This window comes from Thermodesulfovibrionia bacterium (genome assembly GCA_030646035.1).
Lineage (GTDB): Bacteria > Nitrospirota > Thermodesulfovibrionia > UBA6902 > UBA6902 > JACQZG01.
In genome coordinates this window covers 114793-172463 of record JAUSMY010000061.1, presented here as the reverse complement: position 1 = coordinate 172463, position 57671 = coordinate 114793, and the positions used below count along the sequence as shown (strand labels likewise).

Sequence of the window (57671 nt, the reverse complement as noted above, 5' to 3'; positions counted from 1 at the left end):
TTAAGAAGAAAAACTCAACCCTAATTTCGCTGGTTATGACTTGAACTTTATCAAAACTGCATTTCCCTCTCTCTCTGAAGTAGCATATTTTTCAGCTACGAGTATCGCAGCAATCCTAGACACATGTCTCGGAGTTAGGGGTTGTGAATTGAGGTAAGAATTATCTCTTATCCATTCCCCTAACCCACCCTGTGTGGGATTGGTTTCTGAGAACCCACCATAGACTTGTTGCCCACGGAAAACTGATAAAATCAGCTGAAAAAATTCATAATCTATAGACACATTTGCATACTCATACTCAATGAGAACACCTTCTAAAACATTGCCTTTGTAAGAAAATGTTGCTGCCTGTCCTGGGGCACCTAGTGTTGTCGCTTGCGGCATGACCGCTCCCTCCATAACGATTCGTTTCAAACATAACAATTATGCCACAATATAATAATAATATATTGTTTTGTGGCCTCATTTTGTATTTGTGTATAATATCCACATCCTCTCATGTCACACATATATAAAGGAAAGGGCCCTTATTATGAAAAAAATAATTAATACACTTCTGGCATTCATTATTATATGCACCGCTTCTTTGGCTTATGCTGAGGACAATACAAAGCTGGAACCTTTGTTCCCGGTCGCGCTTGAGCACAAGTTCCCTGATGCGAAGGATACATTCGAAGAGGTAAAGAAGCTCATCCTTGAAAACTATTACAGCGATGAGATAAGCGAGGATGCGCTCTACTGGGCGGCTATTGAGGGGATGCTGCGCCGCATCTCTCCTCCTGAGAACAAGGAACTCGCAAAGATCTGGACGCCTGAAGAGTATACAAAGATATTCGACAGCCTCAAGGGCGAGCAGGTCTCTATAGGGATAAAAACATCATTTAATGCAGGCGACGGAAGCCTGACCGTTACAGAGATACTGCCGGGTTCGCCCGCAGAGAATGTCCTGATGCAGTATGACAGGATACTCAAGGTCGGCTCCGAGCTTATCAAGGGCAAGCCTGTGAGCGAGATAGGCAAACTCCTTGACGGCGACGAAGGCACTGAGGTCACGCTGAAGGTGAACAGGGGGACTGAGATATTTGATGTGACGATAAAGCGGAGAAAGTTTGAGACTGAGAATCTGATAGTCACAAAACTCTCAGACGGGATAGCGCTTATTGAGATCAAGAGGTTTACAGAAGGAATGTATGAAAAGCTCAAGGCTGAGCTTGCCCAACTGAATGATGAAAAATTCCAGAGGCTGGTGATAGACCTGAGAAACGATCCGGGCGGGGTCTTCATGGAGCCGCTTAAGATAGTGGAGATATTTCTGCCTGAAAAAGGGATTCTATTGAGAACGTTCAGCAGGGATAAGAAGAATCAGAACTATGTATCTACTAACAAAGAGCCTCTGAACTTTGATATAGCGGTTCTGGTGAATGGGAATACGGCGTCGTCTGCTGAGATACTTGCAGGCTCGCTAAGAGACCACCAGAAGGCGATGATAATAGGCACAAAGACATACGGCAAAGGCGTCTTCGAAAAGACCTTCACCGTAAAGAATGACTACAGGGTCAAGTTCATAACCGGAGTCATGTACACGCCCAAAGGCCAGCCCTGGCAGGGCAAGGGGCTGCTTCCTGACTTTGTAGTTGACCAGGATGATAAGACGATTGACGCAGTGCTCAAGCTCGATGTCAATGAGAGATTAAAAAAGGATATCGGACTGATAACTGCGGTGAAACTGTTGAAGCTACAGGAAACGAAGTGAGCGTTCTCCCCTCTAAAAAGAGGGGTGCAGGGGTGTGTAATAATAGGGCGTTAGAAGACATTAAAGGCAGTTTTGAAAAGATAAAAAATAAACACACCCCTATCCCCCTGCTTAAAGCACCTACTGTTGGTCTTTTTAGAGGGGAAATTATTACCCGCCTTTTCCCTTGTGCTTATCCCTTTTATGCTCGTACATAAGCTTATCCGCCTGGGTAAGGAGCGCTTCTATGGAATCAGGGCAGTCTTCTTTGTAGTGGACGATGCCGATGCTTATTGAAAGCATGTACGGCTGGTTTCTCTTTTGATTGAAATCCTTAAGGCACGCATCAAAGCGGCTCTGTATCGTATCAACGCTAGTATCGGTTGTCTGAATGGAGAAGACTACAAACTCATCTCCGCCGATGCGAGCGATTATGTCAGACTCGCGGAACAGCTCCTGAAGAAAGCGGGCCGTGTCCTTAAGCATATTATCTCCTTCAATATGGCCGAAACCGTCATTTATCACTTTGAGGTCGTCGAGATCGGCGTAAAGAAGTATCACGCCCCTCTTCATGCGGCGGGCTATCCTGAGTTCCTGTTCTGCAAGGGTCATGAATCCGCGCCTGTTGTACAGCCCGGTAAGTTCATCCGACAATGACAGCCCTCTAAGCTCCTCCTCCATCCTCTTACGGTTCGATATATCCATGCCTGTGCCAAGGAGATATGTCTTTCCTTCTATCTCGGTACGAAGCCCTGTAAAATAATACGGGACTCTTTTCTCGTTCTTCAAGACGAGGTTTGCCTCAACAGTTGACCTGCCGTGCTCAAAGACCTCTTTGATCTTTTCGAAGATCAGCTTCTTCTCCTTGCCCGTGAAAAAGTCAAAGACATTCATCTTTGATATCTCATCGGATGAATAACCTGAGACCTTCTCATAGTTCTCGTTCCACAGGAGGAATTTCCCTGCGGCATCAAAGCAGAAGAATATATCCGGCAGGCTGTTTATTATTGATTTTGAAAAATTGCGCTCTGCTATCAGCGCTTCCTTGACCTTCTTGCGCTGTGTTATATCCAGCAGGGTGGTCATTACATGGGAGTTGTTGCCGTAAGGGTCCCTCAAAGTGGTTACGTTGACAAGGCCCCATATTATCTCCCCGCCTTTCTTAAAATACCGCTTCTCCATCTGGTAGCCGCTGCGCCTGCCTGCCAGCAGGTCATTCATAAGCCCCGTGTTATCTATCATGTCATCAGGGTGTGAAATATCATCAACAGACTTTCCTTCGATCTCAGCCCTTGTGTAGCCGAAGAAGTCATGAAATGCGGAGTTGAAGTCCGCAAACTTCAGCTGTTCCTTAAGAGGGTCCTTCACGATCGGATAAATGATTATGCCGGTAGTAGACCTGTCAAAAAAAGCCCTGAACATCATCTCGCTGTTCCTCAGCTTGTCTTCAACCTCTCTTCTCGCTGATATGTCACGGATAACGCCATGGATCAGGATATCGCCGTCAACGTTAAACAGGCCTGAAGAGACCTCTGCCGGGAATAATCCGCCGTCCTTCTTTTTAAAGTCTATGACAAGTCTTGCGGAACCGTCGCTGTAGATCGCCTTTAACGCGGACTTTAAAAGATGAAGCGACTCTGCAGGATGAAGGCTTGAAATATTAAGGGACAGGATATCCTGCCTTGAGTATCCGAGCTGGTCAGCCGCCTTCTGATTAACATCTAAAATATTGCCCTCAAGGTCATGTATGAAGATGCCGTCGTTCGAATAATGAAAGAGGTTCCTGTATAACTCATGGCCCTCATTTGCCGGCTCTTTTTTTGTCCTGTTGTCGTCTTTCATACGGGACAGCTCCGATAATGCTTTATGGATACTAATACATGATAGTGATTATTGGCATTTTTGGCAATAGAAAACTTTCTTTATAAAGGGGGGAAGTTGTAAAATAACAGGCAGTTTTTAACTTTCAACTAAGGGGACGACTTGGAACTTCACAGCCTTACAATAGAAGAAGCTCGGGATGCCATACATAAGGGCGACCTGAGCCCGGTCGAGCTCACAGACGCGCTGCTAAAACGCATAGATGAGGTTGACGGAGAGATAAGGGCATATGTCACCATCTCAAAAGATTCTGCGATAGAACAGGCTGAGCATGCTCTGGAGCTTATCAAGAAAGGCGATAAACACGCGTTGACCGGCATACCTCTGGCAATCAAGGACAACATGTGCACTGAAGGCGTAAGGACCACATGTTCGTCAAAGATACTTCACAACTTCATCCCGCCGTATGAAAGCACAGCCACGCAAAAGCTTAAGGATGAAGGCTATGTGCTTCTGGGCAAGACAAACCTTGATGAGTTTGCCATGGGCTCGTCAACTGAAAACTCCGCCTTCGGCCATACAAGAAATCCATGGGATACGGAAAGGATACCCGGCGGCTCAAGCGGCGGTTCTGCGGCAGCGGTCGCGGCAGGTGAATGCCTCGCGTCCCTCGGCTCAGATACCGGCGGTTCCATAAGACAGCCCGCATCGCTCTGCGGCGTTGTCGGGCTGAAGCCTACATATGGAAGGGTCTCGCGCTATGGGCTTGTGGCATTCGCGTCATCGCTTGACCAGATCGGGCCGATCACAAAGACGGTGAAGGATTCCGCAATCCTGCTGAATATCATAAGCGGACATGACCGCAGGGATTCGACATCTGCAAACATACCTGTGCCTGACTTCACATCAGCGCTCGGACGTGATATCAAAGGCATGAAGATCGGCATACCAAAAGAGTTCTCAGTCGCAGGCCTGGATAAAGATGTAGATGTTGCTATCAAAAATGCGATAAAACAGCTTGAGTCGCTCGGAGCAGTGCCGGTCGAGATATCGCTCCCGCACACAGGCTATGCTGTTGCAACATATTATATACTCGCAACTTCAGAGGCATCATCCAACCTCGCAAGATTCGACGGCGTAAGGTACGGCCTCAGGGTTGAAGGCGATGACCTTATAGATACATATATAAAGACACGGTCAGAGGGTTTCGGCTCAGAGGTGAAGAGGAGGATTATCCTCGGAACATATGCACTCTCATCCGGATATTACGACGCCTATTACAAAAAGGCGCAGCAGGTGAGGACTTTGATAAAGGGAGATTTTGACAGGGCGTATGAATCAGTCGATGTGATAGTGACACCGACTACGCCGACTACCGCATTCAAGGCAGGCGAGAAGATGGAAGACCCGCTTCAGATGTATCTGTCTGATATCTTCACAATATCAGCCAACCTTGCTGGCGGGCCCGGCATCTCCATTCCATGCGGATTTGATTCAAATAACCTGCCTATCGGGCTTCAGATAATGGGCAAACACTTTGACGAAGAATCTGTACTGAAGATAGCGTACGCGTATGAACAGTCAACAGAGTGGCACAAGAGGAAACCGAAGTTGTAAAATAACCTCACGGAAAGGAGGAAAGTAAATGGGAATTCAATACATTACTGATACAAAAGGGCACAGAAAGAATGTGGTTATTCCATACAAAGAATGGGAAACCCTCATGAAAGAGATGCAGAAGCAACGGGTGCTGCTTGGGCTGAAGGAAGCTGTCTCGGAAGTAAAGGCTATGGCAGCCGGAAAAAAAAAGATGAGAACATTTAAAGAGCTGATTGATGAGCTATAAGATTGTTCCTACAGATAATTTTTCAAAAGAACTGAAAAGACTGAGTAAAAAATACCCCTCACTCAAACAAAATATTAAAGACCTTTCAAATGAACTTCAAAAAAATCCATGTACCGGAACTCCATTAGGACATAACTGTTACAAAATAAGGCTCGCAACCTCTGATAAACCCGGGGGCAAGAGCGGGGGATTCCGTATAATCACATATGCCTTTTGTATAAAAGAAATAATATTTCTGCTATCAATTTATGATAAGTCGGAAACATCGACAATAAACGATAAAGAAATTAAGCGTCTAATCAAGGAACTGGATTAAATTGAATCTTAAAGATCATGACATACAATACGAAGCGGTAATCGGGCTTGAGATACATGCCCAGCTTTTAACAAACACAAAGATATTCTGCGGCTGCCCTGCGTCATTCGGAGATGAGCCGAATACCAATACATGCCCTGTCTGCACAGGCATGCCGGGTGTTCTGCCTGTTATGAATAAGAAGGCTGTTGAGTATGTGATAAAGACAGGGCTTGCCTTGAATTGCAATATATCCCCTTACAGCAGGTTTGCAAGAAAGAACTACTTTTATCCCGACCTGCCGAAGGGCTATCAGATAAGCCAGTTCGAGCTTCCGCTCTGTGAAGGCGGACATGTTGAGATAACCGTTAACGGCTCATCAAGAAAGATAAGCCTGACCAGGATTCATCTTGAAGAGGATGCCGGAAAGAATATACATGAAGGCTCCTCAGGCCACAGCCTCGTTGACCTCAACAGGGCAGGCACTCCTTTGATGGAGATCGTTTCAGAACCTGACATCCGCACTCCGCAGGAGGCAGCAGAGTTCGTGAAAAAGTTAAGGGAACTTGTCAGGTGGATCGGAGTGTGTGACGGCAATATGGAACAGGGTTCTCTGAGATGCGACGCGAATGTATCTGTTCGGCCTATTGGTCAAAAGGAGTTAGGAACAAAGGCTGAGATAAAGAACATGAACTCATTCAGGTTTATTGAGAAGGCTATTGATTATGAGATAAAGCGCCAGATAAAGATGGCGAAGAACGGCGAGAGGATCATACAGGAGACAAGGCTCTGGGACGCAGACAGGGGGATAACAGAATCCATGCGCTCAAAAGAGGGCGCACATGATTACAGATATTTCCCCGAACCCGACCTTGTGCCGATAGAGGTAAGTGAATCATGGATAAGCGGGATAAAGGCAGAGATATCAGAACTCCCCGGCCTGATGCGCGCAAGATTTGCTGAAGATTTCAACCTGCCTGAGGACGATGCAGCGTTTCTCACATCAGAGAAAGCGATAGCAGACTGGTTTGAAGAAGCTGTTAAGTTAGGCGGAGATCCAAAGACAATCTCGAACTGGATAATGGGCGAGCTTATGCGTCTGCTGAATGAAGAGAACAGAGAGATAAACGAATCACCGTTAAAACCATCACACCTTGTTGCCATGCTCAGTCTTATTGAGAAAGGCACGATAAGCAACAAGATCGCCAAGGCCGTGTTCGAAGAGATGTACAAGACAGGGAAGGACGCAGAGGCGATAGTCAAGGATAAAGGCCTTGTCCAGATAAGCGATACAGGCGAGATAGAATCAATAGTTGATGGTATTATCACGAACAGCCCCAAAGAAGTTGAAAGATTCAGGGCCGGAGACATGAAGCTCATGGGATTCTTTGTGGGCGAAGTAATGAAGGCGACCAAAGGCAAGGCAAACCCCAAGATAGTGAATGAGCTGATCAACAAAAAGCTTTCCTGACCCACCACCATTTTATTATGAATAAAATAATCGCTGACCTTCATGTACACTCAGGCTACAGCCGCGCCACGAGCAAGGATATGAACGCCGATCTCATGGCTTTATGGGCAAAGAAGAAGGGCATTAACCTGCTCGCTACAGGGGACTTCACCCATCCTGAATATCTTAAGGCGCTGAAGAAAGACCTGAAGCCGCTCGGCAATGGACTATACACAACCGCAAAAGAACCGTCAGTAAACTTCATGCTGACAGCTGAGATAAGCAGCATCTATAAGCAGGGAGGAAAGGTAAGGAAGATACATAACCTTGTCTTCGCACCGAGCATCGAGGTGGTGGAAAAGATAAACAGCGTTTTGGATAAACGAGGCAATATCAAATCAGACGGAAGGCCTATACTGGGCATATCAGCTAAAGAACTGTTGAAGATAATCCTCGATATATCTGAAGACTGCCTATTTGTGCCTGCGCACGCATGGACGCCGTGGTTCTCCATCTTCGGCAGCAAATCAGGCTTTGACTCGATAGAAGAGTGCTTCGAAGAATACGCGAAATACATCTATGCGATCGAGACAGGGCTCTCTTCAGACCCTGAGATGAACTGGAGGCTCTCTGCGCTTGATAATATAACTCTCTTATCAAATTCCGATGCCCATTCACCTGCAAAACTTGGAAGAGAGGCAAATGTGCTTGACTGCAAGCCGGATTATTACGATGTCATTGATACAATAAAGAAGAAAGACCGCAAGCGTTTTCTCTATACAGTGGAGTTCTTCCCTGAAGAGGGCAAGTACCATTTTGACGGACACAGAGTATGCGGAATATCATTCTCACCGGCTGAGACAAAGAAGCATAAAGGCATCTGCCCTGTCTGTAATAAGCCTCTTGTGATAGGCGTAACAAACAGGGTTGATGAACTCGCTGACAGGGACGAGGGCTTTGTTCCTGAAAACGCCATACCTTCAAAACACCTTGTGCCTCTTGTCGAGATCATAGCCGGGGCTTATGCACAGGGAGTGAATACAAAAAAGGTCAAAGAGGAGTATGAAAGGCTTGTATCTATACATACCGAATTCGATATCCTTCTTGAGCTTGGAGAAGATGAGATAGCTGATATCGCGGATGAAAAAATAGCAGAGGGTATCAAGAGAGTCCGCAGCGGAGATATCAATGTCGTGCCGGGCTTTGACGGTGAGTACGGAAAGGTGTCGATATTTTAGACGGGACAAGAAAATTTTATCCCGAAGTTTTATCATAAACCCATGAAGAGATCAGATACTGCAACAGCGCTTTTTAAAGACGGCCATGACTGCTCACAGTCATTATTGGCTGCATTCGATGATATTACGGGGATTGACCGTGATACCTCGCTGAAGCTCGGCAGCGCCTTTGCCGGAGGCATGGGAAAGACAGGCGGCACCTGCGGGGCTGTCACAGGGTCAATAATGGTCATAGGGCTGAGGTCAGGCTCGGCAGACCCGAAGGATAAGAATGCGAAAGAGAAAACATCATCACTTGTGAGAGAGTTCATGGAGAGGTTCAAGTCGCTCAATAAATCCACAACCTGCAGGGAGCTTATCGGACATGATGTTCAATTATTAGGAAGCCTGCCGCCTGAGGTTCGCAAAGATGTGCATAAGCAGTGCGCAAAATGCGTGCGTAATGCAGTTGAAATTTTAGAGGAGATTTTATAGATGAAGAAGCTTACTCACATTGACGAAGAAGGAAGGATGAATATGGTCGATGTTAGCGGCAAATCTTCTACATTAAGGGAAGCTATAGCTTCAGGCTCCATCAGCATGGAGAAAGAGACGCTTAAGCTAATAACCGACGGGAAGATAACAAAGGGTAATGTGCTTGAGGCTGCCCGGCTTGCCGGTATCATGGCAGCTAAAAAGACTTGCGAGCTCATCCCTCTCTGTCATCAGATAAACCTCAGCACCGTAAGCATTGATTTTAAGATTGACAGGAAGAAGAGCAGGATAAATATCGAGGCAAAGGCAAAGTGCAAGGGAGAGACTGGAGTAGAGATGGAAGCTCTCGTTGCGGCCTCAGCTGCAGCTCTTACAATTTATGATATGTGCAAGGCTGTAGACAGGGGGATGGTGATTTCAGATATCATGCTCATAAAAAAGAGCGGCGGCAAGAGCGGGACGTGGGAGAGAAAATAACTTATTTATACCTTTTAACTTCAAACCTGTAGATCTCTATCTCCTCGCCTTTGGCAATGCCGGCCTTCATACAGGCAATATCCAGCTGTTCCTCAACCGTATCAACACCTTCAAGGTCAGGAAGCAGAAGCCCGCGCCGGTTGCCGCGCTTTACGATAACACCATATTTTTCAACATCAAGCTCATCCTTCCCTTTGACCTTCTCAGGAGCTGAGAGCACATCAACTGAATAAACTATCTTATCAAGTTCAGAGGAAGTTACAGGCGGAAACCTCGGGTCCTGTGTTGCAGCGCTTATCGCATTCTGGATGATCTCCTTTGCGACGTTTTCCGTGGTGGGAGAGAATGTGCCTATGCAGCCTCTCAGTTCGCCATGCATCTTGAGTGAGACAAAGACACCGGCCTTATCTTTCATCTCAGGGGATGGTTCTGCAGGAGGGGCGATGATCTCTCTGCCTGTGACATACTGCCTGATCGTCTCTTTTGCCAGCTTCACAAGCGGGTGCACTATTTTTCTCTCTTTAACACATATTCGGCAATAGTAATGAGCGAGGTCTTTTCCATCGAGTCATCAAATATATCAAGCTCTGCCTTTGCCTCGTTTATTATGCTGTTTGCCTTTTCATAAGACTTCTCAATGCATTTATACTTCTCAAGCAAGCCCGTTATGTAGGAAAGGTCTGACCTGAACATCTTCTCAGCCCTTATGATGGACTTGACCTTCTCAGCCTCTTCATCGGTCGAGCTTTTGAGAAGATATATAAGCGGAAGGGTTATCTTGCCCTCTTCAAGGTCTTTTCCGAGGCTCTTTCCGAGCGCTTTCTCCTCAGCCATGTAATCAAGTACATCGTCAGCTATCTGAAACGCCAGCCCGAGTTTCAGGCCGTATCCTGCCATGGCATCTTCCTGCTTCTTTGAGGCGCTGCCGAGTATGGCCCCGCTCAGGCATACGGAAGATATCAGTATCGCGGTCTTATCCTTTATTATCTCCATATACTCCACTTCAGAAATATCAAAATCCCCTTTGATCCCAAGCTGAAGCACCTCGCCCTCAGACATCTTGGCTGTTGCGCCTGAGAGCGCGTCCATTATCCTCTGGTCTCCGAGCGAACTTGCGACCCTCATGGCGTTCGTGTAAAGATAATCGCCCACAAGTATGGTGAGCTTATCTCCCCAGACAGAGTGGGCAGGCGGCCTTCCCCTTCTTACGCTCGCGTCATCAACAATATCATCATGCAGCAGCGACGCGGTATGTATCGACTCAACGCTGCATGCAAGGACATAGGCCTTCTCCCCGTGATAATTAAATATCTTTGAGCTGAGTATCGCCAGTAAAGGCCTGATGCGTTTCCCGCCTCCGGTGAGCATATACTTCCCTATCTCTGATATGGCAGGCGCAACCGCACTGAACATCCCGTTGATGACATCTTCAGCAGAATCCAGGTCCTTTTTATAGTATGCGCAGACTTCTTTGATCTTCATATGTTTACGGCTTGAACCTAAATTTATCCAGGTCAGCTCCGGGTTGATTTATCATGTGAAGGTTCTCAGGCCTGAATACACCCTTCTCTGTGATTATGGCTGTTATATATCTCGCAGGGGTCACATCAAATGCTATATTCCTGACCCTTACGCCTTCAGGAGCTATCCTGCATCCGAAAATATTCGTCACCTCTTCAGGCCCGCGCTCTTCAATAGGGATCTCTGCTCCGGTTGCCATAGAAAAATCAATGCTGCTTGTAGGCGCGGCAACATAAAAAGGTATGCCGTGCTCTTTGCATAATACCGCCAGTGTATATGTCCCTATCTTATTGGCGACATCCCCGTTTGCCGCAGTGCGGTCTGTGCCGACTATCGCAAGGTCTATCTCTCCCCTCTGCATGATGGCGCCTGCGGTATTGTCGCTGATAAGCGTAACCGGAATATTATCCTGCATAAGCTCCCATGCCGTAAGCCGCGCTCCCTGAAGAACCGGCCTTGTCTCATCCGCAATGACCTGTATCTTTTTTCCTGCTTCATGCGCGACGCGTATCGGCCCGGTAGCGGTGCCGTAGCCTCCGGTTGCGAGCGACCCTGCGTTGCAATGCGTGATTATCGTGTCGCCGTCCTTTATGAATTGATTGCCGTATCTGCCTATCGTCTTGTTTATCTCAATATCCTCTTCAAGCACCTTATTGGCCTCAGTGACCAGCAGCTCTTTAAGCTCATCGATAGGCTTTCCCTTGTTCTCATTTAAAAGCCTCTTCACCCTCTCGACAGACCAGTGAATATTCACAGCGGTCGGCCTTGTGGCAAGGAGTGTATCAAAGACCTTCTGAAGCTCTTTCATGAAATCATCAAAGCTGGCAGCCTTTATCTCTCTTGCGCCAAGCGCTATCCCCATGGCAGCGGCTATCCCTATCGCCGGGGCTCCGCGTATCCAGAGCTTCTTAATGCCTTCTGCCACCATCATGTAGTCAGTACATTTTATATAACTGACCTCGTGCGGCAGTATGCTCTGGTTAAGCATCATAACTACCCCGTCAATCATCTCTATCGTTTTAACCATGTTATCTCCTGTCAGTCACATTATAAAATAAAGCACATCCCTGATTCCCGGCTTGTTACACCTTGAGCGGGATAAAGGTTGTTACAACAAGGAACGATGTCAATCCTATGATCGTTATGACCGTTGCCCATGTGATGTAATTATATACCTTGGAATTAGCATATTCGCCCATAAGCTTCTTGTTGTTCACAAGCAGCAGGGCAAAGACCAGCACAAACGGAAGAAGCAGCCCGTTGAGCACCGCTGAGAGCACCATGAGAAGAACAAGCGGCGCACCGGGGATCAGGATAACAAGCGATGCCAGGGCTATGGTCATCGTATATATCCACATGAACTGCGGCGCCTCGCTGAAGGTCTTGTTTACTCCGGCCTCCCATCCCATCGCCTCGCAGACGTAGTAAGCAGTTGCAAGAGGCACAATTATCGCGCCGAGCAGAGATGCATTGGCGAGACATAACGCGAAGATCAGGTACGCGTACTCTCCGGCAAGCGGCTTCAGTGCGAGCGCGGCCTCTGAAGCCTCATGGACCCGTATGCCATGCGGAAAGAGCAAAGCCCCGCAGGTAACAATGATAAAGAAGCTGATGATATCGGTTATGGAGCAGCCGATGATGACATCAAGCCGCATCGCCTTGTACTGTCTCTTCTTGATGCCCTTCTCAGCTATCGAAGACTGGAGATAGAACTGCATCCAGGGCGTGATAGTGGTTCCGATGATAGCGATGCTGAGCATGATATATTCCGAATTCCACCTCATCTGGGGAATGACAGCGCTCTTCAGCACCGGCCCCCAGTCAGGCTTTGCCATAAAGCCGGAAACAACATATCCGAAATAAATAAGGCAGGCAAAGAGAAGTATCTTCTCGACCAGCCGGTAGCTCCCCTTGGTGACAAGTATCCAGATCGAGAGCGCTCCGACAGGCACCATGACAAATTTACTGAAACCGAGGATCTCCATGCTGGCAGCCCAGCCGGCGAGATTCGCGACTGTATTGCCGAAATTAGCAACGAAAAGGCCTAACATCATATAAAAAGCCGCCTTGACCCCGAAGTTTTCACGGATGAGGTCTGAAAGCCCTTTGCCTGTTACAACGCCCATGCGCGCGATCGTCTCCTGTATCACCACGAGCGCGACCGTTGTGGGCAGCAGTGTCCAGAGCAGCGCATATCCGAAACGCGCGCCCGCTACCGAATAGGTGGTTATTCCGCTGGCGTCATTGTCAATGTTGGCGGTGATGATGCCCGGCCCCATGACGCTCAGGAAAAAGAGTATGTTCCTGCGGATCTTCAAACCCTTCGCCTCTTCTTCTTTGAAGCAGGAGGCAGAAGGATGTCAACTATGTCGTCAACCGTGATGATGCCGTGCATATATCCGCTCTCATCAACAACAGGCAGGGCGAGCAGGTTATATTTTGAGATGATCTCAGCGACCACCATCTCATCCTCACCGGGCACGACAGTCTTGAGATTTGTCTCCATGATGTCAGCAAGATAAGAGTCATTATCAGCGATTAGCACCTCCCTCAGGGATGCAACGCCTTGCAGTTTTTCCTCTTTGTCAACGATGTAGAGATAATATACATTCTCAGCCTCCTGCGCCTCGGTCTTGAACCGTTCAGTCGCCTCACGGATGGTTATATCCGGGGGATAGGAGATAAAGTCGTTTGTCATAAGCCCGCCCGCAGTATCCTCTTCATGCCTGAGCAGTTCCTGAATATCTTCAGCCTCTTCCTTCTCAACATGTTCGAGTATCTCATCGGCCCTTTCCTTAGGCAGGTCGCTTAGGACGTCGGCAGCTTCGTCAGGCGGCATCTCCTCGATAATGTCAGCAGCCTTCTCAGTGTCCATGGAATTCATTATATCCGCCTGCATCTCGGGCTGAAGCTCTGCAAGGGCCTCAGCGGCGGTCTCGATGTCGAGGTTATTGAAAAAGCTCGCGCCGTCCTTCTGCGATATGCTGTTAATGATATCAGCGATATCAGCAGGATGAAGCTCTGAAAGCATCTGGCGCGGCACGGTCAGAGATATCTTGGTAAGCCTCGGCTCAAGCGGCTGTAAATATCCCCAGCCTATGAGATTCTGCGAGAGCGTCTTGCCGAAGAGCCTGTAGACACTTTCGCTCCTCCCCTCTATGCCGAGGCGCCTCAGTATCCCACTCATCCCCACGTCAATTGCTGCAAGCCATGCCATGTAATGTTTGCCTTCAAGCTTGACGTCATTGACCCTAACGACTTTGGCGCCGTCAGCGTCAACTATCTGCTTGTCAAATATGTCCCTAACAATAAGCAGGTCGTCCTCAGAGGATTCATAAGGTTTTATATGGGAAGCATATATCTTTGAAGAAATGACCCTCTTGTTAAATAAGCTCAGGTCATCCCATTCGAGGCGGAGTTTGTCCTTCTTGTTGAGTATGAGGGCTGATACCTTTGGAAGATGCTCTCCCTTTATCACGACAAAGTCAGAGACCCTGCCGAGCTCATCCCCTTTTGGGTCAAGAACCGGTTTATTCAATAATTCGCTGATAAAGAGTTCGCCAAAAAGGGACATCGATGCTTCTCCTGTATATGGATAGGGCCTATTTCATATGTAAACCTGACCATGAAGTATACCTAAGAAAAAAGGTTTTGGGCAACCTAAAGAGCAACGAAAAGAACGAGCCAATAAGATAGCAAGTTTGCAAACGGCCGAGTTCCACTTTTAGTCGCTAAACCCCTCTTGGGCTTGGAAGCAAGAAGCCCGGAAACACTGAAACTATCTGATGATTGATAATTTATTGGCAGGTCATTTTTGTGGATATTACATATCCATGTTATACGACTGGTCGCATAACATGCTATTACAGACTAAAAAGGACATTTCCCAGGATAACTGACTAACACAATCACTATATTTTGTGGTTGTGTTTCCTTATTTATACAGCTATAATTTTCTCATTACAGAAAATACGACATGTCGTTTAATAATTGTTACACATCAAATAAATAGGAGACAATAAAATGCGATTAATGCTTTTACTCTTGCTCATCGTTTCTCTCTTTCTTTTTGGATGTGCCAAATTTAAAGAAGGGGAATGCATTCAAGATACTTCCAAGGGAACCATTTTGCGCATTACGGCAGTTCATTATACGGACTATACAGTGCAAGCGTGGTTTGAGGGGAAATGGGGCGTGCCTGTCAAGGTGCCATTCGGCGCATATGATTCGGGTCATGTAAAAGTGACGTGTCCATTTAGCGAGAAAACACTTCAATAAATTAGACGACATAATGAAAAACATATATTCAGCGTTCTTCATAAACATCAGAAAGGGAGGCGTTAAGCTTCCCCATCTCAGATTTACAGGAGGTTTTGCCATGAAAAAGCTTCTTGCTTATCTTCTGATGGGAAGCGTCATTAAGGTCACACGAATACAAGAGCCACAGGGTTTAGTCAGCCCTAAGCCTTTATGTAAGAGCTGTTCGTAAGCCTTAATGCTTCCGCAAGGAGGTAACGCAGAAGTAATTCGACTATCTACTGACTGCGTTGCGCCTCCCTTCCTGGTGTTTACAAAGAACAATAAAACATGAAAAAACGTGTAACAAACAGCTCGACCAGATGGCGAATAGCCTTTGGTGTTTTCCGCGAAGGTTGGTTGCCGCCACTGGTCAGCCTTCGCGTTATAAGGATCTTCATATCAGAATCTACCCCACCCTCCCTCATTGTAGACAATATCCACACTATGAGAGAACCGCAGAATATCTTTGTATCTTACTTTGACCTGAAAGACCCAAACGCGATAGACGACATCATCAGAACAGTGAAGGAGATAAAGAAATACCGAATGCTACAGCCTCTCCAGATACTCCCTGAACTCTTTCAGAAATTCACCCGGAGTAACAATTTGAACCGTCACACCTTTTTTAACATTTGCTGAAATAAAGTGCTTCTTGTCCCATGTAACGAGGTAATCTGATCCTGATAATTCAGCAGCAGTAAGGATCGGCGCATCGTCCTTATTGATAAGCCGGGCGTATTTTTGAATATCTTGAGCAGAAGGGTCATGTACAAGCTCAGGCGAAAGGGCCTTCATGTACTTACGGTAATCGGCAAGCATATGCGTTAATTTACTTGCGATATTTCTGTCAGCCTCTACGATCACCTGTTTCGAAATAACCACATCAATTATATCGGCCTCGGCAAGCCTGAGGATCTCTCTTGCCGCGCCTTTTGAAGATACGATGCCTGCGATCAGGGCGCTTGTATCAAGAAATATCCTGAGCTTGCGATTATTGCCCATATGCTTCCTTTGAATATTGTTTCCTCTGCTTGTGCAGGTCGCTCAGGAGATCATCAAGTGTCAGTCCCTCCTTCTTCATCGCCTTTTCCATCTTCTCTGACAGGGCATCACCGACAAGCCTTTTCTGCGTGATAAGCAGTGAATCACCGACCTTTATCATATTTACCGCGTCATTCTCTTCAAGCCCGAGCTTTTTCCTGAATTCCGCCGGAATGGTCAGCTGTCCTCTCTCCCGTATCTTTACTATCGGCATGTAAATAATCTCCTTTTCTGATTTTCAGATTATCTGATATTCATATAATAGGATATTTATGGTGAATAAACAATACCTTCTTACATCCCCGGAATCTCAACCTTGCCTTTCAATCCTTTTGTGATGAAGATCTTCATGTCGGCATCAACGATTATCCCCTCAAGCCCCATTGATTCAAGAAGGGCTATGCCCTTTTGCGAGCCGAGGACAAATACGCCTGTAGAGATACCGTCAGATATGTAGCCTTGAGGCGCTATGACTGAGACGCTGATCGCCTGTGATTCAGAAGGAAAGCCTGTCTTCGGATCAATGATATGATGATAGCGTTTGCCGTCCTGTGTGAAGAACCTCTCGTAGTCGCCTGAGGTTGATACTGCCTGATCAATGAGATAAAGAGCGGTGAGGATATCATCATCTGAATCTGAGGTCTTTTTGTCAGACTTGGGACGGGGGTTTTGCACGCCTACCCTCCAGGGCTGGCCGTCAGGCCTTCTTCCATAACCCTTAATATCGCCTGCTATCGCAACAAGCGCAGCTTTTATGCCTTTTGCCTTGATCACCTCTATCGCCTTATCCGCGCCGTAGCCCTTTGCTATGCCGCCGAGGTCAAGCTCCATGCCTGCATCTTCGAGATATACTTCTGAGGTAGCCTCATTTATCTTCACTTTTTTGTAATCAATAAGCCTTAACGCATTGCTGACAGCATCTTTCGCTGGTACAAAACGCTTGGACGGATCCTTTGAAAACCCCCATAGCTTTATGACAGGGCCTATGGCAGGATCGAACGCGCCGTCAGTAAGGTCTGATATGTGTATCGCCTTCTTAATTGTGTCGAGAGTGTCTTTGCTGACCTTTACAGGATTCTTTCCTGCTGCCCTGTTTATCGCGGTGAGTTCACTGTCAGGGGAGAAATAGTTGATAAGCTCGCCGATCCTCTTTATCTCGGCAAAACCCGCATTGATAGCCTCTTCAGCCTTTTTATCAGAATCACTCACAACCGTTATCGTGACGGTCGTGAACATCTCGGTCCGGGTCTTTTTGAATACCTTCTCCTCTTTTGTGCAGCCTACGAGAAGAAAAACAGAGAATAAAACAAAGATGAATGTTTTTCTTATACTCATACTGATGACTCCTTTTTAACAAACAGTTTCTCTTTCAAATAAGCGCCGGTATGTGACTTCGGGTTATTCGCTACCTCTTCAGGCGTTCCTTTTGCAACCACCCTGCCGCCATCTTTCCCGCCTTCGGGGCCAAGATCTATTATATGGTCAGCGCTCTTTATCACTTCAAGATTATGTTCAATCACGATCACCGTGTTGCCCGCATCCACAAGGGCTCTGAGGACTTCAAGAAGTTTATGTATGTCAACAAAATGAAGGCCTGTAGTTGGTTCATCCAGGATATAGAGCGTCTTTCCTGTCGCCCTCCTGCTTAGCTCTTTCGAGAGCTTTACCCTCTGCGCCTCGCCGCCTGAGAGCGTTGTCGCAGACTGACCGAGCGCGATATAGCCAAGCCCGACCTTTTCGATAGTGGCGAGTTTATTCTTCAGTTGCGGTATGGCGCCGAAGAAGTCGAGCGCCTGAGATACGGTCATATTCAGGACCTCGGAAATATTTCTGCCCTTGTACTTTATATCAAGCGTCTCCCTGTTATATCTCGCGCCCTTGCATGCCTCACATAAAACATACACATCAGGCAGAAAGTGCATCGTCACCTTCATAAGGCCGTCGCCCTTGCATGCCTCGCACCTGCCGCCTGTGACATTGAAGCTGAACCTGTTAGGCTTGTAACCCCTGACCTTTGACTCAATCGCCTGAGAAAAGAGGTTTCTGATAAGGGTGAATATCCCGGTATATGTCGCAGGATTTGACCGCGGGCTCCTGCCGAGCGGGGACTGGTCTATATTGATAACCTTGTCTATCAGGTCTATGCCTTCTATGCTCTTGTACAGCCCCGGCCTCTCCTTGGAAGAGTAAAGACGTTTGGCAAGAGCGTTATACAGGATATCAAGCACAAGCGTGCTCTTGCCTGAACCCGATACGCCGGTCACGCAGTTGAAGATGCCGAGAGGGAATTCAACATCTATCTTTTTAAGATTGAATTCGCTTGCGCCTTTGACCTTGATAGATTTATTGCTTCTCCTTCTCGCTGCAGGCACAGGAATAGACATCTTCCCCCGTAGATAAAGCCCGGTCAGAGACCTCTCGTTAGCGGTAATATCCTTAAGGTCGCCTTCGGCTACGACATATCCGCCATGAACACCCGCGCCCGGCCCCATATCAATTATATGGTCAGCGCTCCTTATCGTGTCTTCATCATGCTCGACCACTATTACGGTATTGCCGAGGTCTCTTAACTTCAGCAGGCTGTGGATGAGCCTGCCGCAGTCTCTGGGATGCAGCCCGATACTCGGCTCATCAAAGATATAGAGCACGCCTGAAAGTGAGGAGCCTATCTGCGTCGCAAGCCTTATCCTCTGTATCTCGCCGCCGGACAAGGTCAGCGCAGGCCTGTTGAGGGATATGTATCCAAGCCCGACATTGTCAAGAAAATTTAGCCTCTCTTTTATCTCCTTAATGACCTTTGATATGATCGTCTCTTCCATATCAGTAAGCTTAAGCTCCGCAATGAAGAGTCTTATCTCACTGATCGGTTTGGAGACCAGTTCGCCGATATTCAGCCCGTTAAGTGTGACACCGAGCGCCTCCTGTCTGAGCCTCATCCCCTTGCATTCAGTACATATATTCAGCCTTCCGGTATCATCTTCCTCTTCTTCGGCATCCATATACCCGAGCCCCCTGCACTCCGGACATGCGCCAAAAGGGCTGTTAAAGGAGAAGAAGCGGGGCGTGATCTCAGGATAGTTTATGCCGCATTTCGGGCAGGCAAGCTTCATGCTGAAGAAGAGGTCTTTGTTATCCTCTGTGTTATTGATTATCACGACATCAGTCAGCTCGATGGCATGGGAGATGGCAGTTGATAAATGCCTCTCGATACCCTGCTTGATTATGAGCCTGTCAATGACAATATCTATGCTGTGCCTTTTGTGTTTGCCAAGCTTCACATCCTTTGTAATATCAACTATCTCGCCGTCTATACGGGCTCTTATAAAACCCCTCTTTCTCGCATCGAATAGTTCTTTTTTATGCTCTCCCTTGCGGCCTATGACAACAGGGGACAATACCTGGATGCGCGTGCCTTTGGGCAGGGCTGCGATAGATTCGACTATCTTGGAGATCCCCTGGGTTGCGATCGGGCTTCCGCACTTGTAGCAGTTCAGCTTTCCGATCCGTGTATAGACCACCTTGAGGTAATCATATATCTTTGTGATCGTCCCGACGGTGGAACGCAGGTTCTTTGCAACTGTCTTCTGTTCGACAGCTATTGACGGAGAAAGCCCCTCGATAGAATCCACATCAGGCTTCTGAAGCTGCTCAAGGAATTGCCTTGCATAAGCTGAGAGGCTCTCGACATAACGCCTCTGGCCCTCAGCATAGATGGTATCAAATGCAAGCGACGACTTACCGGAACCTGAAGGGCCTGTGATAACGGTAAACCTGTCACGAGGGATGCTGAGGTCGATGTTCTTAAGGTTATGAACCCTTGCTTTCCTGATAGTTATATTTTTAAGCATATATATCGCCCTGAAATGTAATGGATTTTTAATATAGCTCATTAATATTGATGTAATCAAATTAAAGAAAATGTAATTAAAAAACCGCCATTTGCCTTGACAATAACCAAATAAAAATTATTTAATAAGTAATCCCACTCAACTGGAGGCTTTCATGAAGAAAAAGAGTCACCTATTCACATCCGAGTCCGTATCAGAGGGACATCCCGATAAAGTCGCTGATCAGATCTCAGACGCAGTCCTTGACGCAATCTTTGAGCAGGACCCGGCTGCCCGCGTAGCTTGCGAAACCCTTGTAAATACAGGGATGGTAATAATCTCAGGAGAAATTACCACAAAAGCTTGGGTTGACATGCAGAGTGTAGTGCGCCAGACCGTAAAACGTATCGGCTACAACAGTTCAGATATGGGTTTTGACTGGGAGTCATGCGCAGTGCTGACATCCATTGACAAACAGTCCGCAGATATAGCCATAGGCGTTGATGAGACCAATGATCATGCGCAGGGCGCCGGCGATCAGGGCATAATGTTCGGCTATGCTACAAATGAGACAGATGTCCTCATGCCAGCTCCAATAACCTACGCTCACCGTCTGATGCGCAGGCAGTCCGAAGTCCGCAAGAACGGCACACTGCCGTGGCTGCGTCCTGATGCCAAGAGCCAGGTAACATTCCGTTATGAGGACAATGTGCCTGTCGGTATCGAAGCTGTAGTTCTTTCAACCCAGCATTCACCGGATATTGATTACAAAACCCTTAAAGAGGCTGTTATGGATGAGATCATCCTGCCGGTACTGCCTGCTGATTTCATCAGCACCAATACAAAATTCCATATAAACCCGACCGGCCGTTTCGTGATCGGAGGCCCGGTAGGTGACTGCGGAGTCACAGGCCGCAAAATAATCGTTGATACTTACGGCGGAGCTGCACGCCACGGCGGAGGCGCATTCTCAGGCAAAGACCCTTCCAAGGTGGACCGTTCTGCAGCTTATGCCACACGTTATGTGGCAAAGAATATCGTAGCTGCCGGCCTGGCTGACCGCTGCGAGATACAGGTCTCTTACGCTATCGGAGTTGCCGAACCCATATCCATCAGTATTGAGACCTTTGGCACAAGCAAGCTGTCTGAAGAGAAACTTATAGAACTTGTGCGGGAGCACTTTGACCTCAGGCCGCGCGGCCTCATCACAATGCTCAACCTCTTAAGGCCGATATACACCCCGACCGCTGCCTACGGGCATTTCGGCAGGGAGGGCGAAGGCTTTACCTGGGAAAAGACCGATCTGGCAGAGACGCTTAAAAAGGACGCTAAATAGATTAATTCAATACGGCTTTGATCTTGCGGAACCTTATTCCGTGAGATTAAAGCCGTATGTTTTTATAGACCCCAAAATAATGGATTTCGTTTGATCTTCAGCCAAAATTGCATATAAAAAGTCTTTCCGTCAGTTAATTCTGACAAACTTAAGGAGGTTTTAAAATGAATAAAGCAGCAGACTATAAAGTAGCAGATATGAGCCTGGCAGACTGGGGCAGAAAAGAGATAGAGATAGCTGAGAAAGAGATGCCCGGACTTATGTCGATAAGAGAGAAGTTCTCATCTGAAAAACCATTGAAAGGTGTGAGGGTATCCGGCTCTCTCCACATGACCATTCAGACAGCTGTGCTTATCGAGACGCTTGTTGAGATAGGCGCTGATGTAAGGTGGGCGAGCTGCAACATCTTTTCAACGCAGGACCATGCGGCAGCGGCAATAGCAGCGGCAGGCGTGCCTGTATTCGCATGGAAGGGAGAGACTCTTGAGGAATACTGGTGGTGCACTGATAAGGCATTGGCATTCCCGGGCGGCAAAGGCCCTCAGCTGATCGTTGACGACGGCGGAGACGCCACTCTCTTCATTCACAGGGGATATGAAGCGGAAAACAATGCGGCCATCCTCGATGTGCCGACAGATAATCATGAACTTCAGATAATCAACAACCTCTTAAAGAAAATACTTGTTGAGGACAATAAAAGATGGCATAAGGTCGTGCCTGAATGGAAGGGCGTAAGCGAGGAGACCACAACCGGAGTCCACAGGTTATATGAAATGATGAATAATGGAACCCTTCTTGTTCCGGCGATAAATGTGAACGACTCTGTCACAAAATCCAAATTCGACAACCTCTACGGATGCAGGGAGTCTCTTGCAGACGGCATAAAGAGGGCTACGGATGTCATGCTGGCAGGAAAGGTCTCTGTTGTCTGCGGCTACGGCGATGTCGGCAAGGGATGCGCCAAGTCATTAAAGGAATACGGCTCAAGGGTCATTGTCACGGAGATCGACCCTATCTGCGCGCTTCAGGCTGCGATGGAAGGGTTTCAGGTCGCTCCTGTTGAAGACACTCTCGGTGTCGGAGACATCTATGTGACAACTACCGGCAACATGGATATCATCAGGATCGAGCATATGAACAAGATGAAAGACCAGGCCATCGTCTGCAACATCGGGCACTTTGATAATGAGATACAGGTTAACAAACTGAATACATATCCCGGCATCAAGAAGGTCAATATCAAACCGCAGGTAGACAAGTATGTATTCCCTGAGGGGCATTCCATATTCCTTCTTGCCGAAGGCAGGCTGGTCAATCTCGGCTGCGCCACAGGCCACCCTTCATTCGTAATGTCAAACAGCTTCACAAACCAGACGCTTGCCCAGATAGACCTCTGGAAGAATAAGGATGTTTATGAGAAGAAGGTCTACCGCCTTTCCAAAGAGCTGGATGAGGAGGTCGCAAGGCTCCATCTGGCTAAGATAGGCGTCAAGCTGACCAAGCTTACGCAGGAGCAGGCAGACTACATCGGAGTTCGTATCGAAGGGCCGTACAAGGCAGAGCATTACAGATACTAAGAGAAAAGACGCAAATAAATATATTGCAGCTGATAGAGGTTCTCAGATCTTTTTGAGAACCTCTATTGTTTTTTGGATAACCTCTCTGTTCCACATTATTGAGACATGGTTCGCAGGCAGGTCATAGTGGTCTGAACTCCACGGCATCACCGAACTCTCTGCTGACACAAGCGCATCGCCTTTCCCCGGTGTCAGCTCTTCAAGCTTCAGGTAGGACGGCAGCAGCTTCATAAGCGAATCAGGTATCTCTATCAGAGGTTTTGGATATATCTCTTTTCCAACTTTCTTCCACTGATAAAGGGTCAGAAGCCTCGGCTCTGTTCCGCCGAATGAAAGATATTTGATATCTTTGTTGCGGGAATCCTTCAGCCCTTTGAAAAATCCAGAGCCCGGCATCAGCTCCTTCAGCGCCTCTCCAAGGAGGAAATCAGTAGTCCTGCTGACCGTCTCAATGATCGTGCCTTGTTCTTCCTTGGGTAGAATTCCTTTCAGCACAGATGCAAGCGGTGAGAGATATCCTGCTATCTTTGATATGGAACTGCCTGAATGAGGCGAGGCGATGGTAATCAGAGCTTTTATGGCAGGATGCCTATCTTCCATGAACTTTCTTGCGATAAGTCCGCCCCTGCTGTGGCCTATCAATGCCACAGGGCTTCCGGGGAAAAGCTCTTCAGCCCTAACAACGATATATTTAAGCTCTGAAACTGCGGCATCCACATGGCCGACCGGCCTCTTCTGGCTCCATGTTATGAGGTTGTATCCTTCATCTTTGAGCACAGACCAGATGTTGTCTATCTTATCGGGGAAATCCCCTATGGTGATATTATTTATCCCTGTTGAAATGCGCGGGAGGGGTTCTTCTGCTGCGAGAATCTTGAGCCGGAAGTTATTTGCAAGAAGCTTTGTGTGGAGAGGGTCTGTCCATATGCCCTTGTCTACTCCGAGGCCATGGATCAGAACAGCGACAGGTTTATCAGCGCCGCCCTTATGAACTGTCTCATTTAAATTCACATTGACCTGCTACGGCTTGAATACCTCTATCTTCTCAATGCCCCCGTCGCTCTTCAGGAATATGACCTCTTTTATCTGGGCGTTCCTTATCATGCGGTCGCAGAGCTTGCACGGCCTTCCATTGGCAAAACTATTATCATCTTCAAACCCTGCTATATAGATGATAGCTCCTTTCATGCGCTCCGGCGGCGCGTTGATGATGGCGTTCTGTTCGGCATGCACAGCCTCGCAAAGCTCGTATCTCTCGCCTGAGGGGATGTTCTGTTCCTTTCTGATGCACCTTTGAAGGTCTATGCAGTTATCTATGCCGCGCGGGGAACCGTTATACCCTGTGCTTATTAAAACCCTGTCCTTCACAATCACCGCGCCGTACTTCCTGCGCAGACAGGTAGACCTGGATGCCACGACCTTTGCTATCTCTATAAAATATTCATCCCATTCAGGGCGCATGTTATATTCCTTTAACTATTGATTCAGCGGTCATCAATTATAGCAGAAACGAAGCGATGCTAAGCGTTAAAACCTATCGGCCCTTTCCCCTGCAGTATATCCGCTTCCACGATCGTTCCGAATTGAGACTCATATCTCCTGACATTCTCCTGCAAAGCGGCTATTATGCGCTTTGCATGCCCCGGGCTTGTGATGACCCTCGCATTGACCGTGCCTACCGGAGGTGTTATCAGGGAGAAGTCCATTATGAATTCATCTTTCGTATGTGTGACCGTCATGCTGTTCGCATAGACCCCTGCCTGAATGTGAGGCGGGATGTTTATCTTGATCTCATTCGGTTTGTTCGCCATTGTGTGCCTCCTTTGTTATGAAAAAAGGGCGTGCATACACACGCCCTTAAAAAATGTCATGTGATGACCGCAGTCAGCAGTCTTTTAAAAGCACTTGGTAAAACCGCAGTCCTTGCAGACCGCGCAGCCGCCTTCATGCTCAACAGCGCCGCCGCATTCTGAGCACTGGCCGGAATGGAAGACCTTTTTGCCGTGATTGTCAGAACCGTTGCCATGGCCATTGCCGTTGCCTCCGGCCTCTTCCTTGAACTTCTCAATCGACTTTGAGATAGCGTCGGAACATGAAGATATCTTTCCGCCCTTTGACCATGCGGGGCTGTGACAGCTGATGCCCTTGAGCTGCTTTACTATCTCAAGCGGGTCTATGTTGCTCCTGAATGCAAGGCTCACGAGCCTGCCTATCGCCTCTGCCTGGCTTGACGCGCATCCGCCTGCCTTGCCCATGCGGGTGAAGAGCTCAAACGGGTGTCCGTTGTCATCTTCATTGATGGTGACGTACAGATTGCCGCATCCGGTATTCATCAGCGTAGTTGTCCCGTGTATCGTCTCAGGCCTCTTCTTCGGCACGATCTTTACATATTCTTCAGGTGACTGCTTGGTTTCTTCCTGGCTCGTCTTTCCTGTTGAGAGTACCTGCTCATCCCTTGAACCATCTCTGTAAACAGTGGCGCCTTTGCAACCGAGCTTATAAGCAAGGAGATATACATTCTCAACTTCCGCTTGTGTCGCATCTTTGGGGAAGTTAACCGTCTTGGAAACGGCATTGTCCACATACTTCTGAAACGCAGCCTGCATCTTCACATGGTCCTCAGGCGTTATATCATGGGCGGTAATGAAGATATTCTTTACATCATCGGGCACCGCTTCTATTCCGTGAAGCGTGCCTCTCTCAGCTATCTCTTCGATAAGCTCCCTGCTCCAGAAGCCTCTCTCTTTTGCGATCTTTTCAAAGTACGGATTGACCTCGTACAGTTTTGTCCCTTCAAGCACGTTGCGCACATAAGATACTGCAAAGAGCGGCTCTATTCCGCTTGAGCATCCGGCTATTATAGAGAGCGTGCCGGTCGGTGCGATGGTCGTTATGGTCGCGTTCCTGAGCTTCATCCTGTCTTTGTATGTGCTGTCAGCATGCGTTGAAAAAACTCCCCTCTCCTCTGCCAGAAGCGAGGACGCCTTTCTGCCCTCATCCTGTATGAACCTCATGACCTCTTCACCGAGGCTTAACGCATCATCAGAGTTATAAGGAACACCGAGCTTTATGAGCATGTCGGCAAACCCCATCACGCCGAGTCCTATCTTCCTGTTCGCCTTTGTGGTCTCCTCTATTATTTTGATCGGGTACTTGTTCACCTCAATCACATTATCAAGGAAGTGTACGGCAGAGTGCACCGTATCCTTTAACATCCCCCAGTCTATATTGGAACGCGGGTCATTCCCAGCTGTTGCGCCTTCGTGCATCACAAAGTTTGAAAGGTTTATCGAGCCCAGGTTGCAGGATTCATAAGGAAGGAGCGGCTGCTCTCCGCATGGGTTGGTGCTCTCTATATCACCCAGCTTCGGCGTAGGATTATCACGGTTCATCCTGTCTATGAAGATTATTCCCGGCTCGCCGTTCTTCCATGCGTGGTTCACAATGAGATTAAAGACATCCTTTGCCTTGAGCCTGCTCGTTGTCTTGCCGTCATGCGGGTTCTTCAGGTCATACTCTTTGTCCTTTTCAAAGGCGTCCATGAACTCGTCTGTGAGCGCGACAGATATGTTGAAGTTGTTGAGTATCTTAGCGTCATCCTTTGCGGTTATGAAGTCAAGGATATCAGGATGGTCCACGCGCAGCATGCCCATGTTCGCGCCCCTTCTTGTGCCGCCCTGCTTTATCGCCTCGGTCGCTGAATCAAAGACCGTCATGAATGAGATAGGCCCGGATGATACGCCCTTGGTGGAACCCACGATGTCGCCTTTAGGACGGAGCTTTGAAAATGAGAAGCCCGTGCCTCCTCCTGATTTATGTATCAACGCGGCATTCTTCACCGCCTCAAATATCGACTCCATCGAATCTTCTACAGGAAGCACAAAACATGCTGAAAGCTGGCCAAGCCTTCTTCCCGCATTCATGAGTGTGGGGCTGTTAGGCAGAAAGTTCAGCGATGTGATAAGGTCATGAAACTCTTCTTCAACCTGCTTTACCTGCGACTCTGTTTTGCCGTAGTTGAGGTCAGCAGATGCGATGACCCTTGAGACCCTCATGAACATGTCATCAGGATTCTCGATTACCTTCCCCTCTTCACTCTTCCTGAGATACCTCTTGTGTATGACCTGCAATGCGTTAGGCGTAAGCTTAAGTTTGCCTGATAATAGTTCTGCCATGCCCTCTCCTTGGTAATGATTCGTTCTGAGTTTTATAGTAAATATACTGAAATAAATAGGCCTGTAATATGCTCTGAACTGCAAACAATGCAAAAACCTGTTCAATCGTTATATATACTCTATTTAGATGTGACAAGCAATTAAACCACAATATATAGTGTAAGTCAAGCATAAAATTACTATTTATGAACCCCTTGTTTTTAATGAGTTTTTGCTGTGTAAAGAGAATTGAGAAAATGTGGATTATAAAAAAGTTATGAGAGTTGCACACCGGTGCAACTATGCTGAGTTTGATCCAAAACAATATCTCTTGCGAATAAAAAAAGGGGAAGAGATAACGCCCTTCCCCTTTTAGTGTTTTCATTCACTGCTAATGCTACTGGAAGATCCAGTTTGTGTTGTTATTCCCTGTAGTTGTTGAGTCAGTGGCTGTTACAGTATTGGTTAGAGCATCTGAATCTTGCACGTCAACATAACTAACATTTTGTGGACTTGCCAATGTGATATTCCACTTACTTCCATTTGAAGATGAGCGGAGTTTTACCTTGGTTCCTGCTGCTTGGCCGTTTAATGTGAGTGTGCCGTTTATTGTCTGATTGCTTCCGGCAGTGAATGTCAGTTGTTTGCCGGGTGTTATACTGATTAAGTGATTGAATGTGGTATTGCCGGTTAACTTAGAAATACCGGAGCCATCAAAGATAATGGTAGAAGTTCCGGCAGTGAAGATGCCATTGCCGTTAACCGTCCAGTTGCCGGCAACATTCCATGTGGAGTTGTATGCATCGAGCTTATTGATCCTTCCAGGTACGGCGCCGGTATAATTGTTGATATTTATATGGACAAAATCATAACTTGCTGAGCCTGCTATTAATATACCTGTTGCTTTCCCACTGCCAAGAGTTAGATTTGTATTTGGCGCAGAAATTGGAATATTATTAACAGAATTATCAAGAGTCACAAAGTCATCTGTATAATTCCTATATCCGGCGATATACAAATTGCCGGTTAAGGTAAGCGTGCTGCCGGCTGGGCCAAGAACCCCGGTGCTGACAATTGGCGTTTCCTGGTTTTCTGCATAAATCTGCAACGTTTTATAGGTGGTAGCAGTAATAGGGGCGTGGGTTGAGCCGGTTCCAACTAAATAAGCAAAAATATCCCGTGAAATTTTCCCTTTGTTATTATTCTCATCACTCTCAATTATTATATGTCCGTTGTTGTCATATCCCGGATAATCAATATCGTTTGTACTATCATTTGTGAACCTATAAAAATATCCGGTGCTTCCTGCCAATTCTCCTGTACTGGAAATAAAAAGATTACCATCGTAGTCCACACTTGCTGTATCATTAAGAGTGAGCTTCCCTGAAATGATCAGATCCTTATCTGTTCTGAATCTTCCTTTGCCTAATACGGTGGAAACCGTACCTCTGATCTCAAGGCTATAAAATCTTTTCGGGCCAAAATTATTGCTGCTTGTCGGCAATGTTATAGTCTTCCCAGTGCCGGTTAAGATGACGGTACTGCTGCCATATGTAAATGTCCCAAGCAACGAATCCCAGTTACCTCCTACTGTTATAGTTGAAGTTCCGGTGGATGCATTCAATGTGCCTTTGTCTGTTACGTTGCCATTGACTGTGAGATTGCCACCGTTGAGGTTTAATAATCCGCCCGTGTTGATCGTCCCGTTGCCGTTAACTGTTAAGTTCTTATTGGTTAGAAACAAGCTCGCTCCTGTATCAATGGTGAGGGTGCCTGTGGTTAGGTTTCCATTACCCAAACTTAGACTTCCGCCAGATATGGTGACGCTGTCAGTAACTGTAAGGTTTTCATTTAATGTGACAGTTCCTGAATAACCAGCTTCCATAGTAAAGGAAGGAGGTGTTATATTCTGCAGGTCCCATGTACAGCTTGGAGCAGTGCTTTTAAAGACTACATCATCTCCATTTTGAGGTATTGTATTGTTTGACCAATTGTCAGGATTAGATGCAAGACTGTCAGTTCCGCTACCTGTCCAGATTCCATTAGGTAAAGCAGGGCCTTCTATGTCATTGATCTTCCAGTTTGCGTTATTGCCTGAATCAAGTGAGTTTGGATCTGCGGCAGAGCCGGTAATTAACCGCCCCCCTAATGAAGCATTACTGTCTTTAATATCAAGATAGCTCAAATCTTGCGACCCGCCAGCCTGCAATGTAAGTTTGAATTTAGTGCCGGCAAGATCACTCCTTAAAGCAAGGCGGTTAGCAGTTGAATAACCCTGCAACTTTAATTGATGTGTGATTGTTTGTGTAGCTGTGTGGTCAAATGTCAATGTGTCAGTTGATGTAACTGTCTTTGATAAATTGTAAAATGTCATAGAGCCGGTTATTGTCTGCCCCAACCCTTTAAAGTTGACAGTAGATGTCCCGGCAATAAATTCACCATAGTTCTTCAGGTAAACACCTTCAATGTTCCATATGGAATTCCCGGCTACCAGCTTATTTTTAACACCACTATCAGTTACTGTTTTAATAAGAACCCTATTTACATCGATTGTCGCTGAACCTGCCCTAAATTCACCTTTTCTGTTCCCTGTTCCGCTATCACCAATAACAAGAGCCTGATCCAGATCCATATCTATATTGTAGACCGTATTATCCAGAGTAGCTTTTTCTCCCCCATAAAAAGCACCGCTTATATTCATGGTTTGGCCTACTTTCAGCTTTACTCCTGGAATATCAGAACCTAAAACAGCTACTGCGCCTTCAGCCGGGGGAACAGGTTCAGCGACTTCAGCCCATATAGTCAACGCACCTTCATAGTGCGCAGCAGTCACCCTTGCCCTGCCGTTACCAACCATGTATATGAACCCTCCTATAGCGATCCTGCCGCCATTTGTTACGGTCACATGGTCTCTGCTTTCATCATTTACCATCATATATAATATGTTTGTTCCTGCCAGTATGCCGCCGTCTATTACAAGATCACCACCCCAATTGACTGTGACACGATGATATGAATCAATGGTAAATTTAGGAATTGTTGCGTAACCTGTTTTCTTTATAATTGACAGCTTTTTATAAGTCCTGAAGTTTCCTCCAATGGTCGATACAATACCGTTTATCTCCAGATTATAGAATCTGGTTGCTCCAAATGTATCACTGTCGCTCGGCATGTTAATGGTCTTACTGCTTCCGGTCATAACAACAGTACTTCCGAGATTAACGCCACTCTGCTTATAACTAAATGTTCCCGCAGAAGAATCCCAATTGCCTCCTACCGTTATCGTTGGCGTTCCAATTGATGCATTCAATGTTCCTTTGACTGTTACGTTGCCGCTGACTGTTATGTTCTTCCCGTTGAGATTTAATAATCCACCGGCATTGATTGTTAGATCAGTGGTAACAGTTAAATCGGATCCGTTGAGGTTTAATGACCCACCGTTGTTTAAGGTTAAAGTTTTTATGGTTCTGGAAATATCAAGTACGGGATCATTGACTACATCCGGGATGATCAAGCTATCGCCAGGATTAGGCACACTACCTAAATCCCAGTTGTTCGGGTCGTTCCAATTACTTGATGCCGAGCCGTCCCATGTAATAGTAGCGGTACATGTCAAGGAAGGATTATTCTTGCATGAATCACAGACGTCACCCATTCCGTCATTGTCTGAATCTGTCTGATCATAATTTGATACTACTGGACAGTTGTCAATGCAGTCTGCTATCCCATCATTATCTGTATCTGTATCCGCCACTCCGCAGCTGCATACTCCGGGCTCTGTCTTTAGTGGATCATTGATGCATATCTCCTGACAATCTGCTGTGCCGTCTCCGTCACTGTCTGTATCTGCCACTCCACACCCGCAGGCTCCGGGCTCCGTCTTATTCGGATCAGTATCACAGGTTTCGTTGACATCTAATATCCCGTCATTGTCATCATCAGAGTCACAAACATCACCCATCCCGTCACTGTCAGTATCTGCCTGATCAGGACTGTAAATTGCGGGACAATTATCAGAATTGTCCCCTATGCCATCTCCTGAATACATGTAAATATCTATATTCCCATCGCTCTCATTTCGATTGTCTTGCCAGATAATTCTATTCCCATAAATTGAAGAATTTTTTTGCATTGAAACATCATTTGTGATTTGAACTTCTTCTCCGGTGGACAGATCATATTTATAGATGTCATGGTTAACATTCATTCCATTCCTTGTGTCTTCCCACACAAATATATTTCCAGAAATATCTAACATTTCTTTATAATATGATCCAGAAGTAAGCTGTGTTATTGTACCTAACGATATTTTATACAGGTATACATAATACCCGTTAGTAAAAACAATTTGATCACCTGATATTGATAGCCATCCAAAATATGATGTTCCTGAGGTAATCGAAGTTGTTATGCCCGTAGGAATATTATGCATGTAAATATCTGAGTATACATTTCTCCATTCTTGCCATACAATCGTATCACCAAATATATCAGAATAATCTTGATCTGATGGATCATTAGTTATCTGTGTTTCAATTCCTGTTGAAATGTCATACATGTAAATATCTGAATTCCCATTTCTCCAATCTGACCATACAATCCGATTCCCTGATATGCTCGGCCACGCTTGCTCAAATTCATTTGATGTAATTTGTGTCTCAATCCCTGTTGAAATATCATACATGTAAATATCGCCATTCCCATTTCTCCAATCTGACCATACAATCCGGTTTCCTGATATATGCGGAGACCATTTAGATGAAGTGTTTGATGTGATTTGTGTCTCAATCCCTGTTGAAATATCATACATGTAAATATCGCCATTCCCATTTCTCCAATCCTCCCATACAATTCGGTTTCCTGATATATGCGGAGACCATTTAGGTGAGGCACCTGTGGCAATACGAATTTCTTGTGTATCAGAATCATGTAGTTCAGTCGGGTCTAAAGGAAAAGCATCATTCAGGTCATCAACTCCATCACCATCTGTATCTGAATGCAAAGGATTGGTTCCGAAAACACTTTCTTCATAGTTTGTCAAACCATCACTATCGATATCAGCATAACTATTACAAGCATCACCAATGTAATCGCCATTTAAATCTATCTGCTCAGGATTTGATACCCAAGGACAGTTGTCGCTAACATCCAAAACCCCATCATTGTCATCGTCAATGTCGCAAACATTACCCATTCCATCACCGTCTGTATCTTTCTGGGCAGAATTTGCGATTAATGGACAGTTGTCGTTCGCATCCAGAATTCCATCATTGTCATCGTCAATGTCACAAACATTACCTATACCGTCACTCTCAGTATCTGTTTGGTCAAGATTGTAAATAATAGGACAGTTGTCATTCACATCCAAGACACCGTCATTGTCATCATCAAGGTCACAAACATTACCTGTCCCATCACTGTCAGTATCTGTTTGGTCAAGATTGTAAATAATAGGACAGTTGTCATTCGCATCCAAGACCATATCATTGTCGTCGTCAGGGTCACAAACATCGCCAATGCCGTCATTATCAAAATCTGCTTGGTCAGGATTTGCAATTAAGGAACAGTTGTCGTTCGCATCCAAGACACCGTCATTGTCATCATCATTATCACAAGCATCACCTATACCATCACTATCTGTATCTGTCTGATCAGCATTTGCAATTAAGGAACAGTTGTCGTTCGCATCCAAGACACCGTCATTGTCATCATCATTATCACAAGCATCACCTATTCCGTCACTGTCAGTATCTGTTTGGTCAGGATTTACAATTAATGGACAATTATCACTTACATCTAAAACACCGTCATTGTCATCATCATCATCACAAACATCACCTATCCCGTCACTGTCAGTATCTATCTGATCAGGATTTGCAATTAATGGACAGTTGTCGTTTACATCCAAGACACCGTCATTGTCATCATCATCATCACAAACATCACCTATCCCGTCACCGTCTGTATCTGTCTGATCAGGATTTGATACCCAAGGACAGTTGTCGTTCACATCCAAAACACTGTCATTGTCATTATCAGTGTCACAAACATCGCCTGTCCCATCACTGTCAGTATCTGTTTGGTCAGGATTTGCAATTATGGAACAGTTGTCATTCACATCCAAGACACCGTCATTGTCATCATCAGTGCCACAAGCATCGCCCATTCCGTCACTGTCAGTATCTGTTTGGTCAGGGTTGTAAACCGTAGGACAATTATCAGAACTGTCTCCTATGCCATCCCCTGAATACATATATATATCGTAAATTGCATTTCTGAGATCTACCCACACAATTCTATTTCCATAGATTGAAGACATCCCTTGGTATGAAACATTATTAGTAATTTGAACTTCTTCTCCGGTGGACAAATCATATTTATAGATGTCATTGTTAGCATTTGGCTCGTTTTTCCTGCCTTCAAACGTAACTATATTCCCAGAAATATCTACTGAAAATATCAGAGGTATAGCCATAGAACGTTGTGTTATTGTGCTTAAAGATATTTTATACAGGGATACATGAATGCCGTCAGTAAAAACAATTTGATCACCTGATATTGCCGGATCTGTAAATTTTATTCCTGAGGTAATCTGAGTTTTGATTCCAGTAGAAATATCATACTTGTAAATATCCCCATTCCCATTTCGGGGATCAACCCATACAAAAGTATCACCGAATATATCAGGATAAACTCCATATGGTATATAACTTAGTAGTTTTTTTATGCCTGTTGAAATATCATACATATAAATTTCTTTATATGAATTAGCCCATACAACTCGATTACCTGATACAGCCGGTGGCCACTCTACGTAGATATCATCTGGTGATGTAATTTGTGTCTTAATACCTGTTGAAATGTCATACATAAAGATAGCTGTATTAGTATTTTCATCGCTCCATTCGACCCATACAACTCGATTTCCTGATATATCCGGTGGGTAAGAAATGGAAGCATCTGATACAATTTGTGTTTCAATACCTGTTGAAATGTCATACATATAGATATCTGTATGTCCCCATGTATATCCCTCTGTGGAAGATAGCCACACAATGATGTTGCCTGAAATTTTCGGATACCATTTAGTTGAGGCATCCGTGGTAATGCGAATTTCTTTTGTATCAGAATCATGCATTTCGGTCTGGTCTAAAGGGAAAACATCATTCAGGTCATTTACTCCATCACCATCAGTATCCGAATTAAAAGGATCGGTCCCCAAAACACTCTCTTCATAGTTTGTCAAACCGTCACTATCAATATCACTATTTTTACCAACATATACTTCATGAGAAGCAGCAAGAACTGTCCCAGCAAGTATTGTTAAATTTTGATTAGCAGTAATGCCATCTCCTAATGCCCAAACACCCAATGCATTATCAAATTCTATATTATTGAATGCTGAATTGCCGGAAGTAATAGTTGCATTCAGATTTGAAGCTCCTGTAAATCTAACGCAATCCCAGCGCCCTGTCCCGGCATTGAAAATTCCTCCAGAGGAATCCCAGTTCCCTCCAACTGTAATTATTGGCGCTCCACCAGCTGTTGATGAATCCAACTTGCCTTTAATTCTAATATCACCATTTACTGTGAGAGGCATTTGGTTTAAATATAACTCCCCACCGGACTCTATAGTCAAAGCACCTGCTGTTGTTATCTGCCCTGCATTATCTAATGTGCCTTTAATTGTTATATTGCCGTTCACTGTGAGACCTTTATTTAAATCCAACCTACCACCGGAATCTATAGTCAAAGCACCCGCTACTGTTATCTGTCCGGCATTATATAATGTGCTTTTAATTGTTATATTGTCGTTCACAGTGATATCTTTATTATTTAAATCTAACCTGCCGCCAGCAATGTTAATGCCGCCGGAAACAATAAGTTCTTCGACACTATTATTAATAGTTATAGTGCCAGGAAAGCCGGTGTTAACTGTAAATGAAGAAGGTGTAATACTTATATTCCAATCGCAATCTTTTATTGCAGTGTAGTTAAAAATTATGTCATCTCCGCTCTGAGGGATTTGATTATCTGACCAGTTCGCAGGATTTGAAGCAAGTGTGTTTCTTCCAAGTCCTGTCCATGTGTGAGGAAGAGGAGCGCTAGCATCATTATTAGGGTCAGTTGCTGAAATATACTCTACTAAATTTGTAAAACCGTCATTATCGTTATCTATATTTGCATCGTTGTGATTATTTGGATCAAGACCATTGGCGATTTCCCAGTCATCCAGCATACCGTCATCATCAGTATCACCATCAATATATACCTTTGCCCTTACTCCATAACCATCACCTTTACTAAAGCTTATCTCATTACTAGTAATATGATTTTTATCATGAGTATTCCACGCAACCACAAAATTACCGTTAGCAGCTACAGCTACAGATGCTTCTTCACTAAATATTCGAAAACACCCGTCTACCTCATCAACAGATTCTTCTGCATCTGTCAATATCACATTTCCATTAGCATCTTTTAAATTATCATACGAATTAACACGAAACTCAGGGCCATATGGCTCCCCGAATTTATTAAATTTTCTCGCATATATCCCCTCACCACCGCAATTCTGACCTTGAGTGTGCCACGTCACCATAAATCCATCATCAGGCAGACTAGCCGCAGATACCCCATACTTCATTGTCGGATCATTTTTTGACCCTGTATTACTCCATATATTGCTCTCAGGAACGGTTTTATAATTTTGATCACAATTATATGAAGGATAAGCACCTCCAACATAATCACATGAATAAGCTATTACTTCATCAAATGACCAGCCATATGTGGTAACCAATTTTACATTTTTATTGGAATCAATCAACGGAATACTTAACCATGCCCTGTTAGTAGGCATTCTTGCCGGATCTATCCTGCCGCCATCATGTGGAAAGACAACAAATCTTGTAAGATCCCCGTTTATAACATTAGGATCACTACCATGGACTAACCCATTGTACCCACCCCAATCTTGCCACCACAATAGTGATACAGCAATATCCCCTCCTTTATTCATACTAAGTGAATGCACATGATAACCCTCACCAACCGTCTCCAAACTTCCATCAGGGGAACCATCAGAATTAAATCTCTGCAAATATATATGCCCTTCATCAGGATCATAATTAGACTTATTAGGTTTTTTCCCAAGTGGTTGCATCTCATAAAAAGAAACAGCAAAATTACCACTGCCATCTACCACAACCCTTGGGTGATAAACATAGCGTCCCATATCAGCAACCATAATCTCGGGCATAGCTGCTCCACTGGCTAAAAACTTTTGAGCATAGACTGTCTTATACTCAGTCCAAACAACGATAAAACTGCCATCTGAAAACATTGCGACTTCAGGTCCATGCGCCCAATCTGTGTAAGTGGTTCTTTTTATGTTAAAGGCGTTACCGTTAGGATTACCAGACGTAGCTTTAGGGATACCATTTGCAGAATACATCCTGGCGTAAACGCCGGTATCAATACTTTGGGAATTATAAACGTAAACAGAACCGTTTTTTGAAAACAGTAGATCATCTTTTCCATCACCATCAAAATCACCCGTATAGTTATAAGTATCCGTTGTTACATTAAAATCAATACCCACATATGAACCAGACCAAATTGTAACTCCATTAACACCAGACCAATACATGCCACTCCTTACCTCATTGCCGGTATAATTGCCGATGATAAAACCCGCCCTATGGTTAATAAAATCATCATAAAGTGTCGACCCCGAAGAAAGAGACGTTTGCTGGAAACTGGTGGGGGCAACTACTGATAAATAAAAATCTACATATGTATAATCACCCTCCGGATCAGTAGCTTTTGCAACTATAGCGATATCATCTCTGCCATCTCCATTTAAATCATCTGAGAAAACGACATTTAAATAATCAATATTCGGAGTTGTAAGCCATACTGCAGGTGGATCAAACGAGCTACCTGCTGAAATATGAACTTCCCATACTGTCCCATTAGATGAATCAGCAGCATAGTCATATAATCCATCCCCATTGAAGTCACCAACTACAATCGTGTTCTCATATGTACCGGCAACTAAATAGTTAAGGTCAAAATAGGTAGCGGTCTGCCCGACAGGAGACGCGAAGTAGACATAAACAGTGCCATTCATTGCTACTACCAGATCATCTTTACCGTCGCCATTGATATCACCTGAATGAGCTGCGTATGAATCAGTACCACTTTGCTCACCTGCAAGCCAGTTATAGGAATCAACAAACTTAACCTCATTTGTAGATGGATCTATGGTTGACAGATAAACTCTCCATGAAATGAAACCATTTTCAAGATAATCCGTAGCATAATCCGCCTTTCCATCTCCATTATAATCTCCTACCACTACAGATCTGCCATAACTGCCTGTTGGCCCTGCATGAAAATCCATTTCAGCTTGTTTTTGCCATACAACAACAAAATCCCCGGCATCATCCATTGCAACAGATGAGTAAAACCTCGATGTTGGATTATAAGATGATAAATTACCCCTGACTACCTCAACCTCTTTAGATGCAATAGATTCAGCTGTAAGGAAAGTTGTAGATTTATTATCAACAGAAGCTGTGTAATATGTAAAAGGTGATAAATCATCTTCGGGTGTCAGGCTCGCCATGTGACATTCTTCTAATTCATAATGGGGAACCGCATGACATGTTGTGTTTTCTTTACATACAATCTTTTCAATATAACTTGCTTCGGCTTCATTATAATATCCATGACCGTTAATAAGCTGTCCGTAAGAATCGTAATAATCATAATGGAATCTTAAGGTTTGCGAATCGTTATATTTTTTAGTTACAGATGTGACCTGAACACCTCCACTTTCCAAAGAAAATCCATCCGTTATAAAAGCTGGATCTTGCTGTACTTCAAATGTCGCTACAACTGATGTGTCATATGTTTTCCCGTTATTTTTAGGGCTAAAAGATATTAACGGATCAATGATCAAAGGATAATTAGGATCATACTTGCCTATCTCAAAATGATATGTACTGAGGTTAGTTGCATCAACCTTGTTCGGAACCACTATAAAATCACCGCTTACTTCAACATGTTTCTTATCTATTTCCTGATAAATTGACGGCTTTTGCTCTATTAATTCTCCCCAATCGGTTCTTACAACAAGGTCTCCCTCCTTGTTAATTCCCAGGGAATCAACTAAATTGTAAGCAAGCAGAATAGGTTTTGGATCAGCTCCTGGTTTAACAATGAACTCATACTTCAAACTTTTTTTATCTACTATCTTATAGACAAGATCGATCCCTTTATAAACTTCCTGATATATGATTTCTGAATATGTAGGAACTTCAATGGTCTTTTTTAGAGAGCTATCACCAACAACATGATGCTCTTTATTCTTAAGCATGTTTCTGCCGTTGATCTGAGGAGTATCGTTTTTATCAAACGCGTTAAGAATATTCAGATTGAAGATCAGGTCATCATTTTTGTCAGACGGAAGCGAAGGTGTTGTTTCACTAATATTATTTACATTGCTGAATAATTTTCTTTTAGCCGGATATAAATAATGAAAATATACGGAAGTATCTGTAAAGTAAACCCTATATTCGTCACTCATAAGATAAAACTTGACCTGCTTATCAATTTGACCCTTGTTTTCAACAAAATAACGAGTAGAATCATTGGAAATATTATTAGACTTGAACTTTAAAGAGTTGTTTGAATCGGAGGTATTATTGAGATCCGTTCCGTTTGGGATATTGTTTTCCTTTGCTTTCCATTTTTCAGCCGATTCTCGCATTTCTCTTGAGCGCCCTTCAACAATATATTTCTTAAACGCTTCATTAGGACTTAACTCTTCTTCAGGATTTTCCACAGCTAAAACAAAATTGAAATTCACCAGTAAAAGAAATAACCCCACCAATACAAATAAAAACTTTTTCATCTCAACTCCTCCTAATGTTTATTATTATCAAAAAGTCATTAATCAATAAGTTAATTCCAAGCAATATGAGCGTAATTGTATACGTCTGCTTTTATCAAACTCAATAGACTTATAGGGGTCATAAGGATTTTCTATATGCTTATGTTTGCAAATACAGGAACTGTTATGAGCCATTTCTTTGCAAAACTTATAAAATTGTATAATTGATACGATATAATGGAAACATAGAATGCCAAAAATGACCATACAAAAAATATCATTCGCAGGCTGGGACAACTGCGTACAGATATCAAACAGCATCGTTGATCTTATAGTGACGACCGATGTCGGGCCGAGGATAATCAGATACGGGTTTATCGGTAAAGAGAACGAGCTTTGCGTTGTCGAGTCGACAAAGGGCATGACAGGCGGAGATGAGTGGAAGATATACGGGGGACATCGGTTATGGCACAGTCCTGAAGACCGCGTTCGCACATATCAGCCTGATAACAGCACTGTAGAATGGGAAGAGATAAAAGGCGGGATCAAGGTCTCACAGGACACGGAAATATTGACAGGCATAAAAAAAGAGATGGAGATCACACTGTCTGCTGACAGCACTAAAGTGCATCTGCTTCACAGGCTTATCAATAAAGGGAAGGCAAATGTCGTACTCTCGGTCTGGAGCCTTACAGCAATGGCAGCGGGAGGGAAAGAGATAGTGCCTATCACAGGGAATGACACAGGCCTTCTGCCGAACCGTGTTGTCTCGCTCTGGCCTTACACTAAACTTAGTGACCCGCGAATAACACTCGGAGAAAAATACATCATTCTAAATCAGGATGCCGCTGTTAAAGCGCCTTTGAAGTTCGGCATTCCCAATGAGAACGGCTGGGCCGCTTACTTTAACCACAACAATCTCTTTATCAAATACCATGAACATCAGGCCGATGCCCTTTATCCTGATTTCGGAGTTTCATACGAGACATACACAAATGACTTTATGCTTGAGATGGAGACGCTCTCACCGCTTGTGGTTTTGGGACCCGGCAAAGCAGTTGAACATGCTGAAAGATGGGAACTCTTTGGCAGCGTACCAACGCCTTCAAACAATGAAAACGAGATAGAAAATATCCTCTCAGACATGCTTCGTCCCCGATAATAATAATTTAAGTTGAAAATTATCAGATAAACTCTTACAATTAACACATGTCAACTCAATCGTTATATGACCTGCTTGAAATTCTTGTTAAAAAAGGCGGTTCTGACCTTCATATAAGTTCCGGGTCTCCTCCGCGTATGAGGATAGACGGCGAGCTCATCCCTGCAAATGATATTATCCTTACTCCTGCTGATACAAAAACACTTCTGTACAGTGTTCTTACTGAGAAGCAGAAGAATAAGTTTGAAGAGACAAACGAACTTGACCTCTCTTTCGGCGTGAAGGGCCTTTGCCGTTTCAGGGCGAATATGTTCATGCAGAGGGGCGCGATGTCCGCAGCCTTAAGGACGATACCTTACGATATAATGCCGTTTGACAAACTCGGCCTGCCGCCCGTAGTAAGCGAAGAGTTCACAACAAAGCTCAGGGGCCTCATTCTTGTGACAGGCCCTACCGGCTCAGGAAAATCATCAACGCTTGCCGCAATAATCGACAAGATAAACAAAGAGCACCAGGGGCATATCATAACTATTGAAGACCCGATAGAATTCCTTCATAACCATCAGAAGTGCCTTGTGAATCAGAGAGAGGTAGGCTCAGATACAGCATCATTTAAGAATGCTTTACGGTACATCCTCAGGCAGGACCCTGATGTTGTCCTCATCGGTGAGATGAGAGACCTTGAGACCGTTGAGGCCGCGCTTACCATCGCGGAGACAGGCCATCTTACTTTCGGCACACTGCATACCAATACATCCATTCAGACTATTACACGTATATTAGATATCTTTCCTACAGCCCAGCAGGCCCAGGTAAAGGTCCAGCTCTCCTTTGTTCTTGAAGGCATAATATCCCAGAATCTCCTGGCAAAAAAAGGCGGCGGGCGGTGCATGGCAGCTGAGGTCTTTGTGCCTACTCCGGGCATAAGAAACCTCATAAGGGAAGGCAAGATAGAGCAGATCTACTCAATGATGCAGACCGGCCAGTCCAAATACGGCATGCAGACGATGAACCAGGCTTTGCTCAAACTTTTCAGGGAAGGCAGCATCGACAAAGAACAGGCGATCACGACCTCTCCTTTGCCGGAAGAGCTCGAAAAGATGATGGGAAGCGGCGCCGCAGGCGTCAAGCCCAGCGGTTCATTTCAGAGGTAACCCGGTTTAAAGGCACTTTTTTTTCAGCGGCAAATTATTTCCAGATCCTTCCTTGCCTGAATATCCATATATTGCAGAAGTGTTTTATAATAACCGGGCAATATTAAATATGAATATGGATAAACTATTGAAAATATTTTACAGAGCAGCGGCATTTACATGCATATTCCTCATCCTTTACGCCTGTAACAGGCATGTTGCCAGCTACGAACTTTATGTAAACGCTGACCTTGATGAAAGCTCTTCAACAATAAAAGGGAAGCGGGTCCTGGTCTATACAAAAAAGGAAACCGGCAACCTGATCCTTGAGGTAGAGACAGTTGAGAAGATAAAAAAGGCGCTTGCAGCCTACGGCTACATACCTGCGGATAACCTCTCGAATGCGGATTATGTCCTGCTTTTTGAATACAGCATAGATACCGGAAAGGCCATTTCCTCCAGAGAAAGCGGTTATACACCAACCCCATTTACCAATCGCTTTGAGAGCAGCCGCAGCACAAATACAGAGACCGAATACATCAAAGAGCTTACATTGAGGCTTTTCAGCGCTGAAAAGCTATCCAAGACTTCCCAGCCGTTATGGACCGGAAAGGCCTATATTCGCGACACCAGTTTCAACCTTCGCAAGGCCATGGACTACCTCATAGTGGCGGCCTTTGAACACTTTGGCAAAGAGACCGGTGAAGATACAATGCTTATCATTAATTCAGAGGACAAGAGGATCAAGGGTCTTAACCAGGCCGTTCATCAATAAGAAAGCCATGGATACTATTTTAATGTTTACAAATAGGAAGTCTGTGTATTATTATGAGAACACAAAGTTGGCAATATCCATAATACTGCAGCATGGAGGGATTAAAATGAAAAAAACCGTCATTGTTTTAACTGCAATCACAATACTTTTCACTTTTGCAGGTAATGCCTTGCCTGGCCAGCTCATCGACCTCAGCACTGCCAACTCCGCCACTTACATAAAGGTGCCCGGTGCCAGCTTTGCGCAAATCTTTAAAGGGGAAACATTATCAGGGGCGGAAGTCGTTGGCGCGCCTTCAAACCCTTTAACGCTTTCACCTCTCGGAGATTTGATCATAGAACCGCTTGGGACAGTTAACACAATAGTGCCGGACATAAATTACAATGGCCCTCTATCTGTTATTTTGGATAGTGATGCGACATTTATCAGCTTTGTAATGGGACATGCGGAGTCTCCAATCTCAGTAAAGATCGACTTCTTTGCATCAGACGGCTCTTTGGTTCATTCCGTAGACCAGCAGATTTATAAAAACTACAACACATATTACTTTAAAGATCTCGGGGTGTTTAGGGGATTAACAATTTACTGCAATGATGACCCGGCTGGTTTACGTTTTTACAACTTCAAGTATGAGAACAATCTGATCGCTTCAGGAAATTGATTTGAAATCTGTGTAATTATGTTCGGCAAAGAAGTTTAATGGCGGGCGTAAGATTCCATTATAGTTTAAAACCTTTGTTTTTAGTCACTATCAAGGGGTTTTTAACCTTGACAATAAAATGCCTTGCCAAATGCTATCTATTTATATATATTTGATAGAACTAATTAGTATAGTTAATCCCATTAAACAAAATAATGTTAAAGGAACGCATTATGATAAAACGTCATATTTTGAAAAGATTTTTCATTTTCATATCTTTCGTTGTAATTGTTGCATGTTCAACAACTCCTCTTCCTGAAACAATAAATATAGTTCCCCCTTCTTCAGATGTTCCACCCGAGGTAGCGGCTTTCTCTGGTGCATGGCAAGGCATATTTTTTGGAGCATTAAATGTTACTTTTGTAGTTGAAGAAATTAACACTCAGAGTGCTAATGTTATTTATAGCTGGGGAGATTCTCCAGGTGGCCCTGGTGGATATCAATATGCAACTGCAAACGTGATTTCAGGCCCCTCAATTGAGTGGATTGATAGAAATCAAGGCAAGATAACATATACAATGAATCGTGACTTAAACAGTCTGGAAGGAATAATACATGACTCAGTTGAAAACTACACATTTAAAGCTCAATTGAAACGCGTTGATTTAGAGCAATTATTAAATAAATAACATTGATGAAGAAACAAATATTAAGACTAACAATATTTATTATCTTTGCATTTGTATTTATAAATTGTACTTCCACTTCTTCATATCTCCCTGAAACAATTAACATTATACCGCCATCAAAAGATCTTCCATCTGAGATAGCAGCTTTATCAGGGAAATGGAAGGGGACCTTATCTATTGGCTCAGAGATAATTCTTGTTGTAGAACAAATAGACAATGCAGTAGCCAATATAATAGTCAGCAGAATTGATCCAAATAGCGGGAATTCAATGTATCAATATCATGAAGCTGCTATTTTGTCAGGACCAATAATGATATATCGAGATACATACGAAACTTGCACTGTTTCAATTAAAAATGAATTAAATAAACTATCAATTAGTTGTAAAGATGAAACAGTTAATTCACGTACAGAAGGGGAGCTTATACGTGTTATTAATTAGAAATAACATAAGAGCATATTTACTTTCTATTTGTGTTTTCTCCTTTCTTTCCTTATTAGTCAGTTGCGCATCAACTCCATTACCTTCATCTATTAACATTATTTCTCCTTCTCAAAACGTACCAAGTGAGTTTGCTGCTTTTTCTGGAAAATGGGAAGGGAAGTGGAATAACTATCTTGATGGAATGCTTATTGTGGAAAGAATTGATGAAAAAAATGCAGATATTATCATAAGCTGGGGTGAAGTTTATGGCCTCAAAAAGGGTTTTTTAGAAGCCACTGTTGATGTTCTTCCCGGGCCAACACTGATATATGAAGATGAAATAAACAGATGGACTTATAAAATGAATGATGATTTAAAAAGCATTAGTGGAGAAATTTTTGAAAAAGCTCCAAAAGCAAGAATGAAAGCACTAATGAAGAAAGTTCATTAGTGCTACAAACCTACTACACTCAATTTTCTCTTTTCCTTTCCCCCCTTCAAAATTGATTCTCAAAAAACTTATTTGGTGACTGTTTTTAGCGTGAAAAAACCGTGTAACTCATTGGTTTATAAAGCAAGAGTGGCGGGAGCGTGTGGGAATCGAACCCACCCTGCCCGGTTTTGGCCAGGCAACAACGGTTTTGAAGACCGAGAAGGACACCAGAACCTTATACGCTCCCAAAAAAAGAAAGGCCTTAAACTCTTAAATGATACTTAATATCATCCATTAAGGCAACTTTTCGGGCTGCTAATCATAGCTCAGTTTCTTGCTGAGAAACCTGTACATGATCCAGCATATTACAAACGTGGCTCCGCTGTACAGGTAATAAAGAACCTGCATCAGAAAAACCCGCACTGCAAAGATCAGCCCCCTGCGCTCAAAGAAGAAGCGGTACATCCTGATGTTAAAAAGAAGGACAAGCGCCTGAAAGATGAATATACTGTAAAGAAGCTGGGGCTTGACAAGTGAAAAAGGCAGAAGCAGCACCGACAGCCCCGTAAGCCCGGCACTCACCCTGTGCGATGTCTTGAGGTTAAGGTCATTGATCTTCTCATTGTTCTCAAGGATAAGGTTCGACCACGGGATGGCCCTGTAAATTATCTCGGCACGGAGAAACGATTTAAGCCTCCACTGCTTAAGGTGCTTGACCTGCAGTTCCTTGTCCAGAAGAATCCTGTATCCCGCCTCCTTTATCCTTAAGCCGATCTCTATATCCTCTATAGAAGGCTTTGCAAAGCAGGCATGGTCAAAACCTCCCATCTTCTTAAAGATATCCTTGCGTATAGCGCCGCAGCCGGCCCAGAATGTCCTGGCATCGCTGCTTGACTGCTGATGTATGTAATGGTGAAAGAGGTTCTTGTACTGTGATAAAAAGTTCTTTTCAGCAGGTTCATCATCATAAGAGCCGAAGAGCGCCGCTATATCAGGACTCTTCTGAAAGCTATCTGCTACCCTTGATATGGTCCCGCTCTTTATCTCAACATCGGAGTCAACAAAGAAGATGATCTCTCCCATGGCCTTTGATACGGCATAATTACGGGCGGCTGAGGGGCCTGACTGTTCTGTCAGATGAATGACCGTTGCCCCGAGCCTTCGGGCTGTTTCAGCCGTATCATCGGTAGAGGCGTCATCCACGACTATGACCTCATAAGATGGATATGATGATGTCAGGACGGCAGATATGCACCGCTCTATAAATGCGCCGGAATTATGCGCCGGTATGATGACCGAAACAAAAGGGCTGTTGTCCATCAAGTATTCTCCGCCAAATTACATATCTGTTTTAAGATCAGAATTTTGTTTTTAATAATATACTGTCTGGGTACGGGTGTAAAATTCACGGTCACTCACTCCATGTTCAGGCGGCCCGATACCAGATGCCTTCCAGCCTCCAAACGGCTCTTCTACTCCTGCATCTGCGGTTGCGCTATTGATCTTCAGTATCCCGGCCTGTGCATCATTCAGGAATTTCTTCTGCATCCGCTTTGAAGCCGTGAATACTGACGCCACGAGGCCCTGCTTTACCCCGTTACAGAGTGCTACTGCATGATCCCAGTCAATTGCTCTCTGCACCACGAGTACCGGGCCGAAAGTCTCTTCCTGGACTATCTCATGCAAATTATCGTCACAGCATATGATGGTTGGAGGATAATACATACCCGTACAGGCAAGTTCTTCATATTCGCGTGTCTTGCGATGCGGCACAAAAACATCTCTTGCCCCTTCCATTGCCCTTGATACCGCTGCATCGACCCGAGAACATGACGCAGAAGATATCAGGGGACCAACCTGTGTCTTCTGTTCTATCGGATCGCCCCACGCAAGATCTCTCACCTTTTGAATAAGGTGTTTTAAAAAGTCATCATAGCATCGGCTCATGACAATTACCCTCCGGTTAGCGGTACACCTCTGGCCGGCTGAACCAAATGCGGCCTCTGCAACCTTAAGGGCAGCCTCTTTAAGATCATAATCCGAACAGACTATCGATGCATTATTCCCTCCCAATTCGGCCTGTAAAGGAATATGCCGCCCTGCACAGATATCCTGTGCCGAATAACCTGCTGCCAGAGACCCTGTCAGCGTCACGGCATCTACACGCTCATCATACATTAAAGCTGAAGCGGTTGAGCGGTTACCGCATACCAGATTAACCGTACCGGGCTGGCATCCCGCTGACTTCAGGAGATTCATTATTCTTAGGGCAATTGATGATGCCTCAAGAGCAGGTTTCCATACAACAGTGTTTCCATATATCAATGCGGGAGCGATCTTTCCAAGCGGGATCGCCAACGGATTATTCCACGGTGTTATTGCAGCGATAACGCCCTGAGGCCGGTAACGGAGCCGGGATCCTGTGCTGCATTTTCTCAGCAATCTGTCTGACGCATGCTGTGATACAGCCTTAAGCAATGCAATGCTCCGCGCTACTTCAGCCTCTCCATAAGCAACCGGCTTGCCGATCTCATACGCCATCTGTTCCGATAGCTCCCGTGACTCTGCCTCAAGCAAAACAGAAAGACATCTTAATTTCTCGGCACGATATGAAAGAGGCGTGTCCCTCCATTCCAACCAGCTCTCATACGCAACAGAGGTTGCCTCCGATACCTGCTTATCCCCGCAGATCGGAACTCTCCACAGGCTCTCATTCTTCCCCCTTGGGGATATATGCTCAAAACACTCTGATGAACCGATCTCTGCCGGGGCATCGGCGATAACCATTGCAGGAAGCAAAGCCGGAGCATTATCGCCATGCATGTAATTCTCTTCTTTTTTGCCTGAGAAAGACAGCATATCGCAGACCGGAATAAAATCTGCCGCCCTCTTCTCAAGGTAACGGCGGGTCACCGCAGAATGAAGCGGGTCATTACTGGAAACAGCATCTTCTGCAACAAATATTTTATAGCCTCTCTGGTAAGCGTCAAGGACCGTAGCCCTGATACATCCATGAAGGTATAAACCTGCAATCAGAATTGTATCAGATTTCAGCGAATCCAGAAGATTATCAAGCACGCCATCTTCAAAAGCGCTGAAAAAGGCCTTATGAACGATCTTTTCTGATCTGACAGGCTGAAGGGATATTGGAACAGCATGCCCTTCTGTCCCATCTATGCATGGCATCTTCTCAAGTCGTTTCCAGTGAGGCATATAGATCTCACCGCCTGGCCTTACCGTCGTCCATATATGGATCACAGGTATCCCTGATGATCTGCACCCGGCGAGAAGTGCAGAGGCACGCTCAATAACCTTGCCGGCCGCAGGTTCAAGGGAACGCGTCCGCAAAAAATCATTCTGCAGGTCAACCAGCAAAAGTACCGGCTTCATCCCTTTTCAATTGAACTGTACATCCGGGTTATGGTTTCTGCTATCAGTTCTCCCATCTCCTGCGTTCCTGCCAGACGGCAGGAATCCTCTGCCAGGTCAGCAGTCCGCCATCCCTGACGCCAGACATGTGTAACAGCGCTTTCAATGAGCAAAGCCTCTTTCATAAGCCCAAAACTTTCACGCAGCATCATGGCCAGAGAAAATATCTGTCCAATGGGGTTGGCACGGCCGGTGCCGGCTATATCATATCCGGCACCATGATTTGTCTGATATACCCCTGACCCATCTTCTGAAAAATTCCCGGAATAAGAAAGCGCTCTTGAACCAAGCAGAACTCCGCCAACATCAGAGAGTATATCTCCGAAGAGATTCGGGGACACAACGACATCCAGCTCCTGAGAATGCTGTATCAGGTAATAAGCGGCATAATCAATATCCATTAACCTGCTCCTGACACCGAATTCAGATGCGATCTTAAGCATGCAATCATGCCATAGCCTGCTGATGGAAGGAATGCCGGCATCCTTGAATACTACAGTTATCTCCCCCTGCCTCAGTTGAGCTGTTTTTGCCGCGACTTTCAAGATCCTGCAGACTTCCCTTTCGGTATAGCAGAAGGAGTGCTCCGCTCTTCTCCCATCCTTACCGGTCACCGTCTCGCTCCACCGGCCCTGATATATACCGGAAGAATTTTCACGGATCAAAATGATGTCAGTGCCGGTTAGATACCTATGGGGTATCCGGCATGTATTTCGGAGCTCTTCAAAGCCCCTTATCGGGCTTATTTTGCAGAAAAGGTCAAACTCCCTGCGCATGTCATAAACAAACCGTCCGCCTCCGGGGCCGGCCAGAACTGCTCCGCCTTTTGAAAAGATATCTCTGCAGAAATCAACCACCGGATCGCAGAGTGCTTTTCCATACTGCAATTCTGCATCCCGGCCTATCGGGCCTCCCTTCCTGACCTCAAAACTGCACTCTCCTTTTGATTCAAGCGCAGAAAGCACAATTAAGGCAGCACTTATTATTTCAGGGCCTATACCCTCGCCTTCCAGCACCCCTACGATATATTTCCCATCACGTATACACTTTTCCGCAGAAGGCTCAAATATCTGATCGCTCCAGCGCTGAGGCTTACCATTCAATGCCTTTTCAATTTTTAAATAATCATCCATTATCCATTACTCCATAATAATTATTTTTCAGGGAAGAGCAATATGGCCGGCAATAATCCATCATACTATTAACAGCCGATGCTTATTATGAACGACCTTTATAACGCTTTTCCACTCTTAAGCTCATAAGCTTTCCTCTCTCGGTCCATCTCGGCTCCTCGCGCCTCACCCTGAGAGTGTGCGCCTGGCTCCATATACTGCGTGCAGAGTCAGCCATTAAGCTGGACTTCTTCATAAAGCCCAGGACTGCATCTATCACTTCATCTTCGTCATTTATCTTTACCTTGGGGCTTATTATAAGAATGACCCTGGTAAAGCCGTCCCTGTCTTCCTCCTCAATCAATTGATAATCCAGAGGGCTTCCCCCGAATCGTCCGGGCAGCACCTCTTCCAGAATGTGTATCATATCACTGCCCACCAGCGTTACCCCTTCACCTGTTAACTTATGAAAGCTGTGAATTCTTCGAATGTGTTCTGTGAACCCGAGTTCACCCAAAGGGCACCCGCATGCCCTTTTCTCTATGATGCCGTAATCATCACTCTCCGCATTCAGAAGGATCTTAGGCGCCGTAGGAAGCAGGGAGGTGAAGTTAAAAGCAGGGACCTCAATATCAGTGCCCGGCACCAGGCGGTCATACGGGATCATCGCACAGATGCTTTTACATAAATGCAGGTCATTCGCCTCAAGCGGTTCACTGCATCCCATGCCGATACGGCCTATTTCTGTAAATCCATATGTTGTATAAATCCTGGCACCTGTATTTACAATACCCCGGACCTTAGCAGGGGTTATTGGTTCACCCGCGATCTTAAAGACAGCCCCTGTAAAGTCCATGCCTTCTTCACGCGCAGCGATACAGACCCTCAATGCCCTGCTTGCCGGAGCTGATATCAGGCAGGAACCATGCTGCCGGAGAGTATCAGCTACCCAGTGCGCCACCAGAGAGGCCTGCTCTATCTTTACCTCCTCAGGCCATGGAAGATTAACCCCGAGCAAGCGGCCGATAAGAACGGTCAGCAATGAAGAAAGGCGATATTTCAGCGCAGGCGGTTTAAAATCATATGGATCGAACGGGGAAAACCATTTTTGCGTAATGTGTCCGCTGTGAGCCTGTCTCAGTATATCATTAAAACCGCTGCCGTCAGGAAGGACCCCGCGCCAGGTCGCAAACGGCATATCAAGGGCACCATGCGCATGCTGGGTAACCATTTCATGAGCAGCGCCGATTGACAAGTGTTCAAGGTCATGTTCTATCCTGGTCCCGGCCCCTGTTGACCCGCCGGTTTCAGAATAGTAGTGACCATTAAGAAAAGGATTATCAAAGCTGTTTGCATAAACATGCAGTTCCATTCCATCCCTTATAATCGGTTTTCTTCCCTTAAACTCCTCAAATGTTACATACACCCCGGCTTGCCGCAGGGCAAGCAGCGTATCTTCGAGGCCCTTCTTTTTTACCATCGCCTTTATGTCGCCAAATTCGCAGCCTGCCATCTTCAGCAATGGGATATAGGGACTCTGCGGATATCCGTAAACACCACGCTCGATAAGGCGCAGAAAGTTATTCTCACGATCAGATACCAGCTGCTTTATGGTCCTTCGCGCTTCCTCCAGACTAATAGTCTTAAGCAAAAAGCCCCGCAGCCCAAAAGCGAACCGGCCGTACATTTTCAGATCATCAATAACACTCATATATAATAATAGCCGATAATACCGGAAATGGACTTACCTGACATAAAGACAGTTCCGGCCTCTCTTTCTCATGTTTTGCATAAGCTTTCTGCCAGACTATTTTTCATTTATGCCCTTACCACCGGCATCCGCTATCTCCCGTATCAGCTCAAGGTACTGATTAACATGGGCTTGAGCTGTCCAGTTCTTGCAATATGCCTCGTATCCTTTCATGCCAAGCTCATCCCGACCTGATCTGTTCTCCAGGAGACTCTCCATCGCGTCCACCAGTTCATCATCCGTTTCATATATCAGCCCGCCGCCACTCTCTTGGACGAGTTCCGGCATACCTCCGATATTTCTCACAATGACAGGGGTCTTCTCTCTGAAAGCCTCCATGATCACTAACGGGCTGACTTCAAAACATACAGACGAAACGATCAATGCAGCTGCCTGACGGTAGAGTGAACTGAGCCGGGTGTCTGAGACATAGCCAAGGAAATGGATATTGGGTATGCCCTGTGCCAGCTTTTTAAGCTTTGGCTCATCACTGCCGGCGCCTGCAATAAGCAGGTCCGCTTTCCTGTAATTACGAAAGACGGTGATAAGCGTATGAAGGCCTTTCAATCTCACCAGACGTCCTGTAAAAAGGAAATAAGGCCTCTCCGGCATATTATGGCCCGCTTCTTCTGACAGGTTATCCGCTATCCCTTCAGAGGAGGAGAAGCTCGGCAGATACCTGACAGGTATATCAAGCCCTATCTTTTCATGGATATCTTTGCAGAAATGGCTCATCGCTAAAAAGGCATCCACATGCCTAACGTTTCTCTTCAGCATACCTGTATACCTCCACAACTGCGGCGGTATTCTGTAAATAAGGCTGCAGAGCATGCAATGTTTTTTTTGACATGCTTCACGATTGAACCTGAACAGGAGGTGCGTGGGGCAGAGCAGCCAGTACTCATACATCGTATAAAGCTTGACGCCCTCTCCATACTGTAATACCCTTGGGCCGCCGACAAGCGAGATGTTGTGATAATGGATAACGTCAAAACCCTTCTTCAGTATCTCCTTTATGCGGGATGATTTAAAGAAAGGAATGCCTGTCTGATGTGTCAGCAAGGGGGACAGGAAGCCGGCCCTGCTTTTGAGCCCGTGCACAGTCACGTTCGGATGGTCGTCATAGCCCTGCTCCGGCTCCCGGCCTGACAGAAGACGGTATGAATCAATACAGTGGATTACATCAACCTTATGCCCGTTACGCGCCAGTTCATTAGACAACCTGTGAATGAATATCCCATCCCCGCCGAAATTGTAAGGCGGATAGAATGTTGTGATCATGCAGAAACTGAGAGGGCGATCTGTCATTCTGCCGATCTCAAAGGCTTCATGCACATCATCACAATCTCATTGCCACTGACTGGAACGTGGGGCGTCATCTTCTTTGTAGGTATCATGCCGGTAGGCGTGAAATTAATGATCAGGTTCATCTGGAAAGCCCAGCCCCTTTCTTAAAAAGTAATTGACATTAGAAGATCTAAAGTTCATCATCAATGCTATGAAGAATTCTAACATAGTCAATCTTGTAACATCCCGCTCGGCAAAAGACCTCTCTTTGGTCATCACCGGAAACGTTTCAGCTGCCGGCCTGGGGTTCCTTGCGGTCCTGCTCATCTCAAGGGAGCTCTCAGTGAGCGATTTCGGACTATTTAATATGGCCCTGTCTATCATGATAATCGTCTCCAGGCTGGCCGAGTTAGGAATGGAGGCGCCGATCGTGAAGTTCACTTCATCTTATCTTGCGGCAAACAGGGCAGCTGATGCCGACAGCGTGCTCCGCATGGCATTCCGCATAAGGCTGGCCACCGCCCTTATCTTTGCGGTATTGACCTTCATTGCCGCTGACATGATCTCTACAAGGCTGTATGACTACCCCGATCTGGCCCCGCTCATCAAACTGGTATCATCCGGGGTACTCGGCATCGCTGTATTCGGATATATAAGGTCAGCGCTCCACGCTTATCAGCTCTTCAGAAGGTCGGTCATGCTTCAGCTACTGGTGGACCTTGCCAAGTTCCTGGCGGTGGCTGCCATGATATTCCTGTTCAGAGGCATAGACACATTCTCTGCTGTTTCCGCTTTTGTATTCGCACCCCTGTTGGGGGTCCTTCTGGGCTTCAGGGAACTCAGGGGCAAGCTCTTTCCGGAGAAGATAGTTGTGAAGAACCTCCTGAGCAGGTTTGTTTCATACAGCAAGTGGCGGTTTGTAAGCAATATCTGTGTTACTGTCCTGCCATATATCGGGATATTCATGATTGCAAAGATGGCAGACAGCAAGGCAGCCGGCATATACGGGCTTGCTGTAAACCTTACACTGATCTTTCCGATAATAACCAGCTCCCTTGTTACTGTACTGCTCCCCAGGGTATCGAGGTTCAGGCAGGCGGATGAGTTCAGGTATTATCTTAAAGTCGCGCTCAAGGTCTCACTTTACATAGCCATAGCCGCTCTTCCTATGCTCTTCATATCCGACAAGATAATCCCCTTCTTCTTTGGTGAGCGCTATCTCGAGACTGTGCCCATATTCAACTGGCTCCTCTTCAGTGCCATAGCTACGGCGACCAACGGAACAATACGCGTGGCATTGTTCTCTATAGAGAAGCCGAACGTAGTGGCTTCCGTAGATACGCTCAAGATACTGCTTATGGCCTCAGGATGCTATATCCTCATACCCCTGTTCGGCACGCTTGCCCCCGCTATCCTCGCACTTATATTAAATATATGCGCGATCTTCTTCACCGCCGTCTATGTCTTCAGGCATATAAGCAAGGGCGTTATAGCCGTAGAGGAAGAGGAGTTTGTTCAGCCGTATTGAAAACCTATGGCTGCTTCTTCGCTGTAATAAATGCGTGAGATACGCATCGGTCTACATCCGCAAAATTCAGAGAGCAGCCCCCGCATCTCAACCCCGAGTCGCCCCCCTTCATAAAGCGTCTCCTCTGTTCTCTGACTTCCTTGCTGAACCAGACCTTGCGGAAACCGCCGCCGTTCGTAAAGGCATTGCCTATCGAAAGCTCACGGCCGGTATGGTAATCACAGGAAACGACCGTACCGGAATCGATCAGTAAGTCAACATTCTCCTCATTATCAAAAAGTGGGTCGGGTATGCCCAGGACCTCTCCGATTTCAGTGAGTACGAGAGTTCGGCAAGAAACCAGTTCTTGAGCCGCTTCCAGGAAAGTCCTGTATATGTAAACTCCACCTTGTCAAACGTCAGGACAAGACTTCTTGTGGCAAATACCCTCGCCGTCTTAACAACCTTTGATATAAGATCTTCCCCCATTTATACCCCTTTTATATATCCCACACATTCCCCCAGTGACCATGAAAAAAGGTTTAAAAGAAGAAGCGGTGACGATTTTATGAATTGTACCAGATATATTCTATTCCTTAAATTGCTCAGCCCTATCCTCAGAAAAAGCCTCACCGGAATTAAAAAGAAAAGTGCTGAATAGACAAGCCGTTTCAATTTAGAGAAGTCTTGCGCCTTCACACGGACAACGGCAAAGTTCATGCCATGAAAAAACTCATGCCGGATGAGGTCTGATAAATTATCTATACAGTAATGGGATATCCGTATTGAAGGCTCAAACCTTATGAGATGGCCCGACTGCGCGAGCCTCCAGTGAAGCTCCGTATCAGAGGAGTAAGTGCCCTCTATGAAGCAGCCCAGATCTTCAAAGACCTTACGCTTGTAGGACATGCCGGCGCCTGCGACATCAGCCATCCACCCTGCAGCGGTATGCGGCATCCACTGGCTGAACTCACAGAAATATCCTGCCCAGCCGACATAGCTTCCGAGGTCGCCATTTGCGATAGCCCCGCCTATTGCCGGATAAGGCGACCTGTGCGCCTTTATTATGCTCTCAACCCAGTCCCTCTCTGCGGTGCAGTCGGCATCAATGAAGGCTGCAATTTCACTCCTTGCCACGGATATGCCGAAGTTGCGCGCATCACCGCAGAACTTCCTCTCCGCAAATGTAAATAGCCTGACCTCGGGAAAATTATTTTCAACAATGGATGCCGCGCCGTCAGTGGAGCTGTCAACAACGATGACCTCAAAACCAGCTTCCGTATCCTGCCTTCTTAATGACTCCAGGCATCTCCGGATGCTGCTGCCGGAATTATAGGATGCGATGATTATGGAGAGTTCAGGGCTTTCATTCATAAATACGGCCAACCTGTATTTTCAACAGGACCCATCACACGCCCTTTTCAGGCCCGAAGAAAAACGCATCTGCAATTGTCTCGTCTATACAGCTTCCGCCTTCATAGGCATAACTGCATGCGCTGCACATGGCCATCTGTTCCCAGTCGTAACGAAACTGCCTCCGGACATCACGGTATGACCGCCCTGACCAGACATTCCAAAACGTCTCGCCTTTTATGCTTCCGAGGGCATATTTATCATTGTAGTCATAGGTGCAGAAGCATACAGTGCCGTCCCAGTGTATGACAGGGCTGTTCCATAACTGTTTGCAGGGGTTCTTCTTTCTCCGTATGAGCGTCTGCCCGTCATCCTTATACTTAAACCTTCTATGATTATAATTATCAGGCATCAGGTCCTGGGGGCTCCTGTCCTTTCCGGGCCTCTTCAGCGCATAGGTATCGTTGGTGCACGGGTTCAATGTCTTGATGGTCAACGCGTCAACGCCTATTGACCTCGCCATATCTTTCAGCTCCGGCATCTCATGCTCATTATGCTTCATAGGTATAAAACGAAGATTTATAAAAGGCGTCTTTGAGTTTAAGTCCCGCTTTCTCGACACAACCGTGCTTAAAGCTTTAATGACGGATTCAAGTTCTCCGCCGCTTCGGTACCGGCTGTAAGTCTCCTGCGTTATCCCGTCCATTGCAAATATGATTGAATCTATGCCGGACCGTATCAACCTGTCTGCATTCTCTTCTTTGACAAAAAAGTGCCCGTTGGTGCTTGACACCACCTTTATCCCCTTCTTCTTTGCATATGAGATCATGCTGTAGACATCCGGGTTCATAAACGGCTCGCCCCAGTCCCAGAGTAGGATGAGGAATATGTAGTCTCCGGCCTCATCGATAAGCTTCCTGAAGACGGCAATATCCAGCATCCCTGATTTACGATCCATCCCCTCGTATACCGGGCAGAGAACGCAGCTCAGGTTGCATGTATTTGCCGGCTCTATCTGAAAGTGGGTCGGCCATCCCCACGGCCTCTGGGGCTTGAAATATACGGACAACTCCACAAGAATCCAGTTCACTATCTTCCTTAAAGGAACGTTATTGAACTCATAAGGTATGTTGTCGCACCTGATCACGACCCTCCTCGTTATTAATGCTTTAACCGCCTCAAAAACCTTTGCAATGATATTCTTTGACATCAAGCCTCCATTTTCAGGGAAAGAACGACGGGATCCATTTAAATATACGGTGAACCTTCATGTTGTCGACTGCAAAGCAGCAGTAATTACAGTCACACCCTTCCAACATTGATGCCTTTGTCCTGGGATCTAATGCCGCACTTCGAAAACTGCGGATTGATTCACCATTCCATATATCATGTAATGTATCATTATTCAGGTTTCCGAAATTAACCTCAGGCAAGCACCGGCCGCAGGGCTGGACTTTTCCATCAACCCTCACCCTCGCATGGTACCAGGCAACATAGCATGGGACCTTCTTCCATACAGAGCTTCCCAACCTATATTTTAAAAGCGTATCATCTGTTCTATCGTTTATCGTAAGATATTTTAACCTTTCCTTGTTCTTCCTTAAAGAGCGTATCATGACCTCTTCCTCATCTTTGGAAAGTGCAGCCGAATCCACTTGACCTTTAACTGTCCAGAAGGGCGAGAAGGATAATATATTACAGCCCGTATCCAGGGCAAGGTTTGTAAATTCACCTATCGTCTTATAATTATGCCGATTAATAGGGTGATGCAGCTGAAGAAGAGGGGTTCTGCTTTTCAGTGATGCCTTAAGTGAGGTCAAAAGTTTTAGAGTATTTATAACTTTGTCAAAATAATCAGGGTTGGTCCCTGGATAATTCTTTCTGTACCCATCAATGGAGCTTGCCCACAGGCTAACCTTAAGGGTATCAAGCCGGAGACCTATAAGAGACTTCAGCATATCCATATCCAGCAGTGTGCCGTTTGTGATGATGGTAACGTGAAATCCGGACTCCTTTGCAATAGAAAGCATATCTAAAATGTTGTTATGTAAAAATGGTTCACCGGATCCATGAAAGATAAGACTTTCTGTCCCCATTATTTTAAGCTCTTTGCACAGGTCCTTAAACAGGTCAACAGATATGTCGGCCTCGGCAGAACCCTGTTGCGAAACCTTTTTGACGTCAGAGGAATGGTAAGTGCAGCCCAGACACTTCAGGTTGCAGCGGTTTGTAAGGTCTATATCTACAAAAAAAGGGCCTGTTTTTGCGACCTCGCCTGTGAGCAGGCCATGTAGAAGTTTTGCCCTTTTATAAAGACTCACTTTTGTCTCACCGGCCTTCCATTTTATCTATACCTGCAAGCTTGACATTCAGGCCGTAAAAGGTACCGCGCACAATGAAATAGGGCAAATGTATAAAAAAATAGTATGGGATAAATATTACCAGGTGCATTAACCTGGCATTGAGAAGTTCAAAGACAAAGAGGTTTCGCAGAAGCAGCCAGGCGCGCTTGAATATGAACCTGTTCATCGTCGTGGCCTCCTTGTGCAGCACCTTTGCGCCTCTTACGACCACGACCCTGAAACCGCCGCGCTTTGCCCTTACATTAAAATCCGTCTCCTCAAAATAGAGCTTATATATCGTCTTAAAGTATCCAATCCTTCTGAAGACATCCGCCTTTATAAGATTTGCGCAGCCGAGAATTGAATCAACATCAGCGATCTCATCTTTACTGTCAGTAAAGATGGTCCGGCCGAGCTTCAGCTTCTCAAGCCTGCCTGTCCAGAAGTTTATCCTGTATCCGATATCGTCTATCTCTTCTGCTCTGTCATAGTAATATATAACAGGCGCTATCACCCCTATCTCTTCATCCTTCTCCCCGGCCTCCACGAGCCTGTTGAGGACGTCCTGCTGAACTACCACATCATTATTCAGCACCCATATATAATCAGCACCGGACTTCAGGCCGTATTCGACCCCCTGGTTG

Annotated in this window: 46 protein-coding genes and 1 tRNA gene (1 of these 47 running past the window's edge); 19 read left to right on the top strand and 28 right to left on the bottom strand. The window is 45.5% G+C overall.

The features are described from left to right. Positions 1–33 precede the first annotated feature (33 nt). On the bottom strand, positions 34–384 hold the full coding sequence (locus Q7U10_12085) for a hypothetical protein (GenBank protein ID MDO8283339.1): 351 nt from the start codon (positions 382–384) through the stop codon (positions 34–36). Positions 385–532: 148 nt separating this feature from the next. On the opposite strand from Q7U10_12085, the gene Q7U10_12080 reads away from it, so the two are divergent. Continuing rightward, positions 533–1753, top strand: a complete 1221-nt coding sequence (locus tag Q7U10_12080) for a S41 family peptidase (GenBank protein MDO8283338.1) — start codon at positions 533–535, stop codon at positions 1751–1753. Between the two features lie 150 nt (positions 1754–1903). On the opposite strand, the gene Q7U10_12075 is transcribed toward Q7U10_12080, so the two are convergent. Beyond that, on the bottom strand, positions 1904–3574 hold the full coding sequence (locus tag Q7U10_12075) for a PAS domain S-box protein (protein ID MDO8283337.1): 1671 nt from the start codon (positions 3572–3574) through the stop codon (positions 1904–1906). Between the two features lie 141 nt (positions 3575–3715). On the opposite strand from Q7U10_12075, the gene gatA reads away from it, so the two are divergent. Genes gatA through moaC form a run of 7 tightly spaced genes read left to right on the top strand, consistent with a single transcriptional unit; the run spans position 3716 to position 9333 of the window. Next, positions 3716–5170: an Asp-tRNA(Asn)/Glu-tRNA(Gln) amidotransferase subunit GatA gene (gene gatA, locus Q7U10_12070; protein MDO8283336.1), complete on the top strand. Its 1455-nt coding sequence runs from the start codon at positions 3716–3718 to the stop codon at positions 5168–5170. A 28-nt stretch (positions 5171–5198) separates the two neighbouring features. Further along, positions 5199–5399 carry a hypothetical protein gene (locus Q7U10_12065; protein MDO8283335.1) on the top strand — a complete coding sequence of 67 codons (201 nt, stop codon included), beginning with the start codon at positions 5199–5201 and terminating at the stop codon, positions 5397–5399. Continuing rightward, positions 5389–5715 (top strand): type II toxin-antitoxin system RelE/ParE family toxin, encoded by a 327-nt coding sequence (locus tag Q7U10_12060; GenBank protein MDO8283334.1) that lies wholly within the window; start codon positions 5389–5391, stop codon positions 5713–5715. The genes Q7U10_12065 and Q7U10_12060 overlap by 11 nt, the downstream gene beginning before the upstream one ends. A gap of 1 nt (position 5716) precedes the next feature. Continuing rightward, positions 5717–7165 (top strand): Asp-tRNA(Asn)/Glu-tRNA(Gln) amidotransferase subunit GatB, encoded by a 1449-nt coding sequence (gene gatB, locus Q7U10_12055; GenBank protein ID MDO8283333.1) that lies wholly within the window; start codon positions 5717–5719, stop codon positions 7163–7165. A 17-nt stretch (positions 7166–7182) separates the two neighbouring features. Next, positions 7183–8382 carry an endonuclease Q family protein gene (locus Q7U10_12050; protein ID MDO8283332.1) on the top strand — a complete coding sequence of 400 codons (1200 nt, stop codon included), beginning with the start codon at positions 7183–7185 and terminating at the stop codon, positions 8380–8382. Between the two features lie 42 nt (positions 8383–8424). Further along, a complete protein-coding gene (locus Q7U10_12045; protein ID MDO8283331.1) occupies positions 8425–8856 on the top strand; it encodes a C-GCAxxG-C-C family protein in 432 nt (143 codons plus the stop codon). After that, a complete protein-coding gene (gene moaC, locus Q7U10_12040) occupies positions 8857–9333 on the top strand; it encodes a cyclic pyranopterin monophosphate synthase MoaC (GenBank protein ID MDO8283330.1) in 477 nt (158 codons plus the stop codon). It abuts the gene before it with no gap. A 1-nt stretch (position 9334) separates the two neighbouring features. On the opposite strand, the gene amrA is transcribed toward moaC, so the two are convergent. Genes amrA through Q7U10_12015 form a run of 5 tightly spaced genes read right to left on the bottom strand, consistent with a single transcriptional unit; the run spans position 9335 to position 14428 of the window. Further along, complete coding sequence (gene amrA / locus Q7U10_12035; GenBank protein ID MDO8283329.1) at positions 9335–9841, bottom strand: AmmeMemoRadiSam system protein A; 507 nt, start codon at positions 9839–9841, stop codon at positions 9335–9337. Then, a complete protein-coding gene (locus Q7U10_12030) occupies positions 9841–10815 on the bottom strand; it encodes a polyprenyl synthetase family protein (protein ID MDO8283328.1) in 975 nt (324 codons plus the stop codon). The genes amrA and Q7U10_12030 overlap by 1 nt, the downstream gene beginning before the upstream one ends. Positions 10816–10819: 4 nt before the next feature. Next, positions 10820–11881 carry an S-methyl-5-thioribose-1-phosphate isomerase gene (gene mtnA / locus Q7U10_12025; GenBank protein ID MDO8283327.1) on the bottom strand — a complete coding sequence of 354 codons (1062 nt, stop codon included), beginning with the start codon at positions 11879–11881 and terminating at the stop codon, positions 10820–10822. Between the two features lie 55 nt (positions 11882–11936). Then, complete coding sequence (locus Q7U10_12020; GenBank protein MDO8283326.1) at positions 11937–13172, bottom strand: Nramp family divalent metal transporter; 1236 nt, start codon at positions 13170–13172, stop codon at positions 11937–11939. Further along, on the bottom strand, positions 13169–14428 hold the full coding sequence (locus Q7U10_12015) for a CBS domain-containing protein (protein MDO8283325.1): 1260 nt from the start codon (positions 14426–14428) through the stop codon (positions 13169–13171). The genes Q7U10_12020 and Q7U10_12015 overlap by 4 nt, the downstream gene beginning before the upstream one ends. Positions 14429–14877: 449 nt before the next feature. Between Q7U10_12015 and Q7U10_12010 the strand changes: the two genes are divergently transcribed. Then, positions 14878–15132: a hypothetical protein gene (locus Q7U10_12010; GenBank protein ID MDO8283324.1), complete on the top strand. Its 255-nt coding sequence runs from the start codon at positions 14878–14880 to the stop codon at positions 15130–15132. A gap of 570 nt (positions 15133–15702) precedes the next feature. Here the strand turns inward: Q7U10_12010 and Q7U10_12005 are convergent. The 4 genes from Q7U10_12005 to uvrA all read right to left on the bottom strand — a co-directional run bounded on the left by Q7U10_12005 (position 15703) and on the right by uvrA (position 20042). Next, positions 15703–16155 (bottom strand): PIN domain-containing protein, encoded by a 453-nt coding sequence (locus Q7U10_12005; GenBank protein MDO8283323.1) that lies wholly within the window; start codon positions 16153–16155, stop codon positions 15703–15705. After that, positions 16145–16408 carry an AbrB/MazE/SpoVT family DNA-binding domain-containing protein gene (locus Q7U10_12000; protein MDO8283322.1) on the bottom strand — a complete coding sequence of 88 codons (264 nt, stop codon included), beginning with the start codon at positions 16406–16408 and terminating at the stop codon, positions 16145–16147. The genes Q7U10_12005 and Q7U10_12000 overlap by 11 nt, the downstream gene beginning before the upstream one ends. A gap of 80 nt (positions 16409–16488) precedes the next feature. Beyond that, on the bottom strand, positions 16489–17529 hold the full coding sequence (locus tag Q7U10_11995) for an FAD:protein FMN transferase (protein MDO8283321.1): 1041 nt from the start codon (positions 17527–17529) through the stop codon (positions 16489–16491). After that, positions 17526–20042, bottom strand: a complete 2517-nt coding sequence (gene uvrA / locus Q7U10_11990) for an excinuclease ABC subunit UvrA (GenBank protein ID MDO8283320.1) — start codon at positions 20040–20042, stop codon at positions 17526–17528. The genes Q7U10_11995 and uvrA overlap by 4 nt, the downstream gene beginning before the upstream one ends. Before the next feature lie 154 nt (positions 20043–20196). On the opposite strand from uvrA, the gene metK reads away from it, so the two are divergent. After that, positions 20197–21357, top strand: a complete 1161-nt coding sequence (gene metK / locus Q7U10_11985) for a methionine adenosyltransferase (GenBank protein ID MDO8283319.1) — start codon at positions 20197–20199, stop codon at positions 21355–21357. A 164-nt stretch (positions 21358–21521) separates the two neighbouring features. After that, entirely contained in the window at positions 21522–22934 is a 1413-nt protein-coding gene (gene ahcY, locus Q7U10_11980) for an adenosylhomocysteinase (GenBank protein ID MDO8283318.1), read from the top strand. A gap of 42 nt (positions 22935–22976) precedes the next feature. On the opposite strand, the gene Q7U10_11975 is transcribed toward ahcY, so the two are convergent. From Q7U10_11975 to Q7U10_11955, 5 genes are all read right to left on the bottom strand, one after another. Beyond that, the gene (locus Q7U10_11975) at positions 22977–23945 is read right to left on the bottom strand and encodes an alpha/beta hydrolase (protein ID MDO8283317.1); all 969 of its coding nucleotides are present in this window, start codon (positions 23943–23945) and stop codon (positions 22977–22979) included. Between the two features lie 9 nt (positions 23946–23954). Next, on the bottom strand, positions 23955–24395 hold the full coding sequence (locus tag Q7U10_11970) for a dCMP deaminase family protein (GenBank protein MDO8283316.1): 441 nt from the start codon (positions 24393–24395) through the stop codon (positions 23955–23957). 59 nt (positions 24396–24454) lie between these two features. Further along, positions 24455–24745: a DUF3467 domain-containing protein gene (locus Q7U10_11965; protein MDO8283315.1), complete on the bottom strand. Its 291-nt coding sequence runs from the start codon at positions 24743–24745 to the stop codon at positions 24455–24457. Positions 24746–24829: 84 nt separating this feature from the next. Next, positions 24830–27109, bottom strand: coding sequence for a vitamin B12-dependent ribonucleotide reductase (locus Q7U10_11960; protein MDO8283314.1), 2280 nt, complete (start codon positions 27107–27109; stop codon positions 24830–24832). 376 nt (positions 27110–27485) lie between these two features. Beyond that, positions 27486–39011: a thrombospondin type 3 repeat-containing protein gene (locus Q7U10_11955; GenBank protein ID MDO8283313.1), complete on the bottom strand. Its 11526-nt coding sequence runs from the start codon at positions 39009–39011 to the stop codon at positions 27486–27488. Between the two features lie 238 nt (positions 39012–39249). On the opposite strand from Q7U10_11955, the gene Q7U10_11950 reads away from it, so the two are divergent. The 7 genes from Q7U10_11950 to Q7U10_11920 all read left to right on the top strand — a co-directional run bounded on the left by Q7U10_11950 (position 39250) and on the right by Q7U10_11920 (position 44265). After that, positions 39250–40152: a DUF4380 domain-containing protein gene (locus tag Q7U10_11950; protein ID MDO8283312.1), complete on the top strand. Its 903-nt coding sequence runs from the start codon at positions 39250–39252 to the stop codon at positions 40150–40152. Positions 40153–40199: 47 nt separating this feature from the next. After that, positions 40200–41306: a type IV pilus twitching motility protein PilT gene (locus tag Q7U10_11945; protein MDO8283311.1), complete on the top strand. Its 1107-nt coding sequence runs from the start codon at positions 40200–40202 to the stop codon at positions 41304–41306. A gap of 127 nt (positions 41307–41433) precedes the next feature. After that, entirely contained in the window at positions 41434–42060 is a 627-nt protein-coding gene (locus Q7U10_11940) for a hypothetical protein (protein MDO8283310.1), read from the top strand. Positions 42061–42166: 106 nt separating this feature from the next. Then, positions 42167–42721 carry a hypothetical protein gene (locus Q7U10_11935; protein MDO8283309.1) on the top strand — a complete coding sequence of 185 codons (555 nt, stop codon included), beginning with the start codon at positions 42167–42169 and terminating at the stop codon, positions 42719–42721. A 212-nt stretch (positions 42722–42933) separates the two neighbouring features. Next, complete coding sequence (locus Q7U10_11930; protein MDO8283308.1) at positions 42934–43389, top strand: hypothetical protein; 456 nt, start codon at positions 42934–42936, stop codon at positions 43387–43389. Between the two features lie 5 nt (positions 43390–43394). Then, on the top strand, positions 43395–43832 hold the full coding sequence (locus Q7U10_11925; protein ID MDO8283307.1) for a hypothetical protein: 438 nt from the start codon (positions 43395–43397) through the stop codon (positions 43830–43832). After that, a complete protein-coding gene (locus tag Q7U10_11920; protein MDO8283306.1) occupies positions 43819–44265 on the top strand; it encodes a hypothetical protein in 447 nt (148 codons plus the stop codon). Before Q7U10_11925 ends, Q7U10_11920 begins: the two co-directional genes overlap by 14 nt. Before the next feature lie 130 nt (positions 44266–44395). On the opposite strand, the gene Q7U10_11915 is transcribed toward Q7U10_11920, so the two are convergent. The 7 genes from Q7U10_11915 to Q7U10_11885 all read right to left on the bottom strand — a co-directional run bounded on the left by Q7U10_11915 (position 44396) and on the right by Q7U10_11885 (position 51968). Next, positions 44396–44494: transfer RNA gene (locus tag Q7U10_11915), tRNA-Sec, on the bottom strand. 68 nt (positions 44495–44562) lie between these two features. Beyond that, positions 44563–45567, bottom strand: coding sequence for a glycosyltransferase family 2 protein (locus tag Q7U10_11910; GenBank protein ID MDO8283305.1), 1005 nt, complete (start codon positions 45565–45567; stop codon positions 44563–44565). A 51-nt stretch (positions 45568–45618) separates the two neighbouring features. Then, positions 45619–47637: an aldehyde dehydrogenase family protein gene (locus Q7U10_11905; protein MDO8283304.1), complete on the bottom strand. Its 2019-nt coding sequence runs from the start codon at positions 47635–47637 to the stop codon at positions 45619–45621. Beyond that, positions 47634–48809 (bottom strand): isocitrate/isopropylmalate family dehydrogenase, encoded by a 1176-nt coding sequence (locus Q7U10_11900; protein MDO8283303.1) that lies wholly within the window; start codon positions 48807–48809, stop codon positions 47634–47636. The genes Q7U10_11905 and Q7U10_11900 overlap by 4 nt, the downstream gene beginning before the upstream one ends. Before the next feature lie 85 nt (positions 48810–48894). Further along, positions 48895–50439 (bottom strand): hypothetical protein, encoded by a 1545-nt coding sequence (locus tag Q7U10_11895; protein MDO8283302.1) that lies wholly within the window; start codon positions 50437–50439, stop codon positions 48895–48897. A 156-nt stretch (positions 50440–50595) separates the two neighbouring features. Beyond that, positions 50596–51846 (bottom strand): glycosyltransferase family 4 protein, encoded by a 1251-nt coding sequence (locus Q7U10_11890; GenBank protein ID MDO8283301.1) that lies wholly within the window; start codon positions 51844–51846, stop codon positions 50596–50598. Beyond that, the gene (locus tag Q7U10_11885; protein MDO8283300.1) at positions 51843–51968 is read right to left on the bottom strand and encodes a hypothetical protein; all 126 of its coding nucleotides are present in this window, start codon (positions 51966–51968) and stop codon (positions 51843–51845) included. The genes Q7U10_11890 and Q7U10_11885 overlap by 4 nt, the downstream gene beginning before the upstream one ends. A 68-nt stretch (positions 51969–52036) precedes the next feature. Here Q7U10_11885 and Q7U10_11880 point away from each other — a divergent pair, with 68 nt between their 5' ends. Next, positions 52037–53353, top strand: a complete 1317-nt coding sequence (locus Q7U10_11880; GenBank protein MDO8283299.1) for an oligosaccharide flippase family protein — start codon at positions 52037–52039, stop codon at positions 53351–53353. A gap of 246 nt (positions 53354–53599) precedes the next feature. Here Q7U10_11880 and Q7U10_11875 read toward each other — a convergent pair whose 3' ends face one another. The 5 genes in view from Q7U10_11875 to Q7U10_11855 are tightly spaced (at most 34 nt apart) and all read right to left on the bottom strand, a layout consistent with a single transcriptional unit that may run on beyond the window. After that, positions 53600–53821, bottom strand: a complete 222-nt coding sequence (locus Q7U10_11875; protein MDO8283298.1) for a hypothetical protein — start codon at positions 53819–53821, stop codon at positions 53600–53602. After that, positions 53822–54706 carry a glycosyltransferase gene (locus Q7U10_11870; protein ID MDO8283297.1) on the bottom strand — a complete coding sequence of 295 codons (885 nt, stop codon included), beginning with the start codon at positions 54704–54706 and terminating at the stop codon, positions 53822–53824. A 34-nt stretch (positions 54707–54740) separates the two neighbouring features. Then, positions 54741–55895 carry a radical SAM protein gene (locus Q7U10_11865; protein ID MDO8283296.1) on the bottom strand — a complete coding sequence of 385 codons (1155 nt, stop codon included), beginning with the start codon at positions 55893–55895 and terminating at the stop codon, positions 54741–54743. A gap of 13 nt (positions 55896–55908) precedes the next feature. Continuing rightward, positions 55909–57006, bottom strand: a complete 1098-nt coding sequence (locus tag Q7U10_11860) for a radical SAM protein (protein ID MDO8283295.1) — start codon at positions 57004–57006, stop codon at positions 55909–55911. Between the two features lie 7 nt (positions 57007–57013). Continuing rightward, positions 57014–57671 carry the 3' portion of a glycosyltransferase family 2 protein gene (locus Q7U10_11855; GenBank protein ID MDO8283294.1) on the bottom strand. It continues 233 nt past the right edge of the window, so 658 of the gene's 891 nt are visible here — the last part of the coding sequence; its start codon lies beyond the right edge, outside the window; its stop codon occupies positions 57014–57016.

What these genes read in the sequence shown, in the direction of transcription:
- Q7U10_12050 (MDO8283332.1), top strand. Translation starts at nt 7,183, where the DNA reads ATGAATAAAATAATCGCTGACCTTCATGTACACTCAGGCTACAGCCGC.
- Q7U10_11880 (MDO8283299.1), top strand. Translation starts at nt 52,037, where the DNA reads ATGAAGAATTCTAACATAGTCAATCTTGTAACATCCCGCTCGGCAAAA.
- Q7U10_12010 (MDO8283324.1), top strand. Translation starts at nt 14,878, where the DNA reads ATGCGATTAATGCTTTTACTCTTGCTCATCGTTTCTCTCTTTCTTTTT.
- Q7U10_11950 (MDO8283312.1), top strand. Translation starts at nt 39,250, where the DNA reads ATGACCATACAAAAAATATCATTCGCAGGCTGGGACAACTGCGTACAG.
- Q7U10_11865 (MDO8283296.1), bottom strand. Translation starts at nt 55,895, where the DNA reads ATGTCAAAGAATATCATTGCAAAGGTTTTTGAGGCGGTTAAAGCATTA.
- Q7U10_11875 (MDO8283298.1), bottom strand. Translation starts at nt 53,821, where the DNA reads ATGGGGGAAGATCTTATATCAAAGGTTGTTAAGACGGCGAGGGTATTT.
- ahcY (MDO8283318.1), top strand. Translation starts at nt 21,522, where the DNA reads ATGAATAAAGCAGCAGACTATAAAGTAGCAGATATGAGCCTGGCAGAC.
- Q7U10_12030 (MDO8283328.1), bottom strand. Translation starts at nt 10,815, where the DNA reads ATGAAGATCAAAGAAGTCTGCGCATACTATAAAAAGGACCTGGATTCT.
- Q7U10_11925 (MDO8283307.1), top strand. Translation starts at nt 43,395, where the DNA reads ATGAAGAAACAAATATTAAGACTAACAATATTTATTATCTTTGCATTT.
- Q7U10_12065 (MDO8283335.1), top strand. Translation starts at nt 5,199, where the DNA reads ATGGGAATTCAATACATTACTGATACAAAAGGGCACAGAAAGAATGTG.
- Q7U10_11885 (MDO8283300.1), bottom strand. Translation starts at nt 51,968, where the DNA reads ATGAACCTGATCATTAATTTCACGCCTACCGGCATGATACCTACAAAG.
- Q7U10_12085 (MDO8283339.1), bottom strand. Translation starts at nt 384, where the DNA reads ATGCCGCAAGCGACAACACTAGGTGCCCCAGGACAGGCAGCAACATTT.
- Q7U10_11995 (MDO8283321.1), bottom strand. Translation starts at nt 17,529, where the DNA reads ATGAGTATAAGAAAAACATTCATCTTTGTTTTATTCTCTGTTTTTCTT.
- Q7U10_11945 (MDO8283311.1), top strand. Translation starts at nt 40,200, where the DNA reads ATGTCAACTCAATCGTTATATGACCTGCTTGAAATTCTTGTTAAAAAA.
- Q7U10_11870 (MDO8283297.1), bottom strand. Translation starts at nt 54,706, where the DNA reads ATGAATGAAAGCCCTGAACTCTCCATAATCATCGCATCCTATAATTCC.
- Q7U10_11905 (MDO8283304.1), bottom strand. Translation starts at nt 47,637, where the DNA reads ATGAAGCCGGTACTTTTGCTGGTTGACCTGCAGAATGATTTTTTGCGG.
- Q7U10_12060 (MDO8283334.1), top strand. Translation starts at nt 5,389, where the DNA reads ATGAGCTATAAGATTGTTCCTACAGATAATTTTTCAAAAGAACTGAAA.
- Q7U10_11900 (MDO8283303.1), bottom strand. Translation starts at nt 48,809, where the DNA reads ATGGATGATTATTTAAAAATTGAAAAGGCATTGAATGGTAAGCCTCAG.
- Q7U10_11930 (MDO8283308.1), top strand. Translation starts at nt 42,934, where the DNA reads ATGATAAAACGTCATATTTTGAAAAGATTTTTCATTTTCATATCTTTC.
- mtnA (MDO8283327.1), bottom strand. Translation starts at nt 11,881, where the DNA reads ATGGTTAAAACGATAGAGATGATTGACGGGGTAGTTATGATGCTTAAC.
- Q7U10_11910 (MDO8283305.1), bottom strand. Translation starts at nt 45,567, where the DNA reads ATGGACAACAGCCCTTTTGTTTCGGTCATCATACCGGCGCATAATTCC.
- moaC (MDO8283330.1), top strand. Translation starts at nt 8,857, where the DNA reads ATGAAGAAGCTTACTCACATTGACGAAGAAGGAAGGATGAATATGGTC.
- Q7U10_11965 (MDO8283315.1), bottom strand. Translation starts at nt 24,745, where the DNA reads ATGGCGAACAAACCGAATGAGATCAAGATAAACATCCCGCCTCACATT.
- Q7U10_11970 (MDO8283316.1), bottom strand. Translation starts at nt 24,395, where the DNA reads ATGCGCCCTGAATGGGATGAATATTTTATAGAGATAGCAAAGGTCGTG.
- Q7U10_11955 (MDO8283313.1), bottom strand. Translation starts at nt 39,011, where the DNA reads ATGAAAAAGTTTTTATTTGTATTGGTGGGGTTATTTCTTTTACTGGTG.
- Q7U10_12000 (MDO8283322.1), bottom strand. Translation starts at nt 16,408, where the DNA reads ATGCCGATAGTAAAGATACGGGAGAGAGGACAGCTGACCATTCCGGCG.
- Q7U10_12005 (MDO8283323.1), bottom strand. Translation starts at nt 16,155, where the DNA reads ATGGGCAATAATCGCAAGCTCAGGATATTTCTTGATACAAGCGCCCTG.
- Q7U10_11960 (MDO8283314.1), bottom strand. Translation starts at nt 27,109, where the DNA reads ATGGCAGAACTATTATCAGGCAAACTTAAGCTTACGCCTAACGCATTG.
- Q7U10_11890 (MDO8283301.1), bottom strand. Translation starts at nt 51,846, where the DNA reads ATGACAGATCGCCCTCTCAGTTTCTGCATGATCACAACATTCTATCCG.
- metK (MDO8283319.1), top strand. Translation starts at nt 20,197, where the DNA reads ATGAAGAAAAAGAGTCACCTATTCACATCCGAGTCCGTATCAGAGGGA.
- Q7U10_12045 (MDO8283331.1), top strand. Translation starts at nt 8,425, where the DNA reads ATGAAGAGATCAGATACTGCAACAGCGCTTTTTAAAGACGGCCATGAC.
- uvrA (MDO8283320.1), bottom strand. Translation starts at nt 20,042, where the DNA reads ATGCTTAAAAATATAACTATCAGGAAAGCAAGGGTTCATAACCTTAAG.
- Q7U10_12080 (MDO8283338.1), top strand. Translation starts at nt 533, where the DNA reads ATGAAAAAAATAATTAATACACTTCTGGCATTCATTATTATATGCACC.
- Q7U10_12015 (MDO8283325.1), bottom strand. Translation starts at nt 14,428, where the DNA reads ATGTCCCTTTTTGGCGAACTCTTTATCAGCGAATTATTGAATAAACCG.
- Q7U10_12075 (MDO8283337.1), bottom strand. Translation starts at nt 3,574, where the DNA reads ATGAAAGACGACAACAGGACAAAAAAAGAGCCGGCAAATGAGGGCCAT.
- Q7U10_11935 (MDO8283309.1), top strand. Translation starts at nt 42,167, where the DNA reads ATGAAAAAAACCGTCATTGTTTTAACTGCAATCACAATACTTTTCACT.